Below are 56854 nucleotides of genomic sequence, written 5' to 3'. Positions count from 1 at the left end.
GGGGCCCTGGCTCCACGGTCCCGCCTTGCACACGGTCCAGCCGTTCCAGTCGTACGTCACCGGGCTCTCGTACGTGGCGGACCAGCCGGCGAGGTCGTCGGCGCTCAGCGTGCCGGTGTGGTGTTCGCCGCTGGTGTCCAGGGTGGGCCGCCCGGACTGCCGTACCAGTGCCTCGGCGATGAAGCCGGAGCGCCAGACCTCGCGGGCGGCGTCGATACGGGCCTCGCGGTCGCCCGCGCCCGCGGTCTCGGCGAGCAGCCGCTTCCAGGTGGCGGCGAGGGCGGGGTTGCGCAGCAGTCGGCCGGGGCGGGGGGCCTCGCCGCCGGGCAGGTAGAGCTCAGCCGAGGAGGTCCATTCGGTCTCGAAGAGTTCCCGGACGCTCTCGACGGTGCCGCCGACGTTCTCCACGGGCGCGTGTCCGTGTTCGGCGTATCCGATGGCGTGGGCGAGGACGTCGTCCAGGGACTTGGTGCCGTGGTCGCGCAGCAGGAGCATCCAGGCGTCGAAGGCGCCGGGGACGGCGGCGGCGAGGGGTCCGGTGCCGGGGACGAGTTCCAGGCCGAGTCCGCGGTAGTGGGCGACGGTCGCTCCGGCCGGCGCGACGCCCTGCCCGCACAGCACCCGGACCTCGCCGCCCGCGGGGGCGAGGATGATCGGCACCTCGCCGGCGGGCCCGTTGAGGTGCGGCTCGACGACGTGCAGCACGAACGCGCCCGCGACGGCGGCGTCATAGGCGTTGCCGCCGCTCTCCAGCACGGCCATGGCCGACTGCGAGGCGAGCCAATGGGTGGACGACACCATGCCGAAGGTGCCCTGAAGAGTGGGGCGGGTACTGAACACGACGACCTCTCACCTCGCTGCCTGCGCGCCCGACCGAACGGGCCGACGCTGGAACCGGGTCCTGGAGGGACCGGGGGTGAACGGAGCCACCCCTGTCCCCCTCCCTCCCCCGCCGGACCGCGGACCACTCCCGTCCCCCGGGCGGGAAGGCCGCCCCGCCGGCGGGAGGACGTCGCACACGTCGCGTCGCGCCGGCTTCGTCACGCCTCTTCGCGGGCGGGGCCGGGACGCCGGGTGGGGAGCGCCGCGCGGAGGGCCGACCAGGAGCGGTGGTGTTTGAAGGGGAGTTCGAAGACGCGGGCGAAGGCGTGGGCCGCGAGGAGGGAGGTGGGGACGGCCAGGAGGAGGGTGAGGGTGAAGGTGGGCAGGCCCGGTGCGACGTGGTGGGGGGCGATCCGGCGGATGACGACCATGACGATCGGCAGGTGGATCAGGTAGAGGCTGTACGAGGAGGCGCCCAGTGCGCTCACCGCGCGCGTGGACAGCAGCCGTACCAGCAGGGCGGGACGGCCCGTGGCGACGGCGACCAGGAGCAGCGTCATCGCCGGGGCCACGGCGAGGTCGATCCAGAAGTAGTGGCCCACCGTCCAGACGGGGCCCTTGGCCAGGACGAGGGCCAGCGGGGGCAGCGCGGACAGAGCGGCGAGCCACGGCCAGGGCAGCCGGCGGATCCGGTCCGGCGCGGCGACGATCCCGGCGCCGACGAGCCCCGCCACGAAGACGGGCGCGAGGTTCGGCGCCAGCCAGTTGTCGCCCTCCGCCGGTGTCCCGTGCGCCAGCACCAGCGCGCCGGCGGCCACCAGCAGGGTCGTGCCCCCGGCCAGGACCACCGCCCCGAGGCGCCGCCGCACCAGCAGCAGGAGCGGGAAGAGGAGGTACAGCTCGGCCTCCACCCCGATCGACCAGAACGCCCCGTTGGGTGTGGGCGCCAGGAACAGGTCCTGGAGGACCAGGCCGTACACGAGGACGGAGGCACCCGTGGGCGGACCGTGGTGCGAGGCGGGCACCACGAGCCGGGCGACGAGCAGGCTCAGCACGAGGGCGGCCCAGTACGGGGGCAGGATGCGCCACGCGCGCCGGCGCAGGAAGCGGGCCGTGCCGCCGAGCCGCCAGCCGTGGCGGGCCGCGGACAGGGCCAGCGAGAAGCCCGACAGCACGAGGAAGAAGACGACGGCGAGGCGTCCGTACATCAGCCAGCCGAGCCAGGCCGGACCGGAGTTGCGGGGGAATCCCGGGAAGGTCAGCAGCCAGCAGTGGAACAGGACCACGTACAGGGCCGCCAGTCCGCGCAGCCCGTCCAGACCCCGCACCTGCCCGGCCCCGTGCGCCCCTCCCGGCTCCGCCGCGACGGCGCCCGCCGGGACCGGCCCTTCGGGGACCGGCCTCTCCGAGATCGTCTCCGCCGACATCGTCCCGTCCCTTCCCCCGACACCGTCCGCGCCGCGTTTCCGGGCAGCGCGGAGCACACCCGTAGTGACTGGTACGGCGCGACGACCGGCGGCGTTCAACCGGTCCCGGAACAGGGACGGCGCCCTCCGCGGGCCGGATGCACATGGTTCGTCCCGTGATGCGCGGGACGTGCGCGCGCCGGACCCGTCACGGCGCGGGTACGGAGCGAGTTGGCCCTTCCGCCCCACAGGCAGTCGTGTGACACTGTCGTTCCGTCCGCGGTGCGGACCACCTCCGCACACCCTCCCCCACGAGAAGTGCGCCGTGACCTCCCTTCCCCTGCCGCTCACCCTCACCGCGCGCCTGTCGCCGGTCGCCGTGCTGGCCGTGGCCGGCTGGGCGCTCACCTCGGGACCGTTCGCCGCGGCTCCCGCCGACGCGCACCAGCCGGACCGGAAGCAGCCCGAGCAGTCGGCGTCGGCCCCCTCGACCACGGCCGTGTCGAAGACGTACGACGCGGCTCCCTCGCCGTGCGCGAGCGTGGGCGACGCGACGGTCAAGTCCCTGGTGCCCGGCGCCAAAACGACGGGCAAGGAGATCCCGTCGACCAACAGCAAGCTGCGCCGCACCTGTTCCTGGAACGCCCTGAAGGGCTTCGACTACCGCTGGCTCGACGTCTCGTACGAGATCACGCAGTCCGACGACGTGGCCCGCAAGGAGTACCAGGAGCGCGTCAAGGAGAAGAGCGGCGGCGGGAACGTGCCGGGTGTCGGCGACGCCGGCTACTCGGTGGTGAACCTGACCACGGAGGACAAGCAGCAGACGCGGGAGGGCGTGGTGATCGTGCAGGCGTCCAACGCGCTGGTGGTGATCACGTACAACGGCAGCGACTTCGAGACCAAGAAGGCGCCGGGCACGGACGAGATCAACAAGGGCGCCATCAAGGCGGCGAAGAACGCGGTGGCGGTGCTGGAGGGCGGCAGGGCCGGCTGACCCCACCGCCCCCCTCCGACGGGACCCCGCCCTCCGGGCCGGGTCCGGTCGGCTAGACGGTCCGGGGCCGCTTCCCGGTGAGCAGCATGAGGACCAGGTACAGCACCAGCGAGGTGCCGAGCCCCACCGCCCAGCCGTAGTCGGCGAGCGGGGACAGCGCCGGTACGGGTGTGCCGTCGAAGATCGGCCGGAAGCTCGCCCCGCCGATCGCCAGGACGCCGCCCGCCAGGAACGCGACGACGGCCCGCCAGTTCCAGCCGCCGTCGTACCAGTACCGTCCGCCCTCGCGGTAGAGGTCGGCGAGGTCGAGGCGGGTGCGGCGCAGCAGCCAGTAGTCGGCGATGAGGATGCCGGCGACCGTGCCGAGCAGTCCGCCGACGAGGCCGAGCCAGGTGAAGATGTAGCCCTGCGGGTCGGAGTACAGCTTCCACGGGAAGATCAGCACCGCGAGGACGGCGGTGACGAGCGCGCCGGTGCGGAAACTGACCTTGCGGGGCGCGACGTTGGAGAAGTCGAACGCGGGCGAGACCAGGTTGGCCGCGATGTTCACGGACAGGGTCGCGACGAGCACGGTCACCAACGCGTAGAGCAGTCCCACCACGTTGTCGGTCTTCGCTGCCAACTGGACCGGGTCCCAGACGGGTTCGCCGTACACGGCCTGCGAGCCGGAGGTGACCAGCACGGACAGGAACGCGAACAGCGTCATCGTCGTGGGCAGTCCGAGGGCCTGTCCGACGGTCTGTGCCCTCTGGCTCCTGCCGTAGCGCGTGAAGTCGGGGATGTTCAGGGACAGCGTGGACCAGAAGCCGATCATGCCCATCAGGGAGGGCCAGAACAGCTTCCAGAAGTCGCCGTCCCAGCCGAGCTTGGAGGGCTGGTCGAAGAGCGGGCCGACGCCGCCCGCGCGGTCGCTCATCCACCACAGCATCACGAAGGCGCCGACGAGCACGAAGGGCGCCGCCCAGTTCTCGAAGCGGCGGATGGTCTCCATGCCCCGGTGGATGATGGCGAGTTGGACGACCCAGAAGATCGCGAACGACAGCCACATGGTCCAGGCGTGGCCGCCGAACTCCGCCGCGTTCGCCCAGCCGTCGCCGATGAGCTTGCCGGCGAGGAAGTAGATGGCCTCGCCGCCGATCCAGGTCTGGATGCCGAACCAGCCGCAGGCCACCAGCGCCCGCACCACGGCGGGGAGGTTGGCACCGCGCACGCCGAAGCTGGCGCGGGCGAACACCGGGAAGGGGATGCCGTACTTCGGCCCCGCGTGGCCGGTGAGCAGCATCGGGACGAGGACGATCAGATTGGCGAGGGCGATGGTGAACACGGCCTGTTTCCAGTCCATGCCCACCGCGATCAGCCCGGAGGCCAGCGTCCAGGAGGCGGTGTTGTGCGCCATGCCGACCCACAGCGCGGAGAAGTTGTACGTGGTCCAGGTGCGCTTCTCGACGGGGACGGGCAGCAGGTCCTGGTTGGCGTACGGGCCGTCGGGCGCGGCCGCGCCGGGGGCGATGGCCACGCGGCCGTCGGCGAGGGTGACTTGGGAGGTCGGCGGTATCGAGGAGGGAGCGGTGTCCGTCATGAGCGGGCCAATCGACGGGGACGGGACGGGATGTGCCGTGCGGGCGGCGCCGGTCAGCCGAGGGCGGGGATCACCTGGTCGCCGTACGTGTCGATGACCGCCTCCTGGGCGTCGTGCATGTCGTAGACCGCGAACTGGTCGACGCCCAGCGCCCGCAGCGCGGTCAGCTTCTCGATGTGCCGTTCCACGGGGCCGATGACGCAGAAGCGGTCCACGATCTCGTCCGGCACGAACCGGGTGTCGGGGTTGCCGCTGCGTCCGTGGTGGGAGTAGTCGTAGCCCTCACGGGCCTTGATGTAGGCGGTGAGTTCGTCGGGGACGGCGGCGGAGTGCTCGCCGTAGCGGGCGACCAGGTCGGCAACGTGGTTGCCGACCATCCCGCCGAACCAGCGGCACTGGTCACGGGCGTGGGCGAGCGCCTCGGGCGAGTCGTCCTCGGTGACGTAGGCGGGGGCCGCCACGCAGACCTTGACGTCGGCGGGGTCGCGCCCCGCCTCGGCCGCGGCGTCCTTGACGGCCTTGACCATGTACTCGGTGAGATAGAGGTCGGCGAGCTGGAGGATGAATCCGTCGGCCTCCTCGCCGGCCATCCGCAGCGCCTTGGGGCCGTACGCGGCCATCCACACGGGCAGTTCGGCGCCGGGCCGCACCCAGGGGAACCTGATGACCGTGCCGCCGAGGTCGGCCTCGTCGCCGCGGGCCAGGGCCCGGATGACCTTCATGGCCTCGCTGATCCTGGCCAGGGTGTTGGGCCTGCGGCCGGCGACGCGCATCGCCGAGTCGCCGCGTCCGATGCCGCAGACCGTGCGGTTGCCGAACATGTCGTTGAGCGTGGCGAAGGTGGAGGCGGTCACCTCCCAGGTGCGGGTGCCCGGGTTGGTGACCATCGGGCCGACCGTCAGGTGCTCGGTCCGCGCGAGGATCTGGCTGTGGATGACGAACGGCTCCTGCCAGAGCACGGCGGAGTCGAAGGTCCAGCCGTACCGGAAGCCGTTGCGTTCGGCCCGCTGCATCAGGCTGATCACCCGGGAGGCCGGCGGGTCGGTCTGCAGGACGAGTCCGAAGTCCATGGGCGCCACTCCTAGTTCAGGTACTGACAGGTCGAGCGCGGGGTGTAGACGCCGTGTCCGGCGCGCCCGGTGTACTCCCGCTCGGTGATGACGGGTTCGCCGCGCGAGAGGACCGTCTCGACCCGGCCGGTGACGCGTCTGCCCTCGTACGCCGAGTAGTCGACGTTCATGTGGTGGGTGGCGGCGGACAGGACCTGCTCGGCGTGGGGGTCGTAGATGACGACGTCCGCGTCGGCGCCGGGGGCGATGGTGCCCTTCTTCGGGTAGAGGCCGAACATCCGGGCCGGGGTGGCGCAGGCGATCTCGATCCAGCGGCGGCGGGTGAGGTGCCCGTCGACCACGGCCTGGTGGAGCAGGTCCATGCGGTTCTCCACGCCGGGCAGCCCGTTGGGGATCTTGGAGAAGTCGCCCCGGCCCAGCTCCTTCTGGCCCGTGAAGCAGAACGGGCAGTGGTCGGTGGAGACCACCTGGAGGTCGTTGGTGCGCAGGCCCCGCCAGAGCGCGGCCTGGTGCTCCCTCGGCCGGAGGGGCGTGCTGCACACGTACTTGGCGCCCTCGAAGTCCGGTTCGGCGAGGTTGTCCGTCGACAGGAACAGGTACTGCGGGCAGGTCTCGCCGAAGACGGGCAGGCCCTCGTCGCGGGCGCGGGCGAGTTCGGCGACCGCCTCGGTCGCGGAGACGTGCACGACGTACAGGGGCGCCCCGGCGACCTGGGAGAGCCGGATCGCCCGGTGGGTGGCCTCGGCCTCCAGCAGGGCCTTGCGGACCTCGCCGTGGTACCGGGGGTCGGTCTCGCCGCGGGCGAGGGCCTGTTCGACCAGGACGTCGATGGCGATGCCGTTCTCGGCGTGCATCATGATCAGCCCGCCGTTGTCGGCGGCACGCTGCATGGCCCGCAGGATCTGGCCGTCGTCGCTGTAGAAGACGCCCGGGTAGGCCATGAACTGCTTGAAGGAGGTGACGCCCTCCTCCACGAGCAGGTCCATCTCCTTCAGCGTCTCCTCGTTCACGTCGGAGACGATCATGTGGAAGCCGTAGTCGACGGCGCAGTTGCCCTCGGCCTTGGCGTGCCAGGCGTCCAGGCCCTCGCGCAGGGTGGAGCCGACGGTCTGGATGGCGAAGTCCACGATGGTGGTGGTGCCGCCCCAGGCGGCGGCCCGGGTGCCGGTCTCGAAGGTGTCGGCTGCGGTGGTCCCTCCGAACGGCATCTCCATGTGGGTGTGGGCGTCGACACCGCCCGGGACGACGTACTTCCCGGTGGCGTCGACGATCCGCTCGGCGGTGAACGCCTCGGCGGCGGGGGTCCCGGAGGCGGCGAGGGCGGCGATGCGGCCGTCCTCGATCAGGACGTCGGCGTGGATCTCGTCGGACGCGGTGATGACGAGTCCACCGCGGATGACGGTACGGGTCATGCTCCCTCTCCTGTCGTGGAAGGGCGGTCGTGCGAGGCGCTGTCGCGGTCGTGCGGGTGCGGTCGCGGTCGTGCAGGTGCGGTCGCGGGAGGCGCTGCCGGGCGACGGGCGGTCGTCGCGGCGCCGCGGGGGGCCGGGGGGCCCGCCGGCGCGGGGGGGGGGCCGGCGCGGGGCCGCCAGCGGGTGGGGGGCGGGGGGGGGGCCCGGGTGGCGGCCGCCCGGGGGGGGGGCCGGGGGAACCCGGCCGGCGCGGGGCGGGGCCCTCAGGCCGCCGTCATCCGGTGACGCGCAGGGCGTTCTCCAGGATCGCGGCGCCCTCCTCGGCCTCCGCGACGGTGAGTGACAGCGGTGGGGCGATGCGCAGCGCGCTGGTGTCGTGCCCGCCGCCCTTGCCGATGAGCAGCCCGCCCTCGCGGGCCGCCTCCAGGACGGCCGACGCGGCCTGCGGGTCGGCCTGGTCGGTGCCGGGCTTCACCAGCTCGACGCCGATCATCAGTCCGCGTCCGCGCACCTCCCGTACGCCGGGCAGCGACTCGGCCGCGGCCCGCAGCCGCTCGATGAGCAGCCCGCCGACCCGCCGGGCGTTGCCCTGGAGGTCGTGCTCCAGCAGGTACGTCAGGTTGGCGAGGCCCGCGGCCATGGTGACCTGGGTGCCGCCGAACGTCGAAATGCTGTTGCTGTCCAGGCAGTTCATGATGTCGGCGCGGGCGACCACACCTCCGACGGACATGCCGTTGCCGATGCCCTTGGCGAAGGTGAGGAGGTCCGGCGGCCCGCTCTGCGCGTGCGCCTGCCAGCCCCAGAAGTGGTCCCCGGTGCGGCCCCAGCCGGTCTGCACCTCGTCGGCGATCCACAGGATGCCGTGCTCCTGGAGGACCTGCCGGAAGGCGGCGTACAGGCCGTCGGGCGGCGAGGTGAAGCCGCCGACGCCCTGGACGGGTTCGGCGATCAGGGCGGCGGGGGCGCGGGTGTGGCCTAGGAGGTCGCGCAGGTCGGCGACGCAGGCCACGATGAACTCCTCGTCCGTGAGGTGGGCGAAGGGGCCGCGGGTGCGGACGCCGCCGTGGACGTAGAGGGCCTGGAGCGGGGACAGGGAGGTCGGGGACCAGCCGCGGTTGCCGGTGATGCCGACGGAGCTGAAGGAGCGGCCGTGGTAGCTGTTGCGCATGGCGAGGACGGTGTTGCTGCGCCGGTAGGCGGTGGCGAGCAGCAGGGCGGTGTCGTTGGCCTCGGTGCCGGAGGTCGTGAAGAACACACGGGCGTCCGGGATGCCGCTCAACTCGGCGATGCGCTCGGCGAGTTCGACCATCGGCCGGTTGAGGTAGAGCGTGGAGGAGTGGATGATCCGGCCGGCCTGCTCGGCGACCGCCTTGGTCACCTCGGGCAGGGCGTGCGCGGTCATCGTGGTGAGGATGCCGCCGAAGAAGTCGAGGTAGCGGTTGCCGCGGGAGTCCCAGACGTGGCGGCCCTCGCCGTGGGTGATCTCCAGGGGGTCCTCGTAGTAGAGGGCGAGCCAGTCGGGCAGGACGCCGCGGTGGCGGGAGTAGAGGTCGTTCATGGCTGGACCAGCCCTTCGTAGGCGTCGGGGCGGCGGTCGCGGTAGAAGGCCCACTGCTGCCGCACCTCGTCGATCAGGTCGAAGTCGAGGTCACGGACGACGAGTTCCTCGCTCTTGTCGCTCGCCACCTCCCCCACGAACTGCCCACGCGGGTCGACGAAGTAGCTCGTTCCGTAGAAGTCGTTGTCGCCGTACTCCTCCTGTCCGACCCGGTTGATGGCGGCGACGAAGTACTCGTTGGCGACGGCCGCCGCGGGCTGCTCCAGCTGCCACAGGTGGGCCGAGAGGCCGCGCGAGGTGGCCGACGGGTTGTAGACCAGCTGGGCCCCGCCCAGGCCGAGTTGGCGCCAGCCCTCGGGGAAGTGGCGGTCGTAGCAGATGTAGACGCCGATCTTGCCGACGGCGGTGTCGAAGACGGGCCAGCCGGCGTTGCCGGGCTTGAAGTAGTACTTCTCCCAGAAGCCCTTGACCTGCGGGATGTGGTGCTTGCGGTACTTGCCGAGGACGGTGCCGTCGGCGTCGATGACGACCGCGGTGTTGTAGTAGAAGCCGGACTGCTCGATCTCGAAGACCGGGACGACGATCACCATGCCGGTCTCGCGGGCCAGTTCGCGCATCCGACGCACCGTCGGCCCGTCCGGCACCGGCTCGGCCCACCGGTAGTGCTCCGGCTCCTGGACCTGGCAGAAGTAGGGGGCGTTGAAGACTTCCTGGAAGCCGATGATCCGCGCGCCCCGGCGGGCTGCCTCGCGGGCGTGCTCCTCATGCTTCGCGACCATGGACTCGGTGTCGCCGGTCCAGGTGGCCTGGACCAGAGCGGCGCGTACGACGTTGGCCATGAGCTGCTCCTTCGGCGGGACGTCAGAGCCTCTACGCCCGTAGACACGGGCGGTAGAGGCACGAACGTAAGCCTCCCGGAGGCCCTTGCCAAGACCATCGTCGTTAACCCGCTGAGTCGATCATGTTTCACACTCCAGTGGGTGAGCGCGGGGCCGTTCAGGCGGTGAACCCGGCGACACGCAGGGCGTGCAGCAGATCCCAGTGCCGCTCGTCGGAGACGCCCCGCGCGGCCTCCAGGAGCAGGGGCACCAGGTCACGGGGGCCGGCGGCGGCGCTGCGGGCGGCCTCCTGCGGGGTGCGCACCCGTACGTACGCGTCGAGCAGCGCCCGCACCTCGCGCTCGCGCCCCTCGGCCCCGAGGGCGAGCACGGCCGTACCGATCTCGTCGGCGGGCCGGGCCACGCCCTGCCGCAGCAGCTGCTCGCCGTCGGCGGCCCGCCCGGCCGCGGCCAGCGCGTCGGCGGCGGCCACCAGCCGCTCGGCGGGCAGCGAGACGGCCTCCCACAGCAGGGTGGCCCAGTCGGCGCCGTGCCCGGTGCGGTGCAGTGCGGCGGCGAGCAGCGGCAGCCGTACGGCGGGCCAGTGGGCGATCTCGGCGAGCAGGGCGTGCGCCTCCCCGCTGCGGCCCTCGCCGCGCAGCCGTACGAGCGTCCCGACGGCCCGCTCGACCGCACGCCGCGCCTCCGCGTCCGCCTCCGCGCCCGCGGCGGCGAGAGCGGCCGTGGGCGCGGTTCCCGGGCCGGCCCGCGGTGCCGTCCGCCGGGCCGTCCCGGACGGATCGGCCGCTTCGGCCGCGGCCGGCTCGGTGGCGGCCCCGGCGAAGCGGGCGCCGCGCGGTGTGCGGCGCCCCTGTCCGGCCGCCGGCCCGTCCGGCGCGGGCGCCTGCGGCACGACGGCCGGGGCGGTGTCGTCCTCGGCCATCCCGGCGAAGCGGGCACTGCCCCGGCGGCGCCTGCGCTGTCCGGCAGGGGCGTCCGCGGGGGCGGACCGCGCGTCCGGGGCAAGCCGTACGGGCGTCCCGTGGCCGTCGTCGCGGTCCGGTCCGCCCGCCGCCGCGTTCTCCGCACTGCGGTCCAACTCGGCCATGCGGGCGCGGAGTTCGGCGCAGCGGGCGGTGGCGCGGTCATGGTCGTCGCGGGCCCAGGCGAGGTCGAGGCGCAGCGCGCGGGCGGCGTCGGCCGTCGCCGCCGAGGCGAGCGAGCGCCCCAGCGCGGCCTGGCGCTCGGCCGCGTACCGCTGCTCGCGCAGCATCACGTCGAGCCGGTCGCCGAGGGCGTCGCGGGCTCCGGGGCGGGCGTCGTACGCGGTGAGCGCGGCCGTGTGCAGGAGCCGGGCGCGCTCCTTCTCCGCGACGGCGGTGTCCGGTCCGTACGCGACGGCGAGGTCCTGGAGGAGCGCCTCCACCACGTCCCAGGGTGGCAGTTCACGCCCGTCGAGACAGGCACGCATGCCGTCGGGGTCACGCTGCCAGAACACCCCGCACCAGCCGCCTCCCTGGTCGAGGCGGGCCAGCAGGCCGTCCAGGTAGTTCGCGAACTCCCGCACCCGAGCCGGGAGTCGATCCGCTTCCATCACCCAACTCCCGCCCGACCGGAGCACTCCGCTCCGTAGCCAACACCAGTTGTGTTACGGCGCTGCTACGGGGAGTTTTCGGCGGCCGGGTGCCCGGCGACGCGAGCGGGAGTCCGGTCCGGCGCGAGCGGCCGTCCGGCGACGTGCCAGTCACCCGTAACCGTGCCAAGGTGTTATGAACCGGCACCAAAGGAACGGAACGTCATGACCGACGGCTACCCTCCCGACCCCTTCGGTGATTTCCTGTCACGGTTCTTCGGCGGCGGCTCCCGGAGCGACGCCTCCGCCCCCCGTCACATCGACATCGGCCGCCTGCTGAGCCAACCGGCCAGGGAACTCGTACGGGGCGCCGCCCAGTACGCCGCCGAGCACGGCAGCCTGGACCTGGACACCGAGCACCTGCTGCGCGCGGCGCTCGCCACGGAGCCCACCCGCAGCCTGCTCAGCCGGGCCGGCGCCGACCCGGACACCCTGGCGACGCAGATCGACGAGCGCTCGGGCCCGGTCCAGCACCCGGCCGGCGAGGCGCCCCCGCCGACCTCGCTCTCGCTGACCCCGGCGGTCAAGCGCGCCCTGCTGGACGCGCACGACATGGCCCGGGCCGGCGGCGCCGGGTACATCGGCCCCGAGCACGTGCTCAGCGCCCTCGCGGCCAACCCCGACTCGGCGGCCGGCCACATCCTGAACGCGGCCCGGTTCACGGCCGGCGGGCTGCCTCCCGAGGCGGCCGAGACCGAGCGCCCCCGGCCGGGCACCGAGCGGCAGCGGCCGACGTCGACGCCCACGCTCGACAAGTACGGTCGCGATCTGACCGAGCTGGCCGCGGAGGGCCGGGTCGACCCGGTGATCGGGCGGGACGAGGAGATCGAGCAGACCATCGAGGTGCTCTCCCGGCGCGGCAAGAACAATCCCGTGCTGATCGGGGACGCCGGGGTCGGCAAGACCGCGATCGTTGAGGGGCTGGCCCAGCGGATCGTCGACGGGGACGTGCCCGACGTGCTGACCGGGCGGCGGGTCGTCGCGCTCGACCTGACGGCGGTCGTGGCGGGCACCCGCTTCCGCGGCGACTTCGAGGAGCGGCTGAACAACATCGTCACGGAGATCCGCGCGCACTCCGACCAGCTGATCATCTTCATCGACGAGCTGCACACGGTCGTCGGCGCGGGCACGGGCGGCGAGGGCGGCGCGATGGACGCCGGCAACATCCTCAAGCCGGCCCTGGCCCGCGGCGAGCTGCACATCGTGGGCGCGACCACGCTGGAGGAGTTCCGGCGGATCGAGAAGGACGCGGCGCTGGCCCGCCGCTTCCAGCCGATCCTGGTGCCCGAGCCGACGGTCCCGGACGCCATCGAGATCCTGCGCGGCCTGCGGGACCGCTACGAGGCGCACCACCAGGTCCGCTACACCGACGAGGCGCTGGTCGCGGCCGTGGAGCTGTCCGACCGCTACCTCACCGACCGGCGGCTGCCCGACAAGGCGATCGACCTGATCGACCAGGCGGGCGCGCGGGTGCGGCTCGGCGCCCGGACGAAGGGCACGGACGTACGGGCCATGGAACGCGAGGCCGAGCAGCTCACCCGGGACAAGGACCAGGCGGCCGCCGACGAGCAGTACGAGCAGGCGACACGGCTGCGGGACCGGATCGCCGAGCTGAAGGGGCGGATCGCGGAGAGCACCGGCGGGGAGCCGGTCGACGAGGGGCAGCACCTGGAGGTGACGGCCGAGGCGATCGCCGAGGTGGTGTCGCGGCTCACCCACATCCCGGTCAGCCGGCTCACCCAGGAGGAGAAGGAACGCCTGCTCGGCCTGGAGGAGCACCTGCACCGGCGGGTGGTCGGACAGGAGGAGGCGGTCGCGGCGGTGGCCGAGGCGGTGCTGCGCTCACGGGCCGGGCTCGCCAGTCCCGACCGGCCGATCGGCAGCTTCCTGTTCCTCGGGCCGACGGGCGTCGGCAAGACGGAGCTGGCGCGGGCGCTGGCGGAGGCGCTGTTCGGCAGCGAGGACCGGATGGTGCGGCTCGACATGAGCGAGTACCAGGAGCGGCACACGGTGTCACGGCTGGTGGGCGCCCCGCCCGGGTACGTCGGGCACGAGGAGGCCGGTCAGCTCACCGAGGTGGTGCGGCGGCACCCGTACTCGCTGCTCCTGCTGGACGAGGTGGAGAAGGCCCATCCGGACGTCTTCAACATCCTGCTCCAGGTGCTGGACGACGGGCGGCTCACGGACGGGCAGGGCCGCACCGTGGACTTCACCAACACGGTGATCGTGATGACGAGCAACCTCGGCTCGGAGGCGATCACCCGGCGCGGTGCGGGGATCGGGTTCGGGCCGGGCGGGGCGGAGGCGGACGAGGAGGCGCGGCGGGAGCAGATCCTGCGGCCGCTGCGGGAGCACTTCCGGCCGGAGTTCCTCAACCGCATCGACGAGATCGTGGTCTTCCGGCAGCTCACGGCCGAGCAGCTGCGGCAGATCACGGACCTGCTCCTGGAACGCACCCGGCGGCTGCTGCACGCGCAGGGCATCGCGGTCGACTTCACGGACGCGGCGGTGGGCCGGCTCGCCGAGCGCGGCCACCAGCCCGAGTACGGCGCCCGGCCGCTGCGCCGCACCATCCAGCGCGAGGTGGACAACCACCTCTCCCGCCTTCTCCTGGACGGCCGCATCGGCGAGGGCACCCACGTCACGGTGGACACGGACGACACGGGGCTCACCTTCAGCACCGCACCGCCCGCTCGGGAGACCGGCGAGCCCGGGACACCCGGGGCAGCCGCGACGCCGCGGGACGACGCCGGGGACGGGGCCGCCGGGGAGGACGGCGGCCCTCGGCCCTGATCACCTCGTCGTCACCTCGTCGGGGCGACCACCATCGCGGAGCCGCCGCCCCGGCGGACCTTCTCGGCCGCCGCGAGCCACCTGCCGTCGGGCAGGCGCTGCACGCCCGTCGCCGCGCCGATCTCGGGGTTGCGGGTGAAGGAGTGGCCGATGGCCTCCAGCCGGGCCCGCTCGTCGCTGTCGTAGAGCGCGGGTTCGAGCTCGGTGGTGGCCGCGTTGCGCTGGCTGGCGCGCGGCGCGGCGATCGCGTCGACCAGCGGCAGCCCGCGGTCGAGGAACCCGGTGAGGGTCTGGAGCACGGTCGTGATGATCGTCGCGCCGCCGGGCGAGCCGAGCGCCACCACCGGCCGGTCGTGCCGGTCGAGCACGATGGTCGGCGAGATCGACGACCGGGGCCGCTTGCCGGGGCCGGGCAGGTTCGGGTCGTGGACGGCCGGGTTGGCCGGCGCGAAGGAGAAGTCGGTCAGCTCGTTGTTGAGCAGGAAGCCCCGTCCGGGCACGGTGATCGCGCTGCCGCCGGTCTGCTCGATGGTGAGCGTGTACGACACGACGTTGCCCCACTTGTCGGCGACCGTGAGGTGGGTGGTGTTCTCGCCCTCGTACGTCGTCGGCGCCGCCGTCCCCCCGGCCCCGCAGGCCGCCGGATGCCGCGGGTCGCCCGGGGCGAGCGGGCTCTTGAGGACCGCGTCGTCCTTGATCAGGCAGGCCCGCGAGTCGGCGAACCGCTGCGACAGCAGCTCCCGCGTGGGGACGTCCTCGAAGGCGGGGTCGCCCACCCAGCGCCCGCGGTCGGCGAACGCGATCCGGCTGGCCTCGATGTAGCGGTGCAGGTACTGCGTCCGGGACGCCTTGGACAGGTCGGTCCCCTCCAGGATGTTGAGGGCCTCGCCGACCGTGGTGCCGCCCGAGGAGGACGGGGCGATGGAGTAGACCTTGAGACCGCGGTACGAGGTGTCGGTGGGCGCCTGGATCTTGGCGCGGTAGGCGGCGAGGTCCTTCGGGGACAGCCGGCCGGGCCGGGCGTTCCAGCCCGAGGCGGGGTCCACCGGCGGCTTGTTCACGGTGTCGACGATGTCCCTGCCGAGGTCGCCCCGGTAGATCGTGCCTATCCCCTTGCGGCCCAGTTCCTCGTAGGTGCGGGCGAGTTCGGGGTTCTTGAAGGTGGAGCCGACGACGGGGAGCGCGCCCCCGGGCAGGAACAGCTTCGCGGTGTCGGGGAAGTAGCGGAACCGGGTCTCGTTGGACGCGGTCTGCGAGCGGAAGGTGTCGTCGACGGTGAAGCCGGTGCGGGCGATGCGCTCCGCGGGCTCCAGCACGCTGCCGAGCTTCTTGCGCCCCCACTTGTCCAGCGCCGTCTGCCAGGTCGCGGGGGTGCCCGGGGTGCCGACGCTCAGTCCGCTGCTGACGGCGTCGGCGAAGGCGAGCGGCTTGCCGTTCTCCAGGAACAGGCCGGAGTCGGCGGTCAGCGGGGCGGTCTCCCGGCCGTCGATGGTGTGCACCGTGCGGGAGCGGGCGTCGTAGTAGACGAAGTAGCCGCCTCCGCCGATGCCGGCCGAGTAGGGCTCGGTGACGCCGAGCGCGGCGGCCGTGGCGACGGCGGCGTCGACCGCGTTGCCGCCCTTCTTCAGGACCTCGATGCCGGCGGCCGTGGCGTCCGCGTCGACGCTGGCCACGGCGCCGCCGTGGCCGACGGCCACCGGGACCTTGGGCGGGGTGCCGTGGGCCGGGCCGGGCGGTGCCGCCGCCCCCACCGACACCACGGCGGCCGAGACCGCCAGAACCGTCAGTTTCCGCGCGACAGGGCGACGCATGCGTACCTCCAGTCCGGGACCGTCCGCGCAGCGTAACCAGATCGGCCGCCGCCTCGACAGACCCCCTCGGGCCGATGTCGTACCAGCGTCACACGTCGAACACGGGTACGTTCCCGGCACGGAGGACCGCTAGCATGCGCGCCCATGACTGACGACGTGCGCAACATCGTGCTGGGCGTGGTGGCGGCCGGCATCAGCGCGGGCCTCGGCTGGCTCGCCCGCACCTCTCTGTGGCGGCGCAGGCTCCGCCGCAAGCAGGCGTTCTTCGGGCTGCCGGAGAACTCGGAGTCGCTGCTCGTCGTCAATCGCGACCCGTCCACCTCCGAGCCCGCCGTGCACCGCTTCGACGTGTTCGCGCTGCTCGAACTGGCCGCGCTGATCAAGGACTGCGGCGCGAATCTCCAGATGGTCACCCAGGACGGTGTGCAGCAGGGCTTCGGTGAGCGCACCGAGTTCTGCGTGGGCGGCCCGGCCTCCAACCGGCGCATGCTGGCGCACATGTCGGCGATGCTGCCGGGGGTGCGCGTCAACGTCGACGCCGAACCGGGCCCGGAGCGGGGCGCGTTCCAGATCGGCGCCGACCGCTACCGCATGGACCCGGGTGTCACCGAGCACGTGCTGCTGGCGAGGCTCACGACGGGCGACCGGCACGGGACGCGTCCGGTGTTCCTCTTCTGCGGCCAGCGCGCGATCACCAACCAGGCCGCGACCCGGTATCTCGCCCGCCATCACGAGCGGCTGGCCCGCAAGCACGGCGACGGCTCCTTCGTGCTGCTGCTGAAGGTGGTCAACTCGCAGGCGTACGGCCCGGACGTCGTCGAACTCGTTGCGGACGTGACCCGGGCCGCGCAGGCCCCGCTGCCGGTGGCGGAGGCGCCCCGCACCTCGCACCGGGCGTCGTGAGCGGCGGTGCGTCGAGCGTCGCCCGCCCGGCGCGCAGCTGACCTTCTCCCCGCCGGCGGACGACCCGTCCTTCGGGTCCCTCCGCCGCGTGGGCAGTGATCTCCGGCTGCCGCCGGCCGGGCCTGGCCCTGTAGCCGCCGCCCCCGCCTCCTAGGGTTTCGGGGCCGTGGGGGGACCCCCACCCGGCAGCAGCGTCCCCGGTGCGTCCGCGGCGGCTCTCACGGCCTCGGTCCTGGGACTGCGCTGCTCCCTCCGGGACACCCAGCCGGCGAACCAGGAGAGCAGCATGCACATCCCGATGTAGATCGGTGAGATCACCATCACCACGGGGATGAACGGCAAATCGTAGTCGAGGTTCGACGCGATGAGCTTGCCCGCGTGCAGGAACTCCTCGTAGGTGATGAGATAACCGAGCGAGGTGTCCTTCAGGGCCACCACCAGCTGGCTGATGATGGCGGGCAGCATGGCCCGTACGGCCTGCGGCACCAGGACGTACGTCATCACCTGTGTCTTGCGCAGTCCGAGCGCGAACGCGGCCTCCCGCTGGCCGCGTTCAACCGCGCCCACCCCCGAGCGGAACACCTCGGCAAGCACGGACCCGTTGTAGAGGGTCAGTCCGGCGACGAGGGCGGGCAGCGCCCGCACCTGGAGCGCCACGAAGATGAAGAAGATCATCACCAGGACGGGCATGGCGCGGAAGAACTCCACGACGACCGTGGCGAGCAGACGCACCGCCCGGTGTTCGGAGAGCCGTCCGGTGGCGAGCAGTCCGCCGAGCGCGAGGGAGAGCACGGCCGCCGCGGCGAACGCCTTGAGGGTGTTGCCGAGGCCGCGCAGCAGCAGTTCCTGGATGCCCTCGTACACGAAGGGCGTCCACTTGGTGGAGGTGAACTGCCCGGTGTCGAACAGGAGGTACAGCACCCAGGCGAGCAGGCCGAGCAGGACGGCCGTGGACAGCACGCCGTAGCGGCGGTGCCGTGCGCGGGTGCGCGGACCGGGGACGTCGTAGAGCGCGGAGGCTTCGGTCATCGGGCGACACCCCACTTCCTCTCCAGCACGTTGAACAGGGCGCTGATGGCGAGGGTGACGATCAGGTAGCCGGCGGCGATCCAGACGAACGTCCAGACGACGTTGTAGCCGAGTTCGCCGAGCGTGCGGTACGTGCCGAGCAGTTCGGTGACGCTGAAGGCGCCCGCGATGGCGGAGTTCTTGGCGAGGGCGATGAGGGTCGAGCCGATCGGCGGGATCACCGCGCGGAACGCCTGCGGCAGCACCACCAGGCCGAGCGACTGCCCGAAGGTCATGCCGAGGCTGCGGGCGGCCTCGCCCTGGCCGCGGGGCACGGTGTTGATGCCGGCGCGCAGCGCCTCGCAGATGAACGCGGAGGTGTAGCAGCCGAGCGCGATCACCGCGAACACCTGGAAGGGCAGGACGAGTCCGAACCGGGGCAGTCCGAGCAGCACCGCGAAGAACAGCAGGGTGAGCGGGGTGTTGCGCAGGACGGTGACCCAGGCCGTGCCGAAGATCCGCAGCGAGCCGACGGGCGCGACGCGGAAGGACGCCATGAGGAAGCCGAGGGCGAGCGCCAGCAGGGAGGCCCAGACGGTGAGTTGGACGGTGCCGAGGAAACCCTGGGCGTAGACGCGGAAGTTGTCCGTCAGTACGTTCATGCCGTCCCCGGTCCACTCGCCGGATAGCGGTCGATGGCGGGGGGCCTGGGGGCGGGGACGCCGGACAGGCCGAGTGTCGCGTCGTACGCCTCCTTCCAGTCGCCGTCCTTCTCGCGGGCCGCGAGGGCGTCGTCGAGGGCGAGGCGCAGGGCGTTGTCGGAGCGCGGGACGCCGATGCCGTAGGGCTCCTCGGAGAACGGCCTGCCGACGACCTGGAGTTCGCCCGGCGCCTTGGCGGCGTAGCCGATGAGGATGGCGTCGTCGGTGGTGACGGCGTCGACCTGGTAGGTGAGGAGGTTGTCGACGCAGACGGAGTAGGTGTCGTAGGCCACGAGGACCGCCTCGGGGCGGCTGCGCTCGATGCGCTGGTACGGCGTCGAACCGGCCGCCGAGCAGACGCGTCTGCCGTCGAGGTCGTCCGGTCCGTGGATGTCGTGCTCGTCGGTGCGCACCAGCAGCGACTGGCCGGCCAGGTAGTAGGGGCCGGCGAAGCCGACGAGCTTCTTGCGGTTGGCGCTGATGGTGTAGGTGCCGACGTAGTAGTCGATCTGGCCGTTCTGGAGGGCGGTCTCGCGGTTGGCGGTGGCGATGGTCCGGAAGCGGATGGTCTCCGGGGGCAGGCCGAGCGAGGCGGACATCATCCTGGCGATCTCGATGTCGAAGCCGGCGTAGGCGCCGGTGGCGGGGTCCCGTTCGCCGAGGTAGGGCTGGTCCTCCTTGGCGCCGACGACGAAGTGGCCGCGCCGTTTCGCGCGGGTCCAGGTCGGGGAGTCCGGGAGGGTGAAGTCCCGGACGACCGGGTAGTGGGGCAGGCTGCCGGGCTCGGGGCCCTTGCCGGGCGGGCTGCCCTCCTTGCCGCAGGCCGTCGCCGCGAGGGCGAGCGCGGCCAGGGCGAGGGGCACACGGGTGGTGCGGAACATGGTCGCCTTCCCCGGCTCAGTGCTTGAGGATCTTGGAGAGGAAGTCCTTGGCGCGCTCGCTGCGGGGACTGGTGAAGAACTCCTCGGGGGCGCGGTCCTCGACGACGCGGCCGTCGGCCATGAACACGACGCGGTTGGCGGAGGCGCGGGCGAAGCCCATCTCGTGGGTGACGACGACCATCGTCATGCCGTCGCGCGCGAGCTGCCGCATGACGTCGAGGACTTCGTTGATCATCTCCGGGTCGAGGGCCGAGGTCGGCTCGTCGAACAGGAGGGCCCTGGGGTCCATGGCGAGGGCGCGGGCGATGGCCACGCGCTGCTGCTGGCCGCCGGAGAGCTGGGCCGGGTACTTGTCGGCGTGCGCGAGGAGGCCGACGCGGTCGAGGAGCGTGCGGGCCCGCCGGTCGGCGTCGCCCTTGGTGCGTCTGCGGACCTTGACCTGGGCGAGCGTGACGTTCTGGAGGACGGTCCGGTGGGCGAAGAGGTTGAAGGACTGGAAGACCATGCCGACCTCGGCGCGGAGCCGGGCGAGGGCCCGGCCCTCCTCGGGCAGGGGTCTGCCGTCGAGCCGGATGCTCCCGGACTCGATGGTCTCCAGACGGTTGATCGTGCGGCACAGCGTGGACTTCCCCGACCCCGAGGGGCCGATGACCACGACCACCTCCCCCTTGCCGACGGTGAGGTTGACGTCCCTGAGGACGTGCAGCTGCCCGTAGTACTTGTTGACGTCCCGCAGTTCGATCAGAGGATCGACGGCCATACGCAGCCCTACCCGCTTTCAGCTGTGCCGTGGTCGACGCAAACTATCCAGATAAGACTGGAGTTAATACACGACACGCACTTTTCGGGCATTAGCCGTATTTAAGGGCGTTGCTGGTGTTTTACGCCTCCGCGACCTCCGCATAGAGCTGTGACAGCTCGGGGACGCCGTACGCCGCCCACTCGTGACCGGCCGCGACGACGTCGAACTCCCGTCCCGACGCCAGCCGTACGACCGGCTGTTCACGGGGCTGGATGTGCCAGGACGCGCCCGGTACGGTGCGGACGATCACCGTGCCCAGGTACAGCCCCGCGTCGTTGCCCAGCCAGGGCAGGATCTCCTCGTCGTCGCGCCAGCGCGGCACCAGTTGGTCGAGCGCCGCCAGCGAGTCCACGGAGTCGTCGAGCGGGACGCCCGCCCGGGACGCCTGGGAGCGCAGCAGCTCGCACTCGGACAGCAGCGCGGCCACGCCCGCCGGGTCGGCGCTGAACACCGCTTCGTCGTTCCGCTTGCGCCGGCCGCCCAGGAAGGGGATGTTCATACCTCCAGCCTGTCATTTCCACCGCCGCGCGCACCACAGGGCGTGCGCGGGTGTCGCGCCCGGACTCCGGGCCCGCGGCTAGGGCGTGTTTCGAAAGTCCCGCCTGGCCCGCGACGCCTGGCACGCACACTCGCCGCGTTGTCGGAACGCCCGAGTACATCCAGTACGAGGGCGATCCTCCGCCTTGCGACTGCACGCACCAGACGCCGCGAGCCCCGCCCTCCGGGCGGACGGCGCCACTTTCGAAACACGCCCTAGACGTCCAGGTCGACGACGACCGGCGCGTGGTCCGAGGCGCCCTTGCCCTTGCGCTCCTCGCGGTCGACGTAGGCGTCCTCGACGGCCTTGGCGAACGGCTCGTTCCCGTACACCAGGTCGATGCGCATGCCGCGGTTCTTGGGGAAGCCGAGCTGGCGGTAGTCCCAGTACGTGAACGGGTGGTCGTACTTCAGCGGGCGCGGGACCACGTCCGACAGGCCGGTCTCGCGCAGGGCGGCCAGGGCGGCGCGCTCGGCGGGCGTGACATGGGTGAGGCCGTCGAAGGCGGAACGGTCGTAGACGTCGTCGTCCGTCGGCGCCACGTTGTAGTCGCCGAGGACGGCGAAGGGGCGGCTGCCGCCCGCGTCGCCGGCGACGGCCGCCTTCAGCGCCTCGAACCACTGGAGCTTGTAGGCGTAGTGCGGGTGGTCCACCTCGCGGCCGTTCGGCACGTACACCGACCAGACGCGGACCGGGCCGCAGGTCGCCGCGACCGCCCTGGGCTCCGGCGCGCCCTCGTAGCCGGGGTCGCCGGGCAGGCCCTTGACCACGTCCTCCAGGCCGACGCGGGAGAGCACCGCCACGCCGTTCCACCGGCCGGTCGCGTGCACCGCCGCCTCGTAGCCCAGCTCGCGCAGCTCGGCGAGCGGGAACTGGTCCTCGGCGACCTTGGCCTCCTGGAGGCAGAGCACGTCGGTGCCGCTGCTCTCCAGCCAGGCCAGCAGCCTCGGCAGTCGGGCGGTGATCGAGTTCACGTTCCAGGTCGCGATGCGCATGCCTCACAACCTACCGGGCGCCACCGACAACGCCCCGTCCGTCACAGCTCGGCCGAGGTCCCCGGGGTCAGCCGCAGGTGCTCCGCGCCGGCGAGCGAGCCGAGCTGGTGGTCGTAGATCGGGCGGGCGAGGTCGGTGAGCAGGGCGTCGTGGACGTCGTAGGTGCGCTGCGGCCCGACCTCCCGCACGTAGTCGATGACTTCGGAGATCTTGTTCCAGGGCGCCATCACGGGGAGCATCAGCGTCTCGACGGGCAGGCCGGGGACGGTCAGGGCGTCGCCGGGGTGGAAGACCCGGCCGCCGTCGATCAGGTAGCCGACGTTGGTGATGCGGGGGATGTCGGGGTGGATCACGGCGTGCAGCTCGCCGTGGACCTGGACGTCGAAGCCCGCGGCGGTGAAGGTGTCGCCGTGGCCGACGGTGTGCACACGGCCCGGGAAGGCGGCGGCGATCCGCTCGGCGACCGACTTCAGCGTCCAGATCTCCGCGGCCGGGTTCGCCTCCAGGGCGGCGCGCAGCCGGCCCTCGTCGAAGTGGTCCGGGTGCTCGTGGGTGACCAGGACCGCGTCGGCCCCGACGGCGGCCTCCGGCTCGCTGAAGCCACCGGGGTCCAGGACGAGCGTCCGCCCGTCCTTCTCCAGCCGGACACAGGCGTGCGACATCTTCGTGAGCTTCATCCCCCCATCCTGCCCCCACGCCCCATCGCGCGGCACACGGGAGCCGGGCATCGGACGCCGGACGCTCCACGCGGCTCACTCCTCGGGGCCCACTCCTGGGGGCTCACTCCCCGGGGCTCACTCCTCCGGGGTGGTCTCCTCGCGGATGACACGCTGGGCCACCCGGAAGGCGCTGTTGGCGGCCGGGACGCCGCAGTAGACGGCCGCCTGGAGGAGGACCTCCTTGATCTCGGCGGGGGTCAGGCCGTTGCGCAGGGCCGCCCGCGTGTGGAAGGCCAGCTCGTCCAGGTGACCGCCGGCGACCAGCGCGGTGAGCGTGACACAGCTGCGGGAGCGCCGGTCCAGGCCGGGCCGGTCCCAGATCTCGCCCCACGCGTAGCGGGTGATGAACTCCTGGAAGTCCCCGGAGAACTCGTCGGCCTGGGAGAGCGCCCGGTCCACGTGCGCGTCGCCCAGCACCTCGCGGCGGACCTTGAGCCCCGCCTCGTACGGGTCGGCGCGGCCCGCGCCCTGCTGCGGCACGGCGGCGGGGGCGATCGCGGCGATGGGCGACATCTGCGGGGCCATCTGCGCGGCGGCCGCGAGGGCCGGCTTGACCGGGGCGGCCGGAATGGCCATCTGGCCGGTCGTCGAGTCGTACCCGGGCTGCCACGCCGTGGAGAAGTGCCGCACCAGCAGGTCGGTGACGGCGGCGGGCTGCTCGACCGGCACCAGGTGGGAGGCGCCGGGGACGACGGCGAGCCGCGCGTCCGGTATCCCGGCGACCAGGGTGCGGGCCTCGGCCGGTCCGGTGACCTGGTCGTCGGAACCGACCAGGACCAGCGTGGGGATGCCGATGCGTCCGAGCTCCGGCCGCACGTCGAAGCCGGCCAGCGCCTCGCACGCGGCGATGTAGCAGCCCGGGTCGGTGGTGCGCACCATCTGCACCGCCCACTCGGTGATCGCGGGCTGCGCGGCCGCGAACCCTCCGGTGAACCAGCGGTCGGGTGACGTCCGGGCGATCGGGTCGAGCCCGTTCGTCCGTACGATCACCCCCCGCTGCCGGAACTCGTCGGCCGTGCCGAAGCGCGGCGACGTGGCGACCAGGGCGAGCGAGGCGACGCGCTCGGGGCGACGCAGGGCCAGTTCGACGCCGATGGCGCCGCCGAGCGCGCAGCCCGCGTACCCGAAGCGCTGCACCCCGAGCCCGTCGAGCGTGGCGAGCAGCCGGGCGGTCAGCTCGGCGACGGACCCCGCCGGGTGCGCGGGCGCCCCGCCGTGCCCCGGCAGGTCGAAACGGAAGACGCGCCACTGCTTGACCAGCTCCGGCACCTGCCGGTCCCACATGTGCCAGGTGGTCCCCAGGGAGGGACCGAGGATGAGGACCGGGGCGTCTTGGGGGCCGTCGAAGCGGTACTGGAGGGCAGGGGGGTTCGTCTCGCTCACCGCTCCACGCTAACCGCCGCGCCGGGCACCCCGGTCCCGGGGCCCCCACTCTCCACACCGGCGACCTCGGGATCGGCGGTGAACTCTCACACGACCTTCACGGCACGACGGACCACCTCGTCGGGGACGTGACCCCGGCCGGCGGGGGCGGTGCGGGTGACGGGCGCGGGCCCGGGGCGGGGGCTCAGGTGTCGCCCGGGAGGCCGAGACCGGTCAGGGCGCCGACCGGGTCGAGGTCGGGGGTGCCTCGGGGCCACCAGTCGTCGCGGTTCGGTTCCGACTCGTACGCGTACCACAACCCGTCCTGGCCCAGGCGGAGTTGGACGTGGCCGGCCGGGTGGGTGAGGCGGTTGCGCCAGGGGCGGAACACGGGGAGGTCGGCGGCGAGGAGCAGCGGGCGGGCCCGGTCGAAACGGCCCGCGGGCGGGTCCCAGGGCTCCTCCAGGACGGTGAGCCCGTCGAGTCCGCCCTGCCGCCAGGCGGCGACCGCGCGGGCCAGCTCGGACGGGGTGCGGCCGACGGCCGCGGCGAGCGAGGAGTAGAGCGCGCGGGTGCCCGCGGTCAGGCCGGAGCCGGGGCGGGCGGCGGCGAGCCGTACCGCGTCCTGCCACAGCGTGAGACCGCCGACCGGGTCGTGTCCGGTGGTGAGCAGGGTGTGGGCGCGGGCGGCGGCGTCGGTCGCGAGCTGGTCCAGCGCGAAGGGGTCGGGGCCGCCTGGCGCCGCCGGGTAGGCCGGGGGGTGACCGGGGTGCGGCGGGGCGGGCAAGGGGGGCGGGAGCGGCGGGAGCCTGCGCGGACCGAGGGCCTCGGCGGCGCGGACGCCGGGCAGGGGCGCGGGTTCCTTGTCCTGGGCGGCGCGGGCCTCGGCGGCGGCGTTGCGCCGGGAGAGCGCGTCGAGCAGGTCGCGTTCGCCGCGGCCGCGCAGCAGGAGCAGGACGAAGGGGTCGGCGTCGAGGAGGCGGGCGGTCTGGTAGCAGAGGGCAGCGGCGTGCTTGCAGGGGTGGCCGGAGTCGGGGCAGCTGCACCGGGGGTCCAGGTCGCCGGGGCCGGGGAGGAGGGGGACTCCGCAGTCGGCGAGGGACTGGGGCAGTTCCTTGTCGAGGAGGGCGGCGATGTGTCCGGGGCGTTCGACCGCGGCGTCCAGGAAGCGGGCCCAGCCGTCGTCGGGGAGGGTGCGCAGCCGGACCTGGACGCGGTAGGGCCGGGGGCGGCTGCCCCGGACGTACGCCAGCACGAGTCCCGGGGTGACGGTGATCGCGTCGACGTGCCCCTGCTGTGCGTACGCCCGCCCCCGCACCAGCCGCTTCACGTCCAACGCCCCGCGCTCCAGCGCATCGACCCAGGCGTTCCCCCACCACGTCTCGGCGAACGCCGCCTCCGCCACGTCCCCCGCCCGAGCGGGAAACGCCCGGAAGGTACGCCGCAGTTCACCGTCCCGCCGGGGCGCGGCCATGCTGAGGGGGACCCGGGGGTCGGCGGGGCGGCGGGGGTCGGCGGGTGGCTGGGGGTCGGCGGGTTTGGGGTCGGCGGGCGGCTGGACGCCGGAGCGGGGCTGGGAATCGGCGGGTGCCTGAGCATCGGCGCGCGGCCGGAGATCCGCGGGTGGCTCGACGTCGGCGCGCGGCCGGAGGTCGGAACGGGGCTGGGCATCGGCGCGCGGCCGGGCTTCGCCGGCAGGCCGGGGCTCGGCGGCAGGCCAGGGAGGGGACGGTTCCGTACCGGCCGCGCTGCCCGCACCAGCCGCACGGCCCTCACCCGCCGCATCGCCCGTACGGCCCGTACCGCTGTCCGTCGGCTCGTCCCGCTTCTCCGGCATCCGGAGGGCGCCCGCCAGCAGTTCCCTCATGTCGCGTGCGGACCGTCCTCGGGCAACGGGGGCTGCGGCGGCGCCGGTTCGGGAAACTGTCGGCCGCGCGGGCGAACCGGGGCCGGGACCGGGACCGGGGTTCGCCGTGGGAGCGGAGGGCGAGGCCGGGGCCGCTGTCTGCCCGTGCCGGTCCTTCGTCCCTCGCGTCCCCGTCCGCCCGCGTCCCTCGGTCCGTGCCGGTGCCCCCGGCGTCTCCCCCGCCTCCGCGCCCGCCGGTGTCCCTGCGGTCTCCGCCCGCGCCTCCCTGCGTGCCGAGCGAAGTGCCTCCCTGGCCGCCTCGCTGGGACGGGGGGTACCGGCCGCCGGAGGGTGTGGCGGCGAGGGCGCACGGCTCGCGGAACCGGCGACGGAACCAGTGGCGGGGTCGGTGCCTGGGCCGGTGGTCGGGTCCGTGTCGGTCCCGGCCTTCTCCCCGGCGGTCGGCTCCGCTCCCCCGCGCCGGGCGGACACGGCCGACCGCAGGGCCGCTCGCGCGACGTCCCCCGGCCTCGGCGACACGGCCGCGGCCCCCGACGGCGCCTCCGCGCTCTTCGCCGACGCCCCCTCTCCCGACGTCCCCTTCTCCCGCGCCTCCGTGGCCTCGGCCTCCCCGTGCTCCGGCTCCCGGCGGGCCGCTCGCAGCGCACGGCGGGCCTCGTCGGCGGGGTGCCCTTCCCGTCCGTCGTCCACCGCTCCGCCGGTCACGGGGTCCTCCTCAGGGACACCAGGTCCGTCAGCTCACGGTCCGTGAGTTCCGTGAGGGCCGACTCGCCCGAGCCCAGGATCGCGTCCGCCAGGGCCCGCTTGGTCTCCAGCATCTCCGCGATGCGGTCCTCCACCGTGCCCTCGGTGACCAGGCGGTGGACCTGGACCGGCTGGGTCTGGCCGATGCGGTAGGCGCGGTCGGTCGCCTGTTCCTCCACCGCAGGGTTCCACCACCGGTCGAAGTGGACGACATGCCCCGCGCGGGTCAGGTTCAGCCCCGTCCCCGCCGCCTTGAGGGACAGCACAAGGACCGGCGTCCGCCCGCTCTGGAAGCGGTCCACCATGCGCTCCCGCTCCGGCACCGGCGTACCCCCGTGCAGCAGGTCCACCGGGACCGCCCGGCCGGACAGGTGGGAGGTGATGAGCCGCGCCATCCCCACGTACTGGGTGAAGACCAGCACCGACCCGTCCTCGGCGAGCACGGTGTCCAACAGCTCGTCGAGCAGCGCGAGTTTGCCCGACCGGGCGGCCGGGTCGGCGCCCGTCGCCGTCGCCTCCTTGAGGTACAGCGCGGGATGGTCGCAGATCTGCTTCAGCGCGCCGAGCAGCTTCAGCACCAGCCCGCGCCGCGCGATCCCCTCCGACGTCTCGATGGCGAGCAGCGACTCCCGCACCACCGCCTCGTACAGCGCGGCCTGCTCGCGGGTGAGGGGCACGGGGTGGTCGGTCTCCGTCTTGGGCGGCAGTTCGGGCACGATCCCGGGGTCGGACTTCCTGCGCCGCAGGAGGAAGGGGCGGACCAGCCGGGCCAGCCGCTCCACCGCTTCCTGGTCCTCGCCGTTCTCCACCGCCCGCGCGTGGCGGGCGCGGAAGGACTTGAGGGGGCCGAGGAGTCCGGGTGTGGTCCAGTCGAGCAGGGCCCACAGCTCGGAGAGGTTGTTCTCCACGGGCGTGCCGGTGAGCGCCACGCGCGCGGGCGAGGTGAGGGTGCGCAGCGCCTTGGCCGTCGCCGAGTACGGGTTCTTGACGTGCTGGGCCTCGTCCGCGACGACCATCCCCCAGGTCCGCTCGGCGAGTTGGGGTGCCGCGGACCGCATGGTGCCGTAGGTGGTGAGGACGAAGCCGCCGGCCGGGACGTCGAGGCTGCGGTCGGGGCCGTGGAAGCGGTGGACGGGGACGCCGGGCGCGAACCGGTTGATCTCCCGCTGCCAGTTGCCGAGCAGCGAGGCGGGGCACACCACCAGGGTCGGTTCGGTGCGGGCCCGTTTCAGGTGCAGGGCGATGAGCGTGATGGTCTTGCCGAGCCCCATGTCGTCGGCGAGGCAGCCGCCGAGGCCGAGCGTGGTCATGAGGTCGAGCCAGGCGAGGCCGCGGAGTTGGTAGTCCCGGAGGGTGGCGTGCAGTCCGGGCGGGGATTCGGCGGGTCCGAGGCCGGCGGTGAGGCGGTCACGCAGGGCGGCCAGCGCGCCGACGGGCACCGCCTCGACGCTCTCGCCGTCGACCTCTGCGGTGCCGGTGAGCGCCACGGACAGCGCGTCGACCGGGTCGAGCAGCCCCAGTTCGCGCTTGCGTGCCTTGCGTACGAGCGCGGGGTCGACCAGCACCCAGCGGTCGCGCAGCCGGACGACCGGGCGGTGGGCCTCGGCCAGCTCGTCCATCTCGGCCTCGGTGAGCGGGTCGCCGCCGAGCGCCAGCTGCCAGCGGAAACGCAGCAGTTCCTCACCCTCGAAGAAGCCGGTGCCGTCGGTCGCCGAGCCCGGCGCGGGCCGTACGACCGCGGTCGCCGTGAGGTCCTGAGCGAGGTCGCGGGGCCAGTGCACGGCCACGCCCGCCGCGGCGAGCCGGGTGGCGGCCACGCCGAGGAGGTCGCCGAGTTCGTCCTCGGACAGGGCGAGGACGTCGGGCACGTCCTGTTCGGAGAGCCGGTCCAGGGGCGGCCACACGCGGGCCGCGCGGCGCACGGCGAGCGCCGCGTCCACCCGCGCGCGCGGCCCGAACGCCCCGTCGGCCTCCCCCGCCCACAGGGCGACGGCGTCGGCGACCAGGGTGGGGTCGGCGAGGCTGTGCACCTGGACGATCGCCGCGCCCGCGGTCCGTACGCCCCCGCCGTCGAACAGGTCGTACGCCGACAGGTCGAGGCGCAGTGAGATCCGCACGCCCGCGTCCATGCCGGCGGCGACCTCGGCCGCCCAGTCGTGCGCGCCGGGCAGGTGCTGGGGTTCACGGGCGGCGAAGGGGCCGCCGGCGGTGTGGGGCGCGGCGGGGGTGCGGGGCAGGGTGTCGGCGACGGCGTCCAGGAAGGCGCGCATCAGCGCCTCCGGCTCGGGCAGCCGCAGCGGTCCCGGGCCGGACAGCGGCACGGCGTGGCCCTCGGCGGGCAGGGCGGCGGCGACCGCGCGGAGGTGGGCGACGTCGTCGGGTTCCAGCGGGCCGGCCCGCCAGGCGTCGTGGCCGGCCGGGGTGAGGCCGGGCAGCAGTCGGCCGCGGGCGACGAGCCGCAGCGCGTGCAGGGTCGCGGCTCCCCAGCAGGCGGTGGCGGGGTGGGCGGCCGGGTCGTGCCGCGCGCGGACCAGGAGGGGCAGCGCGGCGGCGAGCGGGAGGACCAGGGCGGGGACGGTCTTACGGCGCGCTCCTGAGCCGTGCGGCCCGACGACGGTCAGCTCGTCGCCGTCGGCCGCTGCCGGGAGCGGTCCTCCGGCGGGGTCCCAGAAGGCGAAGCGCCCGTCGCGCGGGAGCCGGGCCGGAAGGTACACGGCGGCGAGCCGTGCCGGGACGCGCTCCCCCGCCGCGACCGCGCCGTCCCCCGCCGCCGCGGTCTCCCCCGTCGCGGCCGTCGTCCTCATACGTCCTGTCACCTCCAGCCCCGTGTGTCGGATCAGATGTCTTCGACTGTACGGGCGGGGTCTGACAATCGGCCCCGGCGACCGGCCGGGGGCCCGCCCCGTCAGGGAACGGTGCGCGAGACCACGTACACCATCGGATGGTTCGGGTCGGACATGTTCACGACGATGTCCTGGGTGGGCGCCGGGTTCTTCTGGGTGTGCGAGAGCCCCCACCAGGGGCCGGGTCCGGTGAAGTCCCAGCCGCTGACCTTCCGGTCGCGCGCGCCGACGGCGAGGTCGCCCTTCCTCAGGTGCTCGCGCCCGCTGCCGATCCCCTCCAGGAAGCTGTCCAGGCCCGCGCCGTTGGTGCGGAACTCGACGTAGAGCCGGCTGGTCTTCCAGTTGTTGGTCTCGTAGTAGGCCACGGGGTCGGCCGGGTGCGGGACGGTCACCTGGTAGAGGCGGCGCTGCACCTTCGACGGCCAGCCGGGGGTGAGGCTGCGCGCCGAGTACTTCGCCTCCTTGTCCTTGCCGCTGTTGCGGCTCTGGTTGGCGGAGACCACCAGGTAGCCCGCGGGCACGCCGATGAGGAGCACGATGATGAGCAGGGTGAGCGCGCGCCGGCGGGCCCGGTGGCGCGGGTCCTCCTCCGGTGGGCGCGGCTCGTCCGGCGGCAGGGCCTGGCGCGGGAGGGACGCGGTCATGCGGAGTCCCGGGTGCGACGGGCGGCGGCGTACCGCTCGTAGCGTTCGTAGCGCTCCACGCGGCGGCGCTTGGCGCGGCGGAAGCGGCGGGCGACCAGGCGGGCGAGGTCGGCGGCGCCGACCATGCCGGCCTCGGGGCCGAGCTGGGCGCGGGTGATGCGGGCCTCGGGCCGGTAGCCGCGACCGGTGAGGTGGCGCTTGAAGGCGTCGCGCGCGGGGCCGATCAGCAGGTCGTCGGCGGCCGAGACACCGCCGCCGATCACGAAGCAGGACGGGTCGAGGGCCGCCGCGAGGTTGGCGATGCCGACGCCCAGCCACTGCCCGATGTCCTGGAGCAGTTCGATGCACATCGCGTCGCCCTCGCGGGCCAGCTCCGTGATCATCGGGCCGCTGATGTCTCCGATGCTGCCCTTGACGTGCTCGATGATCCCGTAGGCCACCGGGGAGTCCGCGGCGGCCAGCTCCTTGGCCTCGCGCACGAGCGCGTTGCCGGAGCTGTACTGCTCCCAGCAGCCGCGGTTGCCGCAGGGGCAGCGGTGCCCGCCGGGCACGACCTGCATATGGCCGAACTCGCCGGCGACACCGTACTTGCCGCGCTTGACCTGGCCGTCCTCCAGGATCGCGCCGCCGATGCCGGTGCCGAGCGTGATCATGACGAGGTGGTCCTCGCCGCGGCCGGCGCCGAAGCGCCACTCCGCCCAGGCCGCGGTGTTGGCGTCGTTGTCGACGAGGACGGGGACCGACAGCCGTCCGGAGAGGCGGTCGCGCAGGGGCTCGTTGCGCCAGGACAGGTGCGGGGCGAACAGCACGCGGTTGCGCTCCGCGTCGACCCAGCCGGCCGCGCCGATGCCGACGGCGTGCACGTCGTGCCGGTCGGACAGGTCGAGGACCAGCTCGACGATGGTGTCCTCGACGACCCTGGGGCTCTTGGACTTGTCCGGGGTCTCGGTGCGGACCTTCTCCAGGATGTTGCCGTCGGCGTCCACGACGCCCGCCATCACCTTGGTGCCGCCGATGTCGATGCCGACGGTCGGTACCCGGGGCGCCGTGAGGTGTGAACGGCGTTCCCTCGTACCGACGGTGCGCAGGACGGTCGCTCTGCGGGAGCCGATGGGGGCGGTCAGGTCGCGGTAGGTGCTCATCGCCGTCGATTCTGCCTCACCCCGGATGTGCGTGCCGTCAGGGGGAGAAAAGGGGAGGGTACGGTCCGGACGGGGCCGGGGAGCGACTATCGGTCACATTGTCCGGACATTGCGACCTTTCCGGGGGTGTGGCCGGGGGCGCGCGAGGTGCCCGGGGGCGTGTTCGGGAGCGCGTTCATGGGCGTACGAGGAGCTGGAACTCGAAGGAGTAGCGGGTGGGCCGGTAGATGTGGTCGCCGAACTCGACGGCGCGGCCGGTGTCGTCGAACGTGACGCGCTGCATGGTGAGCAGCGGGGCGCCCTCGGTCTCGGTGAGCCGTTCGGCCTCGGTGGCGGTGGCGCCGCGGGCACCGATGGACTGGCGGGCGCTGTGCAGGGTGATCCCGGCGGAGCGCATCATCCGGTACAGACCGGTGGCCTCCAGCTGCGCGGTGTCCAGGTCGAGCAGGCCCGGCGGCAGGAAGTTCGTCATGTACGCCATCGGCTCGCCGTGGGTCAGCCGCAGCCGCTCGACGCGGTGCACCTCGGCGCCCTCGGGCAGACCGAGCGCCGCCGCGACCTCGGTGGACGCGGTGACGACGGTGTTGACGACAACGGTGGTGGCGGGGCGCTGTCCGGCCGCTTCCAGGTCGTCGTAGAGGCTGCTGAGTTCCAGGGGGCGCTTGACCTGGCTGTGCACGACCTGGGTGCCGACGCCGCGCCTGCGCACCAGGAGTCCCTTGTCGACGAGGGACTGGATGGCCTGGCGGACCGTGGGCCGGGACAGGCCGAGGCGCGCGGCCAGCTCGATCTCGTTGCCGAGGAGGCTGCCCGGCGTGAGGGCGCCGTGCTCGATCGCGGCCTCCAGTTGCTGGGACAGCTGGAAGTACAGGGGCACCGGTGAACTGCGGTCCACGCGGAGGTCGAGCGACACGGTCGGGTCCACTTCTGGTTTCGGCACGGGCCGAGCGTAGCTCCGTGGCCGGATGACGGGAAGTTGTGTAGTTCGATTGTCCGGACATACGCATTGACAGCGTGCCGGGTCCCCCTCCACTTTGTTTCCATGCGCATCGGGGTCATCGGAACGGGCCGCATCGGCACCATCCACGCGAACACTCTCAGTCGTCATCGCGAGGTCGGCTCGCTGATCCTCACGGACACGAACCCCTTACGAGCGCAGGAGCTGGCGAACCGGCTCGGGGAGACCGCGGCCCCGGGCGTGGACGAGATCTTCCGGTGGGGCGTGGACGCGGTGGTCATCACCACGGCGACGGCCGCCCACGCCGATCTGATCGGGCGGGCCGCCCGCTCGGGCCTGCCGGTGTTCTGCGAGAAGCCGATCGCGCTCGACCTGCCGGGCACGCTCAACGCCATCGCCGAGGTGGAGGCGGCCGGGACCGTGCTCCAGATGGGCTTCCAGCGGCGCTTCGACGCCGGGTACATGGGCGCGCGGGAGGCCGTGCGCTCGCGGCGGCTCGGGCGGCTGCACACCGTGCGGGCCCTGACCTCCGACCAGTCGCCGCCCCCGCCCGAGTGGCTGCCGCTGTCCGGCGGGCTGTTCCGGGACACCCTGATCCACGACTTCGACGTGCTGCGCTGGGTGACCGGGCGCGAGGTGGTCGACGTGTACGCGACCGGGTCGGACGCGGGACCCGTGATGTTCCGCGAGGCCGGCGACGTGGACACCGGGGCGGCCCTGCTCAGCCTGGACGACGGCACGCTGGCCACCACGACCGCGACCCGGCTCAACGGGGCGGGCTACGACGTACGCATGGAGCTCGCCGGGGAGCTGGACACGGTGGTGGTGGGCCTCGACGACCGCACGCCCGTGGCGTCCACCGAGCCGACCGGGCCGCCGCCCGCGGACAAGCCGTGGCCGGGCTTCCTGGAGCGGTTCGGCCCCGCGTACGAGGCCGAACTGTGCGCGTTCGTCGAGGTGTTGAACGGCGTGCGGGCCAATCCCTGCGACGGCCGCGAGGCCCTCCAGGCGCTGCGTGTCGCCGAGGCGTGCGAGCTGTCCCGCCGTGAGCACAGACCCGTGCGGCTCGCGGAGATCCCCGGCGAGCCGGCCCTGCGGTACGGCTGAGCGACAGGTGCCGCGATACGACCGAGGGCTCGGCCCGGTACGGCCGGGCGCGCGGCCCCTGCGGCACGGCGCGGCTCACCAGCGGACCGGCAGGCTCCTCATCCCCCGGATCAGCGTCCCCGGCAGCCAGGCTCCGGGCGGGCCGTCCAGGGCGAGGCCGGGGGTCCGTTCCAGCAGGGAGCGCAGCGCCGTGGTGCCCTCGAGGCGGGCCAGGGGTGCGCCCAGGCAGTAGTGGATGCCGTGACCGAAGGCCAGGTGGCCGCGGGTGTCGCGGTGGAGGTCGAAGCGGTCGGGGTCGGCGAACCGGCAGCCGTCCCGGTCGGCGCCGGCGAGCCCGATCAGCACGGCCTCGCCCGGCCGCACGGCGGTGCCGCCGATCTCCATGGGTTCGGCGGCGAAGCGGTACGTCGCGGTCTCCACCGGTCCCTCGAAGCGCAGCGTCTCCTCCACCGCGCCGTCGACCAGGCTCATGTCGGCCCGCAGGGCGGCGAGTTGGCCGGGGTGGGTGAGCAGCGAGTGCACGGCGTTGGTGATGAGGTTGACCGTGGTCTCGTGGCCCGCGACCAGCAGGACGAAGGCCATGCCGCGCAGTTCCTTGGGGGAGAGCCGGTCGCCGTCCTCGGCGGTGGTGCGGATCAGGTCGCTCAGCAGGTCGCCGCCCGGTCCGGAGGCCCGCTTGTCCTCGATCAGGTCGGCGAGGTACCGGCCGAGGCGGGTGAAGGCGTCGAGCCCGCTCTCCGCCGTGGTGGGCGCTACGGCCTCGGTGGACAGCTTGCGGAACTCCGCCCGGTCCATCTCGGGGACGCCGAGCAACTCGCAGATCACGGTGATGGGCAGCGGGTAGGCGAGGGACTCGACGAGGTCGGCGCTGCCGCGCGGGATCATCTCGTCGAGCAGGGCGTCGGTGATCTCCTGGACGCGGGGGCGCATCTCCTCGACGCGGCGCATGGTGAAGGCGCGCGCGATCAGTCCGCGCAGCCGGGTGTGCTGCGGCGGGTCGGTGATGAGCAGGTACTTGCCGATCAGCTCGTCCTCCAGGAAGGCCATGCCGATCTTGCCGCCGTCCTTGGCCAGACGGGGGTCGGCCAGCGCGGCCCGCGCCTCCTCGTACCCCACCACCAGCCAGGCCTCGTCGTGGTCGTCGGGTGCCGGGAGCCGGACCCGGTGCACCGGCCCTTGCTCGCGTAACCGCGCGTACACCGGATGCGGGTCCTCGCGGAACCCGTCGCCGAACGCCCCCAGGTCGATCACGTCTGTCATGCCACTCCCCTTCCGGGCCGGAGCCGCCGGACACCTCCGCGTGCCGGGACAACGAACACGGGTCGCGGCGGGTGCCCGCCACCGCGGACATCACCCGCACGGACGCACGTCGCCCCGCGGCCCGGTGCGATGTGGGGGGAGCCGCGGGGCGGGAGGAGCGGCGACACGGTCGCCGGGGGCCGTCCGGTCGGATCAGCAGTCGTAGTCGATCAGGTCGAAGGTGACGTAGTGGTCGGCGGTGTAGTAGTCCTCCTCGAAGCCCTGACCGGTGACGATGCGCCGGGCGCCGCGGGTGGAGGAGCCGGGGGTCTTGACCGTGTACTCGTGGTAGTAGCCGCTGCGCTGGCCGGGCAGGACGCCCTCGCGGTTCTGGAAGACGATCCCGTCCTGGGAGTACGGGAAGGGGCCGCCCCGGTCGATGAGGCGGAGGGTGTCGTACGCCTGCGAGGGCAGGTCGCCGTAGCAGACGCTGCCGACCGAGGCGGTCGCGGCGTCGGCCGTGGTCGCGGAGACGGTGCCGCCGACGAGGAGGGCGGACAGCAGGGCGACGGCCGCGCCGATGCGGGTTGCGCGTGGGGGGAAAGTCATGGCCTCATCATGACGCGCGTAGACCATGGCATGTCAATGACAAATCGGAAGGATTCGCCGGGACGTCCGAGGAGTTCTCGGGGAGTTAACCTCCCGCCCCGGGGCTCCGGTCGGGCCGCGGGGCGGGTCGGTGGGCGGGTTCAGGCGTCGTCCGGCAGGCCGTACTCGCCGTACTCGGGGCGGCCCGCCACGTCGTACGTCTGGAGGGAGACGCCCGCCGGTGTGACACGGCCGGCCGTGTGCCGGAAGGCGGTCGGGGTGCCGCCCTCCTCGAACAGGCGGAGGCCGGCGCCGAGCACCACCGGGAAGGTCACCAGGTGCAGGGTGTCGAGCAGCCCCAGATCGAGCAGGGAGCGGACGAGGGCGCCGCTGCCGTGGACCTGGAGTTCGCCGTCCGTGCGCTCCTTGAGGCCCGTGACCTCCTTGGCGAGGTCGCCGCGCAGCACGGTCGTGCCGGACCAGGCGGGGTCGCCGAGGGTGGCGGAGGGAACGTACTTCGGCAGGCCGTTGAGGCGGGAGGCCACCGGGTCGGCCGGGTCGGTCACCTTCGGCCAGTACCCGGCGAAGATGTCGTACGTGCGGCGGCCGAGCAGGAAGGCGCCCGCGCGGGTGAAGACCTCGCCGACGAAGCGGCCGAACTCCTCGTCGCCGTAGGTGAAGCTCCAGCCGCCCTGGGTGAAGCCGCCGCGGGTGTCCTCCTGGGGACCGCCGGGTGCCTGGTAGACGCCGTCGAGGGTGACGAACACGGTGGAGACGAGCTTGCCCATGGCGGGTGCCTTCTTCCTGGAGGGGGGTCCGTCGTCATCAGGGCAGACCCCCCGGGCGCCCGCGACTCATCGGCCGGGCGGCGGTTTGTTCAGCCCGCGTGGGTGGAGAACAGTCCGCCGGTCGGTCCCTGCTTGTCGCCGCCCTGGGCCTTCTTGAGGGCGTTGGCCAGGCCCTCGATGGTGAGGGACTGGAGGATGACCCGGCCGCGCCCCTCCAGGGTGGCCAGGGACAGGCCCTCGCCGCCGAAGACGGCGTTCATGATGCCCTGGCGGTTGAGGCCGCCGACGCGCTGGACGCCGTACTCGATGCCCTCCTCGAAGGCGACCACGCAGCCCGTGTCGACCTCGATGCGGCCGCCGAAGTCGGCCGGGTCGAGGTCGATGAAGTTGCCCGCACCGGCGATGATCACCGTGCCCCGGCCGGTGAACTTCTCCAGGATGAAGCCCTCGCCGCCGCTCATGCCCGTGCGGCCGCCGCGGAAGGCGATGCCGAACTCGACGCCGGACTCGGCGGCCACGAAGGCGTCCTTCTCGGCGAACCACGCGCGGTTGCCGTCGAGTTCGAGGGCGCGCATCTCGCCGGGGAGCACGCCCGCGAAGCCGACCGTGCCCTCGCCGCCCTGGGCGGTGAAGTACTGGAACGCGAACGACTCGCCGGCGAGCACCCGCTGGCCGACCTGCATGGCCGTCCCCATGGCCTGGCGCAGCATGCCGCCCATGCCGCCGCCCGCGCCGGCCCCCTGCTGACCGTTGCCGCCGGCCGAGGGGCCGGACAGGCGCGTCTCCATGGTCACGTTCGCCGTCTTGAACAGGAACTTCCCCGCCTCGCAGTACACGGTCTGGCCGGGGCTCAGGTTGACGACCGCCATCTGCATGGCGTTGCCGACGATCTCTTGCTGAAGGGTCACGAGGGGAGAACGCCGGAGGGGGACCGAAGAGTTCCGGCCAGGGGTGACGGGCGCCCACCGGCCAACTCTCCGGTCCCGACCGGCCGGCCCCGGCCCGGTCAGCCGCCCAGTTCCCGGTGCCTGGCCGTCAGGGCCGCCTCGCCGTCCCCGGTCAGGGAGCCGAACAGGCGCAGCCGGGAGATGCCCCCGTCGGGGAAGACGTCCAGCCGCGCGTGGGTGGCGTGCGCGGGCTCCGGCAGGGCGAAGCGGTGGTCGGTGTCGGGCTGGAGGCGGGTGCGCGGCAGGATCTCCCGCCACGCGCCCTCCTCGCCGTCGCGCACCGACAGCGCCGCCCAGCCCGCGCTGTTGCCCTTCAGATACGCCGTGTCGATCTCGACGGCCCGGAGCAGGCTCCGCGCGGTCAGCCGGTAGCGGATCCAGTCGTTGCCCCGGTCACGGCGGCGGCGGGTCTCCCAGCCGTCGTCCATCTGCCGGGAGCGGCCCGGCCGGATGGTGTTGGCCGGCGGGGAGTAGAAGCGGTCCGAGGCGTCCTCGACCCGGCCGCCGTGCTCCAGGGCGACCACGTCGAAGGTGCCGAGCGCGGTGAGCCACCGCGGGTCCGGCACGACCTCGCCGTGCACGCGCAGGCGCGCGATGCCGCCGTCGGGGTGCTGGTTGAGCCGTAGGTGGGTGAAGCGCCGGCCGGCGTCGACGGCGAAGCCGTTGGCCGCGTGGCCGCCGACCGGGGTGGGCGGGACGAGGCCGGTCCACCGCACGTCGGCCCCGAGCAGGTCCTCCGGGGAGGGCGTGCCGGGCACGGAGGCGCCCTCGACGGAGACGGCCCGGGGGTGGTTGCCGCGGAAGTGGGCCGTGTCGACGACGATGCCGTGGATCACGCCCGGCGCGCCGAGGCGGATCAGCGCCCAGTCGTGGTCGTCCTGCGCCGGCCAGGGGTGCTCGGCGGAGGCTCCGCGCCTGCGGCGGGTCTCCCAGCCGTCCATGACCTTGCCCTTGTGGCCGAAGCGCTCGGGGTCGAACTCGGCCCGCGCGGGCACCAGCAGGTTCTCGCGCTCGGCGAAGAACTCGTCGGCGGCGGCCACGACCCCGGCGCCGAGCCGGCGGTCGGCGAGGTCGGTGTGGTGGGCGAACGGGAAGTCGGCGGTGCGGTAGTCCGCGTACGGGTCGCCGCCCCCGTAGGGCCGCGCGTCGCCGGTGAAGCGGGGAATCGCCGTCACGGTGATCAGGGGTTCCTTTCCTGGGCCGGCCGCCGTGCGGGTCGCGGGCACGGTTCGGGAGGGGGACGCACCCGGAAGCGGACCGGGGGGCCGGGTCGGGGAGCGGTCAGGGAGTACGGGTCAGCAGCCGTCCCTCCGGTGCGGTGAACCCGCCGTCCGCGAAGATCCGCCGGCCGCGCAGCCAGGTGGACCGCACGACGCCGTACAGGGTCCGCCCGGCGTACGCCGTGACGGGGTTGCGGTGCTGGAGGGCGGCCGGGTCGACGGTGAACGGCTCGTCGGGCGCGAGGACCGCGAAGTCGGCGTCGTGGCCGGGGGCGACGGCGCCCTTGCGGGTGTCGAGCCCGACGAGCCGGGCCGGGCGCGCCGACATCCAGCGGACCACGTCCTCCAGGCCGTGCCCGCGTCGGCGGGCCTCGGTCCACACGGCCGCGAGACTCAGCTGGAGGCCGGAGATGCCGCCCCAGGCGGTGGCGAAGTCGTCCGTCTTGAGGTCGGCGGTGGAGGGCGAGTGGTCGGTGACGACGCAGTCGATCGTGCCGTCGGCGAGCGCCCGCCACAGCGCGTCCCGGTTGGCGGCCTCGCGGATGGGCGGGCAGCACTTGAACTCGCTGGCGCCGTCCGGGACCTCCTCGGCGGTCAGGGTGAGGTAGTGCGGGCAGGTCTCGACGGTGACCCGGACGCCGTCCGCCCTGGCCGCCGCGATCAGGGGCAGCGCGTCGCCGGAGGACAGGTGCAGCACGTGCACCCGCGCGTCGAGGCGCCCGGCCAGGGCGACGAGCCGGGCCACGGCCGAGTCCTCGGCGTCGCGCGGGCGGGAGGCGAGGAAGTCGGCGTAGCGGGGGCCGCCGTGCTGCGGGGCGGCGGCGAGCCGGTGGGGGTCCTCGGCGTGCACGACGAGCAGTCCGCCGAACCCGGCGATCCGGGCGAGGGAGCGGGCGAGCTGCTCCTGGTCGAGGTGCGGGAACTCCTCGACGCCCGAGGGCGACAGGAACGCCTTGAAGCCGAAGACCCCGGCGTCGTGCAGCGGGCGCAGGTCCTCGGTGTTGTCGGGCAGGGCGCCGCCCCAGAAGCCGACGTCGACATGGACCCCGGCCTCCGCCACCGCCTGTTTCGTGCGCAGGTGGGCCACGGTCGTGGTCGGCGGGAGGGAGTTGAGGGGCATGTCGACCAGGGTGGTGACGCCGCCGGCCGCCGCGGCGCGCGTGGCGGTGCGGAAGCCCTCCCACTCGGTGCGGCCGGGGTCGTTGATGTGCACATGGGTGTCGACGAGGCCGGGGAGCAGGACGTCGTCGCCGAGGTCCTCGACGCGGGCCCCGGCGGGCGGGGGCGTGTCGTGGGGCAGGACGGCGGTGATGACTCCCCCGGCCACGGCGACGGACGCGGGGCGCGTTCCCTCGGGGGTGATGACACGCGTCGAGCGCAGCACCAGTTCGGCGTCGGACACCCGGGCCCCTCTCTGCCTTGCCTGTCGTCGATTCACGTACCGGAAACGGGATTTACACCCACGTAACGGATTTCAACTTTCTGTTGAAGGAGTCTTCACTCCCGCCCTCATGCCGTCAAGGGCACACTTCCCTCCAGGGGCGGCACGACGACCGGCCTGGACGTTTCCACGAAGCGAAATTAGAATTCCGGCAAGCAGAATGTAGCTATGCACCAGACGGTCCCACCCGATAAGGTTCGACCCTTCCCGTCCGCCCCGAAAGGAACACGCCGTGCCGACGTCCCCCGCCAGCAGCACCGGCTCCGCCAAGTCCGCGAGCGGCGGGGTCCAGTCCCTGGAGCGCGCCTTCGACCTGCTGGAGCGGATGGCGGACGCGGGCGGCGAGGTCGGGCTGAGCGAGCTGTCGGCGGCCGGGGGGCTGCCGCTGCCGACCATCCACCGGCTGATGCGCACGCTCGTGGCGTGCGGGTACGTACGCCAGCAGCCCAACCGGAGGTACGCGCTCGGCCCGCGGCTGATCCGGCTCGGCGAGTCGGCGTCGCGGCTGCTCGGCACCTGGGCGCGGCCGCATCTGGCGCGGTTGGTCGAGGAGACCGGCGAGACGGCCAACATGGCGCTGCTGGACGGCGACGAGATCGTGTACGTGGCGCAGGTGCCGTCCAAGCACTCGATGCGGATGTTCACCGAGGTCGGACGGCGGGTACTGCCGCACTCCACGGGCGTGGGCAAGGCACTGCTGGCGAACGTGCCCGACGACGAGGTGCGCGCGCTGCTGGCCCGCACGGGCATGCCGGCGGCGACGGAGCGGACGATCACCACGCCCGACGGCTTCCTCGCGGCCCTGGAGGACGTGCGCCGCCTCGGCTACGCGGTCGACGACAACGAGCAGGAGGTCGGCGTCCGCTGCCTCGCGGTCCTGGTGCCCGACTCCCCCACCGCCGCGGCCATCTCCATCTCGGGCCCGGCGGGCCGGGTCACGGAGGCCGCGACGGAGAAGATCGTCCCGGTGCTCCAGCAGGTCGCGGCGGACCTGTCCCAGGCCCTGGCGACCCCGGGGACCTGACCCGCGCCACCCGGCCGGCCGAATCCCTCGGACATGCACACCCCGCACCCATGACCGGTTACTGCTAAAGTAGAAGTCAGTTACTTCTGTTTTAGCAGTTAACCCGGAACAGGAACCGTCATGAGCGAGAACACCGCCCGGCCCATCGACCCCGCCGCGCTGCCCGAGGTGATCACCCGGTATCTGGAGGCGCACCGCGTGCGCGACACGGCCACCGCGCTCGGCGCCTTCCGCCCCGACGCGGTGGTCACCGACGACGGCCGCACCCACGAGGGCGCCGCCGCGATCGAGCGCTGGCTCGACAAGGAGGCGTCCGAGTACACGTACACCGTCGAACTCACCGGCGCCGAGCGGACGGACGACACGCACTACGTCGCCGTCCAGCACCTCGAAGGCGACTTCCCGGGCGGCGTCGTCGACCTGTACTACCGGTTCGTCCTCGCCGGTGGACTCGTCGAGCGGCTGGTCATCGAACCGTAGATCCCCCCGAGGTCAGTCGTGCGGCGGCTCCCCGAACAGGTCGACGGCGTTCCGTACGTCCGACAGCCCCCGCGCCAGCGCGCTGACCGAGCCGATCGCGCCCGCGATCAGCAGCAGCGAGCTGCGCAGGCGCGCGGTCTCCGGCGCACCGCCGGAGATCATCGCGGCCAGCGCCGCCAGTTCGTCCTCGGCGATGACCCGGTCGGCGAACTCGACCGGGTGCGCGGCGAGTTCACGCCGCAGCCGGGACACGGCGGTCCGCAGTCCCGCCACTCTCGGATCCTCGTCGCTCCCGGTCACCGACCTCTGTCCCACGCTCCGCAACACTGTCCTCCCCCATCGCACGACGTCGTGCGCGCACGCCTCGCGGTCCCGCCCGGTGCCCCGCGACGTTGGTCGGACGCCCGGGGACGCGGGTCAGTAAACGCCAACCGGCGCGCCGAGCGCCACCGCGCGGACGGAAATTCAGCCCTGGGGACGGGCGCCTGTCCCCGGGGCGAGGTATGCAGGAGCCATGACGGACGACAAGGGCCGCGTCGCGGGGCTGCTCCTCGCCGCGGGCGGCGGACGACGACTGGGCGGACGGCCCAAGGCACTGCTGGCACACCGGGGCCGACCGCTCGTGGAACACGCGGTCGGCGTCCTGCGCGCCGCCGGCTGCGAACGGATCCACGTGGTGCTCGGGGCGGCGGCGCAGGCCGTGCGCGAGCGGGCCGACCTGAGCGGCTGCGTACTCGTGGACAACCCCGACTGGGCGCAGGGCATGGGCTCCTCGCTGCGCACCGGCCTTGACTCGCTGGCCGGGACGGACGCCGAGGCCGCGCTGGTGCTGCTCGTGGACCAGCCCGGCATCGGCCCGGCGGCCGTGTCGCGGGTCGTCGGCGCGTACACGGCCGGGGCGTCGCTGGTGTCGGCGGCCTACGACGGTGTGCGCGGCCACCCCGTGCTGTTCGGGGCGGCGCACTGGGCGGGGATCGCCGCGAGCGCGACCGGGGACCAGGGTGCGCGGGCCTATCTGCGGGCACACGAAGGGGCGATCCGGCTCGTCGAGTGCGGGGACGTGGCACAGGCGTACGACATCGACACGGAAGCCGATCTGGCGCACCTGGAGTGAGCGGGTGGCACCGTGCGCCACCTTGCCTCGACCCGGAGAATCTCGACATCAACAAACCATTGAAGTTCCACGATAAGGAAACTAGTATCCACAGATCAGAAGCGCCCTGGCGCTCCCAGGGTTTCACTCACCCCACCCGGAACCACTGGCACCCGGTGCCACCGCCGAAGGAAGTGACCGCTCATGTCCGCACCAGCGCCGACCCCGCCGGCCGTCGTCGACGCCGAGCCCCTGCCCCGGCAGGAAGAGGTCCTCACCAGTGCGGCGCTCGCCTTCCTGGGCGAGCTGCACCGGCGGTTCACCCCGCGCCGTGACGAGCTCCTCGCCCGCCGCGCGGAGCGCCGCGCCGAGATCGCCCGCACCTCCACGCTCGACTTCCTCCCCGAGACCGCCGCGATCCGCGCGGACGACTCCTGGCGGGTCGCGCCCGCGCCCGCGGCCCTGGAGGACCGCCGCGTCGAGATCACCGGCCCCACCGACCGCAGGATGACCGTCAACGCCCTCAACTCGGGCGCCCGGGTGTGGCTCGCGGACTTCGAGGACGCGCTCGCACCGACCTGGGAGAACGTGGTCCTCGGCCAGCTGAACCTGATCGACGCCTACGCCCGCCGCATCGACTTCACCGACCCGGCGTCCGGCAAGTCGTACGCGCTGGGCCCCGAGGAGCGGCTCGCCACCGTCGTCATGCGCCCGCGCGGCTGGCACCTGGACGAACGGCACCTCGTCGGCGCCGACGGCGCCCCGCTCCCCGGCGCCCTGGTCGACTTCGGCCTGTACTTCTTCCACAACGCCCAGCGGCTGCTGGACCTCGGCAAGGGACCGTACTTCTACCTGCCGAAGACGGAGTCGCACCTGGAGGCCCGGCTCTGGAACGACGTCTTCGTCTTCGCGCAGGACCACGTCGGCGTCCCGCAGGGCACCGTCCGGGCCACCGTGCTGATCGAGACCATCACGGCGGCCTACGAGATGGAGGAGATCCTCTACGAACTGCGCGACCACGCCTCGGGGTTGAACGCAGGACGCTGGGACTACCTGTTCTCCATCGTCAAGAACTTCCGTGACGGCGGCCCCCGGTTCGTGCTGCCGGACCGCAACGCGGTGACGATGACGGCCCCGTTCATGCGGGCGTACACCGAACTCCTCGTCCGCACCTGCCACAAGCGCGGGGCGCACGCGATCGGCGGCATGGCCGCGTTCATCCCCTCGCGACGCGACGAGGAGGTCAACAAGGTCGCCTTCGAGAAGGTCAAGGCGGACAAGGACCGCGAGGCGGCCGACGGCTTCGACGGCTCCTGGGTCGCCCACCCCGACCTGGTGCCGCTCGCCATGGAGTCCTTCGACCGGGTGCTCGGCGACCGCCCCCACCAGAAGGACCGGCTCCGCGAGGACGTGCACGTCGAGGCGGCCGACCTCATCGCCGTAGACTCGCTGGACGCCCGGCCCACGTACGCCGGTCTCGTCAACGCCGTACAGGTGGGCCTGCGTTACATCGAGGCGTGGCTGCGCGGTCTGGGCGCGGTGGCCATCTTCAACCTGATGGAGGACGCGGCCACCGCCGAGATCTCCCGCTCGCAGATCTGGCAGTGGATCAACGCGGGCGTCGAGTTCGAGAACGGTGAGAAGGCGACGCCGGAGCTGGCCCGCGCGGTCGCCGCCGGTGAACTCGCCGCCGTCCGCGCGGAGATCGGCGACGAGGCGTTCGCCGCCGGCCACTGGCAGCAGGCCCACGACCTGCTGCTCCAGGTCGCGCTGGACGAGGACTACGCGGACTTCCTGACGCTGCCCGCCTACGAGCGGCTCAGGGGCTGACGTCCGCCGCGCGGTCGGCGTCGCGGTCGGAGTGGCCCAGGGACCTGCCCGGGGCCACCCGGTCGCGCACCAGGCGCTTCACGGCCGTCGGCTCGGGGAAGCCCTGGTCGCGCCGGTCCCACACCACCTCGTCGTCCACCCGCACGACGAACACTCCGCCGGTGCCCGGCTTCAGGGCCAGCTCGGTCAGCTCCGTCTCGAAGGTCGTCAGCAGTTCCTGGGCCAGCCACGCGGCGCGCGGCAGCCAGCGGCACTGCGTGCAGTACTCGATCTGGACACGATGACTCATCCCAGGTGCACCGACCAATCCTGTTCCGCCGCCGGTTCGCCGTGCAGGTCGGGGACCCGCCGCAGCCACTTCGGACGGCCCTGCTGGGTCCTGGCCGCGCGGGCGGCCTCCTCGGCCGCGAGTTCCGCACGGCTCGGGAAATCGGTGGGCAGCCACTCGCGGGAGGCACGCACCCGGGCGGCGAGGTAACCGACGTAGGCGGCCCGGACCTCGTCAGGGGTGGCGAAGCCCGGCTCGTCGGCGAGCCAGGCGTCCGGGACCTCGGTGAGGATGCCGCGCAGCAGTTCCTCGGTGACCTTCGGCGCCAGTTCGGCGTCGGCGGCCCGGACGTCGGGGCCGTAGTGGCCGAGGGCGTGGTGCCGGAAGTCGTACGCCTTCGCGGGCGCCGAGGCGTCCCAGCGGTGGTGGAAGACGAGGGCGGCGCCGTGGTCGATGAGCCACAGCCGGGCGGGCGCGATGCCGAACGTGGGCCAGACCATGAGGTTGGAGCTGTGGACCGTGCGGTCGACGTTCACGGTGAGGGCGTCCAGCCAGACGATCCGCCCGGCCTCCAGCGGGTCCACGGGGAAGGTGCGGGCGACCTCGGGCGTGAGGTCGCGCGCGCCCGGCAGGTAGTCCATGCCGAGGTTGAGTCCGTGGCTGGCGTCGAGGAGGTCACGGACCTCCTGGTGCGGTTCGTCACGGCCGATCGCGGAGTCGAAGTGCACGAGCACCAGCTCGGGGAAGCGCAGCCCGAGGGCGCGGGCCAGCTCACCGACGATCACCTCGGCGACCAGCGCCTTGCGGCCCTGCGCGGAGCCGGTGAACTTCACGACGTACGTCCCGAGGTCGTCGGCCTCTACGACCCCGGGCACCGAGCCACCGGAGCGCAGGGGCGCGACGAAGCGGGTGGCGGTGACCTCCCTCAGCATCTTCCGGGGTCCCGCGAACCGTCTGCCTCACATTCCATGCCCATCCCCCACACGGTACAGCCCGGGGAATCCTCCCCGACCGGCCCTGGGGAGAATCCGGGCGGCCCTACCGGCCGACCGGGCGGGAAGCGGCCTGCACGAAAAATTGGGGCAGCCCCTGGACGCCCAGCTGGACGAGGGCGCGGGGCCAGTCGAACTGGTCCCAGTGCTCGTAGAGCTTCCCGTCCCGGACGGTCCAGATGTCGACTCCGTCCCATTCGAGTTTCTGTCCCCTCGGTGCGACTCCCAGGAAGGGATCGCCCGTCACCGTGGGGTTGTGCTGGATGTAGCCCGCGGAGACGATGCGCTCGGCTTGCCGTTCCCGGCGCGTGCCGTCGCGCTCGTTCTCCAGAGCCGTGAAGTCGCGGCCCAGTCGGGTGTCGTGCGCGACGAGGCTCGACGCGTGGGCCGGCTGTCGGCCGTCGGGGGTGTCGGCCAGGGCCGCACCGGTCAGGCCCCCGGCGAGCAGGGTGCCCAGGCTCACCGCGGTGGCGATCGACCTGCGCAGTTGCATGAACGCTCCTTGTTCCTGCCGCGGCACGCGGACGGGGCGGGCGACGCCGAACGCGAGGCTCAGACCTGGTCGGTGGGGCGGATGACGATCTCGGCCACGGCCCGGCGGCGCGGTCCGGTGACGATGTACGCGACGGCCTCGGCGATGTCGTCGGCGTGCAACTGCTCGACGTCGGCGAACCTGGCCCGCATGCGTTCCTGGACGGCCGCCTGCTGGTGGCCGATGAGCTCGGTGTCCACGAGGCCCGGCTCGACGACGGAGAAGCGGACGTTGCGCCGGGCGTACTCCTGCCGCCAGGCCTCGGTCGCGGCGGTGACGCCGAACTTGGTCGCGTTGTAGACGGCGGCGTGGGGAATGACGAAGCGGCCGGCGATCGAGCTGATGTTGACCACGTCGGCGACCTGCCGCGGGCCGGTGGCGGCGGTGACGAGGTGGGGCAGAGCGGCCTTGGTGACGTACAGCAGCCCCTTCACGTTGACGTCGACCATCCGCTGCCACTCGTCCAGCGGTGCCCGGGCCGAGTCACCGGTGAGCATGACGCCGGCCGCGTTGACCAGGGTGTCGAGGCGGCCGAGCTGCTCCACGACTTCGGCGACGACGCCCGCCGCGGCGTCGGCGTGGGTCAGATCGGCGGCCAGCGGGAGGGCGTCGCCGCCCTGCTCGGCGATCTCCTTGGCCAGCGCGTCGATCCGGTCCTGACGGCGGGCGACCGGCACGACGGTGGCGCCCTGGGACGCGAGCCGAAGGGCGGTGGCCCGGCCGATACCGCTGCTGGCCCCCGTGACCAGGGCAACCGTCGACAGCAAGGGGGGAGTGGTGGGCACGGCGATGACCTCCGCGGGGGTGGTGGGGTGACTGGGATCCACTGTGCGATCCGGCTCGGCCGAGTACCAGAAGCGTGCTTATCCAGGTATCCGCACCGCCTGGTTACAGGATCCGCGCGGTGGCACAGTGGGCTCGTGACGACGTCCTCGGGAGCCGTGCCCGCACCGCCGGCCGATCATCGGGTCAGACGCCGGGAACTGGCGTCCTTCCTGCGCAGCAGGCGGGAACGCATCTCCCCGGAGCAGGCCGGACTGCCGCTCACGGGCCGTCGGCGCACCCCGGGGCTGCGGCGCGAGGAGGTCGCGCAGCTCGCGGGCATGGGCGTGACCTGGTACACGTGGCTGGAGCAGGGGCGGGACATCAACGTCTCGGCGCAGGTGCTGGCCGCGATCGCGCGCACGCTGCGGCTCGATCCGTACGAGCGTGTCCACCTCTACACGCTCGCCGGGCACCCGGCGCCGCCGACGGACCGTGACCGTACGGCCATCCCGGACGCCGTGCTGGTGATGCTGCGTCAGCTGGAGCCGATCCCGGCCGCCGTGATCAACGCACGGTTCGACCTGCTCGCCCACAACCACACCTACGGACAGATGGTCGGTGGGCTGGGCCGGCTGCCGTCCGAGGACCGCAACTGGCTGCTGCTCATGTTCACTTCGCCGAGTTGGCGGGCCTGCGTCCTCGACTGGGAGGACTCCGCCGCGCGCCTGGTCGGCCGGTTCCGCGCGGGCACCGCGGCGCACGCAGCCGACCCCGGCTGGAAAAGCCTGGTGGAACGACTGCGGCGGGAATCACCGGACTTCGAGCGTCTGTGGAACCAGCACGACGTCCGGGGGCCGGAGAACTTCACGAAGCGTTACCGGCACCCCGAGGTCGGCCTGCTCACGCTGGACTACACACAGCTGTGGCTCGGCGAGAGTTCGGAGCTCAAACTCACCACCCACACCCCGGTCGGCGAGGAGACCTGGACGAAGGTACGCCTCCTGCACAGGAAGGCGTCCGGAGGGTGAGGCCCGCGACGTGGCACGACCGCGCGCCCGGCGGTCAACTGGTGTGGAGCGGGTTCGGGATGGGGCGGTAGTGGGCCGCGGCGCCGTCCGCGCCGGTCCAGCGCAGCAGCAGGTTGGTCTTGCCGGGCAGGGTGGGTGAGGCGAGCAGGGCGGCGGCCTCGGGGAGGTCGTGGCGGGCGAGTTCGGCGCGGGCCGCGGGCCAGGGGTCGAGACCGGGGTGGTGTTCGGCGAGGGCGGCGGCGACCTCCACGAGGTGGTTGACGACCAGGCAGTACACCAGCCGCTCCCAGCCGGCCGCGCGCGGGACGTCGGTGAGCAGCTTGACGCCCTCGGCGTCCCGGTAGAGGACCTGTGCGGGCGTCCCGGCGGCGTCCACGGCGACCAGGGTGTTCTGGAGGTGCGCCTCGACGACGACGCCGTGGTCGGCGAAGGCCGTGAGCGCGGGCGGGACGGTCTGCCGCAGATACGCCGCCCACCAGGCCGCCGGGTCGGGCGCGGCGGCGAGCGGGCTGCCCTCGAAGCCCTCCACGAGCCCGGCGGCGAGCAGCGCGGTCGTGCCGGGCAGCAGATGTCCGCCGAGGCCGTCGCGGACGAGGACGGCGAGTTCCTCGAAGGCGAAGGCCGCGGTGCGGTAGCCGCGGTCGGACAGCCAGGCGGCGGGACCGTCCTGCGCGGCGAAGGCGGCGGTGGCGGCGCCGTCGGTGCGGCGCAGTCGCAGCAGGTCGTGGCGCCACAGCCGGCGGATGTCGTTGGTGATGCGCACGTCCAGGCTGAACTTGAGGAACAGGTCGGGTCCCGGCACGTGGACGGTGCGGATCGCGGCCGTGGGCCAGGTGTCGAAGGCCGTGGTGCCCAGCCGGACCAGCCTGCCGTCGGCGAAGGCCGGGGCGAGGGCGGGGGCGGCGAGGTCGAGCTGCCAGGGGTGGGCGGGCAGCAGCCGGTAGCCGGGCGGGGCGGTGCCGAGCGCGTCGAGGGCGCGGGTGTCGCCCTCCTCGGCCACCTGGTCCTCGCGCACGCCGAGCAGCGCCAGCGGGAAGCGGGCGTACGCCTCGGGGGCGTAGGGCAGCCAGGCCGCCGCGGGGCCGCCGCCGCGAGTCTTGGGGGCGGGGTGGTGAGGGTGGCCGGTGACGAGGGACTGCTCCGAGCGCGTGTACGGGTCGTCGGGCGCGGTGGCCCGGGCGCGGGCGGTGAGCAGCGCGGCGACCGTGTCCCGGCTGTCGGCCATCTCCGCGGGCAGGTCGTGATTGGGTACACCGGTGTACCGGGCCAGTTCGTCGGCGACGAGCTTCACCAGCTCGGCGTGGTCGAGCCGGCGCCAGGCCCCGTCGGCACGGACCTCGGGCCCGGCGGGACGCCGCCCGCCTCGCACCCGCAGGACGCGGCCGGTACCGGGCAGGCGGTACACCCGCGGGCCGCCGTCACCGGGGTGAGCGGCGTCGTTCCCGAGGCGGGCGCCGCTGTCGCCGGAGCTGTCTCCGTCGCCGAGGCGGGCGCCCTCCCCGGGGCGGGCGCCGACGCCTTCGCCGTCACCGATGTCGTCGCCCCGGACCGGTTCCGCGACCTCCCTGAGGAGGCAGTTGAGCAGGGGCGCGGTCGCGTGCGCGTCGGCGCGTCCTGCGGCGTCGTCGCTGGGGGGCATCGGGTCCACGCGTTCCCTTCGTCGTGCGGTGTCCTCTTGGTACCGCGCGATCAGTATGTCTGTCGTACGTGTCCGCGGTGAGCGCCGATCATGGGGGTGACGGCGGGACCCGCCGGGCACGGTCGTCGTGCCCGGTGTCCGCGACCGCCGCCTTCCGTAGCCGAGGAGTCCGACCGTGTCCCCTTCCTCCACCGCCGAGGCCCAGCTCGCCGCCGAGCTCGGCGAGGTCCGGCCCGGCCTCGTGGGCCGGTACACGGCCGAGCTGCCGGGTGCCCGGGCTGCCGTGCTGACGCGCCTGTGGCGGGCCTTGGCGCACGAGCCGCTGCCGTGGATCGCCCGCCGGACGGCCGGGGCGGACGGTCCGGTCCTGCGGCTGCACGACGGCCGGGTGCTGCACGGGCCGCACGCCGATCCGTACGCGACGGACGCGTACGCGCCCGAGGTACGGCTCGACGGGGTGGCGTACGACGATCCGGCGCGGCTGATGACCGACCTGGCGGTGCCGCACGCGGCGGCCTTCGCGGCCGAACTGGCGGGCAGCGCGGCCTCGTTGGCGCTGTCGCGGGCGGGCCGGGCGGACGGTGGCCCGGTGCGGCCCGAGCGGGACTGGGAGTGGGAGCAGCAGGTGGTGGACGGGCATCCGTTCCACCCCAACTGCCGTTCCCGGCCCGGCTTCTCGGCGGCGGAGCAGCTGGCCTACGGGCCCGAGCACCGGCCGGTGGTACGGCTCGGGACGGTGCCGGTGGCCGCGTCGGAGTGCCTGGTGAACGGAGAGTGGCCGACGGAACTGCGGGACGGGGGACGGCTGTTGATCCCGGTGCATCCCTGGCAGGCCGCGCACGTCCTCAAGGTGCCGTGCGAGAACGGTCCTTCGGCGCACCCCCTGATGTCCCTGCGGACGCTCGCCGTGCCCGGCGGCCCGCACGTGAAGACGGCGCTGAGCGCGCGGCTGACGTCGTCGGTGCGGGACATCTCGGTGTACTCGATCGGTGCGTCGGCGACGCTGTCCCGGTTCGCCCAGGAGCTGGCCGCGCACACGGACGGGCTGCTGCACATGACCCGCACACTGGGCGCGGCGAGCGCCAACTCCCCCGATCTGGCGGCCGTGTTGCGCGAGTCGCCCGAGGTGTACGCGGGTCCGGGCGAGCGGGTGCTGCCGGTGGCGGCGCTCGCCACCACGGACCTGCCGGGCTCGCCCGCCCGGCTGGCGGCGTTCGCCCGGCTGGCCCTGACGGTCGGGCTGCGGCTGCTGGACCTCGGGGTGGCCCTGGAGGCGCACGGCCAGAACCTCCTGGTGGTCCTGTCGGCCGCGGGCGAGCCCGTGCGCCTGGTCTACCGCGACCTCGCCGACATCCGGGTCAGCCCGGCCCGGCTCGCCCGGCACGGCATCACCCCGCCACCGCTGACCGGCCGGCTGGTCACGGACGACGAACGGGCCCTGCGCCGCAAGCTGTTCGGGTCCCTGGTGGCGGGGGCGCTGGCGGCGACGGCCGGTTCGGGCCCGGCGCTGCGCGCGGCGCTCACGGCGGCGCTGCCCGCGCTCCCGGAGACCGCGGACCTGGCCGCGCTGCGGAAATCCCCGCTGCCCGCCAAGGCCCTGACGCTGATGCGGCTGTCCCCGGAAACGCCGGGCGACCAGTGGACGGCCCTGCCCAACCCGTTCGTTTTGGAGCGCGATACCTTCGCTCAATAGGATCCGCCGATGATCAGAAGACAACGGCTGGCGGCAGGGGCCTGTGCCCTGTTCGTCGCCCTGACGGCCGGGATCGTCGCTCCCGTCGGCGCGGCGGCCGACGAGACCGATCAGGCCGCTCCCAAGGTGGAACTGGTGCTGGACGTCAGCGGGTCCATGCGGACGCGCGACATCGACGGCGGCAGCCGGATGGCCGCGGCCAAGCAGGCGTTCAACGAGGTGCTCGACGCGACGCCCGAAGAGGTGCAGCTGGGCATCCGCACCCTCGGCGCCAACTACCGCGGCGACGACCGCAAGACGGGCTGCCTGGACACCGAGCAGCTCTACCCGGTGGGCCCGCTCGACCGGACCGAGGCCAAGACGGCAGTCGCCACGCTGGCGCCGACCGGCTGGACGCCGATCGGGCCCGCGCTCCAGAAGGCAGCGGGCGATTTCGGCGACGGCGACGGCACCCGCCGTATCGTCCTGATCAGCGACGGCGAGGACACCTGCCAGCCGCTCGACCCGTGCGAGGTGGCGCGTGAGATAGCCGCCAAGGGCATCGGGCTGACCATCGACACCCTGGGGCTCGTGCCGGACGCCAAGACACGGGACCAGCTCAGCTGCATCGCGGACGCGACCGGCGGCACGTACACCTCCGTGCAGCACAAGGAGGAACTGTCGGACCGGGTGGGCCAGTTGGTCGACCGGGCCGCGGATCCGGTGGTGACGCCGGTGGCGACCGAGGGGACCGGCCGGTGCGAGCAGGCGCCGGCGCTCGAGTCCGGTCTCTACACCGACCGCGAGGAGTTCGGGCAGCAGCGCTGGTACAAGGTGGACGTGGACCCCGGGCAGGAGCTGCGCGCCTCGGTGAGCGTCTCGGCGGACCGGGCCGTCGACCCCGACTACGGGATCCTGCTGCGCGCGGTGACCACGCACGGCCGGGAGATCGTGCGCGGCGAGGCGGCGGGCAACGGCCGCACCGACGTGATCTCCACGGGGCTGCGCTATCCGAAGGCGGAGGGCGACGACGACACGGCGACCGCCGAGACGGTCTGCCTCCAGGTCACCAACTCCTATTCCGCCGCGGCCGGGGTGAAGACCACGCCGGGGCTGCCGCTGGAGCTGACCGTGGACGTCGTGGACGGGCCGAGCAGGGCCGGCGACGTGGCCGCCTTCGGTCTCGGGCGCGGCTGGTGGCTGCTGGGCGCGCTCGTGGTGGCCGGCTTCGTCGCGGGTCTGCTGTGGGGCTGGCTGTCGCGCTGGCGGGTCGCGGTCTGGAGGACCAACTGATGCGGATCACCAGGATGCTGGGCGGGGCGCTGCTGGTGCTCGGGCTGGCCGCGGCCCCGGCGGCGGCCGACTCCACGCCGTCGCCGAGCGCGTCGGACGACGGCGGGGCGCCGACGCAGGCGGGCACGTCGTTCCGTACGGCGACCGAGGTCGAGCAGGGGCAGCGGGCCACCGCGAGCGGTTCCACCGGTGACTACCTGTACTGGTCGTTCCCGGCGGACGCGGGGCAGCGGCCGGACGTGAAGGCAAAGGTCGAGCTGCCCGGGACGCACGGCAGGCAGACGTGGCAGCTGGACGTGTACGACGGGCTGCGCCGCCGGCAGGCGTGCCAGTACGGCGCCGCGACCCGTACGGCCGGGCAGGGCACCGGGTCGGTGGAGCTGGCGTGTGTGCTGCGGACCGTGCGCGCGTGGGCGGAGCCGTGGTCCGACGACCCGCTGCCGGGCACGTACTACGTCCGGCTGACCGTGGTGGACCTCGCCTCGTCGGACCTCGGCCAGCCGGTGAGCACCGAGGTCCGGGTCGACTCCAAGGACATGGGCGGCGCCGCGGCGGTGGACGGTTCACTGGCGCAGCCGCTGGTGCCGGGGGTCGCGGTGCGGCCGAAGGGCGAGGACAGCGACGGTACGGACGACGACTCGGCGAAGTCGGCCGTCCTGTCCAGCATCGAGCCGGACGGCGGCTGGTCGTCCAACTGGTGGTCCGACCGCTGGGTGTGGACCGGTGTCGGCGGCCTCCTCGCCGCCCTGGCGGGCATCGGCGGCTACACCCTGACCCGCGGCACGGGCCGCCCGCCCCGGGTCCCCCCGCACGCCTGACCCACCCGCGCGAGGGCCCGCCGCGACACACCGCGGCGGGCCTTCGCCGTACCGGGCGGGGCAAGGACCGTACGACGGCAGGCCGTTCAAGCCAGCCTCGTAGGTCTCGTAGGTCAGGACTCCCGGAGGGACTTGGCCAACGGGGTGTCGCCCGTCACCTCGATCGCGCCGTCGCGGACGGCCTCCGGGACGGGGAGTTCGCCCCGGGCCACCGCCGTGCAGGTGGCCGTGTCCATGGTGAGGCGGGCGTCCGGGGCGACGGGGGCGGGACCGTCGCCGTAGACCGGGTCGTCCTGCGCCCCGAGGTACAGGTGGAAGTCCCCCTCCTCCAGGTGCACTTCGACCAGCCCCTCCCCCTCCAGTGCGCGCAGCAGCGGCAGGGCGAACCAGTGGGCGCGCACGGCGTCGGTGGGCCGCCGCTCGCCCAGCTCCGCCTCCCCCCACTCCCCCAGCGCCTGGAGCACCGGCAGCAACCGCCGTCCGCGCCCCGTGAGTTCGTACACGTACGCCGCGGCGGGCGGCGGCAGCCTGCGCCGCGTGGCGAGCCCGTCCCGCTCCATGTCCTTCAGCCGCGAGGCGAGTACGTCCGTGCTCACGCCCGGCAGGTCCGCGTGCAGGTCCGTGTAGCGGCGGGGACCGGCGAGCAGCTCACGGACGATCAGCAGGCTCCAGCGGTCGCCCACGAGGTCGAGGGCGCGGGCGGCGGAGCAGTACTGGTCGTAGCTTCGGCGAGGTGACATGCGGCGCAGTCTAGACGTGTTGTTGGACTTTCCAAGCTCCTACTTGGTAAAACCAAGCAACACGAGTTTCCGGAGGGACGCGATGGAGTTCCGGCAGTCGAACAAGCTCAGCGAGGTCTGTTACGAGATCCGCGGCCCGGTGATCGAGCACGCCAACGCCCTGGAGGAGGCGGGCCACAGCGTGCTGCGCCTGAACACGGGCAATCCCGCCCTGTTCGGCTTCGAGGCGCCCGAGGAGATCCTCCAGGACATGATCCGGATGCTCCCGCAGGCCCACGGCTACACGGACTCCCGCGGCATCCTCTCCGCCCGCCGCGCCGTCGCCCAGCGCTACCAGACGCTCGGCCTGGAGGTCGGCGTCGACGACGTGTTCCTGGGCAACGGCGTCTCCGAGCTGGTCTCGATGGCCGTCCAGGCCCTCGTGGAGGACGGCGACGAGATCCTGGTCCCCGCACCGGACTTCCCCCTGTGGACGGCCGTCACCACCCTCGCCGGCGGCAAGGCGGTCCACTACCTGTGCGACGAGCGGGCCGACTGGTACCCGGACCTCGACGACATGGCCGCGAAGATCACCGACCGCACCAAGGCCGTCGTGATCATCAACCCCAACAACCCGACGGGCGCGGTCTATCCGAAGGAGATCGTCGAGGGCATCCTCGATCTCGCCCGCCGCCACGGCCTGATGGTCCTCGCCGACGAGATCTACGACCAGATCCTCTACGACGACGCGGTGCACCACTCGGCCGCCGCGCTCGCCCCCGACCTGGTCGTCCTCACCTTCTGCGGCCTGTCGAAGACGTACCGCGTGGCGGGCTTCCGCTCGGGCTGGCTGGTCGTCACCGGCCCGAAGCAGCACGCGAAGAACTACCTGGAGGGCCTGACCATGCTGGCCTCCATGCGGCTGTGCGCCAACGCGCCCGCCCAGTACGCCATCCAGGCCGCGCTCGGCGGCCGCCAGTCCATCCGTGAACTCACCGCCCCCGGCGGCCGGTTGCACGAGCAGCGCACCGTGGCGTGGGAGAAGCTGAACGAGATCCCCGGCGTGTCCTGCGTGAAGCCCAAGGGCGCGCTCTACGCCTTCCCGCGCATCGACCCCAAGGTCCACAAGATCCACGACGACGAGCGGTTCGTGCTGGACCTGCTGCTGCGCGAGAAGATCCAGGTGGTCCAGGGCACGGGCTTCAACTGGCCCGCCCCCGACCACTTCCGCATCCTCACCCTGCCGTACGCGGACGACCTGGAGGCGGCGATCGGCCGGATCGGCCGCTTCCTGAGCGGGTACCGGCAGTAGCCGCGGCGGGGCCCGGGAGCCCGGCGACCCAGGACCCCGGGACCCCAGGCCCCCAAAAGCCCCGGACGGCGAATTCGCGGGTGAAGATTCGCCGTTCGCGTCACTCAGCGTGGCCGGTTGACTCTACGCTGCACAGCGGCATCACCGACCACGTCCTGGGAGGGGTATGAACGCGCACGGCAGTGAACGGACGCGGGTCGAGAGGGGCCGCGGCGCATGACGATCCCCCAGGCCCGTTCACCCGTCGGAAGCGTGCCCGGCGACGTCACCCGCTATCTGTGCGCCGCCGCCTACGTCGACGAACGCTTCGCGCGCCGGGTCGTGGCCGACGTCCTGGCCGACGAGGGCAGCGCCGTCGCCCCGTCGCCCGCCGTCGACCTGGTGGCGGTGGCCCGTCACTGCCTGGCCGCACAGGAACTCCGCCACCGCCGCGACCTGCGGCTGGCCGGGGCGTTCGGGCTCGTCCTGCTGGTCGCGCCCCTGTGGCTGCTGGGCGTCGCCCTGCTGCTGTCCATGGCCGTGCGCGGCGCGAGCTCCCGGCCGAGCCTCGCCACCCGCGGCCGACGCCCGCCCGGCAGCGGGGCGTTGCTGAACGCCGCCCTGACCGGCGCCGTCGCCGTGCTCGTCGCCCTCTACGTCGGCGTCCTGCTGTCGGCGCTGTCGCTGCCCGGCTTCGTGAGCTGGCTGCTCGGCGCCTACCTCACGGGCGTGCCGGCGGTGCTGGTGTCCGTGGGCGCCGCCGTGTTCGCCTTCGTGACGGTCGTACGGCACGACCTCGACACCGACCGGCTGCTGCGGACCGGTCTGACCCGCGAGGCGTTCGCGCGCCTGCCGCTGCCGCCCGTGCCGGCGCGCCGGCGCGCGTGGATCGCCGAGCGGCTGACGGTGCTCAAGGAGGCCCAGGAGGGGAACGTCACCGTCTACAGCGGCTACACCCCGTTCATCGGCTACGCGGCCACCGCCTCCAAGTGGTCGCTCGCCGTACCGCTGCTGCCCGCCGAGGACCCGGTCGACCGGGGTGCGCGCCCCGCCGAGCCGGTGGCGTTCGCCGTCACCGAGTTGGTGGCCGCCGTACGCGAACGGCTCGGGGAGGTCGCCGCGCGCGGGGCCGACGCGGCGTCGGACACCGGCGCAGTCACCGGCACGGAGCATCTCGGGTCGCTGGTCCTGGAGGACCGGATCTTCGTGAACGGCACGTCCCTCGGCGACGACGACCGGTTCGTGCGGGCCACGACCCTGGCCCCGGCCGCCCTGCTGCCCGCGGAGGCGGTCCGTGAGGTCGTGCTGAACCCGACCGGGACGGTACGGCACTGTCTGGCGGCTCATGTGCCGCTGTGGGGCGGGGACGTGGTGCCGAGCGTGTTCCTGCACTTCTCGACCGTCGGCCGGACGCTGCACCTGCACTGCGACAACCATGTGCTCGGCCCGGTGGCCGCCGCGTACCACGTCGTGGACCGGATGCACGGGTCGCTGTCGGAGGACGGGCTGCGGGGGCTGCGGGTGACCGCGCTCTCCGGCACCGCCCCCGCGCTGTTCCGGGCGCCGTTCCGCGCGCTCGGGCACGCGCGCTTCGAGTCGTGGCACAGCAGGCGGATGGTGGACGAACTGACCGCCATGGAGCAGGATCCGCTGTACGACTACGGCGCCCGGGTGAGCATCCGCGAGCTGGCGCTCAGCCCCGACTACCACAACTACTTCCAGGTGGTGGACGCCGGGCGGATCACGGCGGTGGTGGAGCGCCACACCCTCGCCGCGATCCGGGAGTTCCTGGACGCCCGCGGCTACGACACCACCGACTTCCGCAGCCAGCAGCAGACCATCCTCAACCAGGGCCTCATCCAGCAGGGCGGGCTGAGCGTCATCGGCAACCAGGCGATCGGTGCCGGGGCCAACGCCACCCAGCACGTCGTGCAGCCGTCGGCCGGTGCCGGTGCCGCCGGAGCGGCGGGCGGTTCCAAGAGCTAGGGCGTGTTTCGAAAGTAGCGCCGTCCGCCCGGAGGGCGGGGCCCGCGGCGTCTGGTGCGTGCAGTCGCAAGGCGGAGGATCGCCCTCGTAC

General features: G+C 73.4%; 49 protein-coding genes (1 of these 49 cut by a window edge). 14 read left to right on the top strand and 35 right to left on the bottom strand.

Annotated elements, in window-relative coordinates; translation table 11 throughout:
• Both AB0F77_RS30240 and AB0F77_RS30235 read right to left on the bottom strand, forming a co-directional pair.
• Positions 1–840 carry the 5' portion of a gamma-glutamyltransferase gene (locus tag AB0F77_RS30240; RefSeq protein ID WP_361954863.1) on the bottom strand. Its footprint begins 972 nt before the window's first position, so 840 of the gene's 1812 nt are visible here — the first part of the coding sequence; the start codon lies at positions 838–840; its stop codon lies off the left edge, out of view.
• 200 nt (positions 841–1040) lie between these two features.
• Positions 1041–2249, bottom strand: a complete 1209-nt coding sequence (locus AB0F77_RS30235) for an acyltransferase (protein WP_361954862.1) — start codon at positions 2247–2249, stop codon at positions 1041–1043.
• A 304-nt stretch (positions 2250–2553) separates the two neighbouring features.
• Between AB0F77_RS30235 and AB0F77_RS30230 the strand changes: the two genes are divergently transcribed.
• The gene (locus AB0F77_RS30230) at positions 2554–3222 is read left to right on the top strand and encodes a hypothetical protein (RefSeq protein WP_361954861.1); all 669 of its coding nucleotides are present in this window, start codon (positions 2554–2556) and stop codon (positions 3220–3222) included.
• A gap of 52 nt (positions 3223–3274) precedes the next feature.
• Here the strand turns inward: AB0F77_RS30230 and AB0F77_RS30225 are convergent, their stop codons facing one another.
• The 6 genes from AB0F77_RS30225 to AB0F77_RS30200 form a co-directional block, all read right to left on the bottom strand.
• Entirely contained in the window at positions 3275–4801 is a 1527-nt protein-coding gene (locus AB0F77_RS30225) for an NCS1 family nucleobase:cation symporter-1 (protein WP_361954860.1), read from the bottom strand.
• 53 nt (positions 4802–4854) lie between these two features.
• Complete coding sequence (locus tag AB0F77_RS30220; protein ID WP_361954859.1) at positions 4855–5871, bottom strand: TIGR03842 family LLM class F420-dependent oxidoreductase; 1017 nt, start codon at positions 5869–5871, stop codon at positions 4855–4857.
• A gap of 11 nt (positions 5872–5882) precedes the next feature.
• Positions 5883–7283, bottom strand: a complete 1401-nt coding sequence (gene hydA, locus AB0F77_RS30215; protein ID WP_361954858.1) for a dihydropyrimidinase — start codon at positions 7281–7283, stop codon at positions 5883–5885.
• 274 nt (positions 7284–7557) lie between these two features.
• Complete coding sequence (locus AB0F77_RS30210) at positions 7558–8841, bottom strand: aspartate aminotransferase family protein (protein ID WP_361954857.1); 1284 nt, start codon at positions 8839–8841, stop codon at positions 7558–7560.
• The gene (locus AB0F77_RS30205) at positions 8838–9680 is read right to left on the bottom strand and encodes a nitrilase-related carbon-nitrogen hydrolase (RefSeq protein ID WP_361954856.1); all 843 of its coding nucleotides are present in this window, start codon (positions 9678–9680) and stop codon (positions 8838–8840) included. The genes AB0F77_RS30210 and AB0F77_RS30205 overlap by 4 nt, the downstream gene beginning before the upstream one ends.
• A gap of 157 nt (positions 9681–9837) precedes the next feature.
• On the bottom strand, positions 9838–11253 hold the full coding sequence (locus tag AB0F77_RS30200) for a hypothetical protein (protein WP_361954855.1): 1416 nt from the start codon (positions 11251–11253) through the stop codon (positions 9838–9840).
• A 204-nt stretch (positions 11254–11457) separates the two neighbouring features.
• Here AB0F77_RS30200 and AB0F77_RS30195 point away from each other — a divergent pair, with 204 nt between their 5' ends.
• Positions 11458–14085, top strand: a complete 2628-nt coding sequence (locus AB0F77_RS30195) for an ATP-dependent Clp protease ATP-binding subunit (protein WP_361954854.1) — start codon at positions 11458–11460, stop codon at positions 14083–14085.
• 11 nt (positions 14086–14096) lie between these two features.
• Here AB0F77_RS30195 and ggt read toward each other — a convergent pair whose 3' ends face one another.
• Positions 14097–15896: a gamma-glutamyltransferase gene (gene ggt, locus AB0F77_RS30190; RefSeq protein ID WP_361954853.1), complete on the bottom strand. Its 1800-nt coding sequence runs from the start codon at positions 15894–15896 to the stop codon at positions 14097–14099.
• A 144-nt stretch (positions 15897–16040) separates the two neighbouring features.
• Here ggt and AB0F77_RS30185 point away from each other — a divergent pair, with 144 nt between their 5' ends.
• Positions 16041–16799 (top strand): hypothetical protein, encoded by a 759-nt coding sequence (locus tag AB0F77_RS30185; protein ID WP_361954852.1) that lies wholly within the window; start codon positions 16041–16043, stop codon positions 16797–16799.
• A 150-nt stretch (positions 16800–16949) separates the two neighbouring features.
• Here the strand turns inward: AB0F77_RS30185 and AB0F77_RS30180 are convergent, their stop codons facing one another.
• The 13 genes from AB0F77_RS30180 to AB0F77_RS30120 form a co-directional block, all read right to left on the bottom strand.
• Entirely contained in the window at positions 16950–17828 is an 879-nt protein-coding gene (locus AB0F77_RS30180; protein ID WP_361954851.1) for an amino acid ABC transporter permease, read from the bottom strand.
• A complete protein-coding gene (locus AB0F77_RS30175) occupies positions 17825–18469 on the bottom strand; it encodes an amino acid ABC transporter permease (RefSeq protein WP_361954850.1) in 645 nt (214 codons plus the stop codon). Before AB0F77_RS30175 ends, AB0F77_RS30180 begins: the two co-directional genes overlap by 4 nt.
• Positions 18466–19389, bottom strand: a complete 924-nt coding sequence (locus AB0F77_RS30170; RefSeq protein ID WP_361954849.1) for a glutamate ABC transporter substrate-binding protein — start codon at positions 19387–19389, stop codon at positions 18466–18468. The genes AB0F77_RS30175 and AB0F77_RS30170 overlap by 4 nt, the downstream gene beginning before the upstream one ends.
• A gap of 16 nt (positions 19390–19405) precedes the next feature.
• The gene (locus tag AB0F77_RS30165) at positions 19406–20149 is read right to left on the bottom strand and encodes an amino acid ABC transporter ATP-binding protein (RefSeq protein WP_361954848.1); all 744 of its coding nucleotides are present in this window, start codon (positions 20147–20149) and stop codon (positions 19406–19408) included.
• 121 nt (positions 20150–20270) lie between these two features.
• Entirely contained in the window at positions 20271–20690 is a 420-nt protein-coding gene (locus tag AB0F77_RS30160) for a DUF6278 family protein (RefSeq protein ID WP_361954847.1), read from the bottom strand.
• A gap of 254 nt (positions 20691–20944) precedes the next feature.
• Positions 20945–21724, bottom strand: a complete 780-nt coding sequence (locus AB0F77_RS30155; protein WP_361954846.1) for an exodeoxyribonuclease III — start codon at positions 21722–21724, stop codon at positions 20945–20947.
• A gap of 41 nt (positions 21725–21765) precedes the next feature.
• On the bottom strand, positions 21766–22401 hold the full coding sequence (locus AB0F77_RS30150) for an MBL fold metallo-hydrolase (RefSeq protein ID WP_361954845.1): 636 nt from the start codon (positions 22399–22401) through the stop codon (positions 21766–21768).
• A gap of 117 nt (positions 22402–22518) precedes the next feature.
• Positions 22519–23826, bottom strand: coding sequence for a 4-carboxymuconolactone decarboxylase (pcaC, locus tag AB0F77_RS30145; RefSeq protein WP_361954844.1), 1308 nt, complete (start codon positions 23824–23826; stop codon positions 22519–22521).
• 184 nt (positions 23827–24010) lie between these two features.
• A complete protein-coding gene (locus AB0F77_RS30140; protein ID WP_361954911.1) occupies positions 24011–26191 on the bottom strand; it encodes an SWIM zinc finger family protein in 2181 nt (726 codons plus the stop codon).
• 182 nt (positions 26192–26373) lie between these two features.
• Complete coding sequence (locus tag AB0F77_RS30135) at positions 26374–29220, bottom strand: DEAD/DEAH box helicase (RefSeq protein WP_361954843.1); 2847 nt, start codon at positions 29218–29220, stop codon at positions 26374–26376.
• Between the two features lie 101 nt (positions 29221–29321).
• Positions 29322–29903, bottom strand: a complete 582-nt coding sequence (locus AB0F77_RS30130; RefSeq protein WP_361954842.1) for a sugar kinase — start codon at positions 29901–29903, stop codon at positions 29322–29324.
• A complete protein-coding gene (locus AB0F77_RS30125; protein WP_361954841.1) occupies positions 29900–31045 on the bottom strand; it encodes an ROK family glucokinase in 1146 nt (381 codons plus the stop codon). Before AB0F77_RS30125 ends, AB0F77_RS30130 begins: the two co-directional genes overlap by 4 nt.
• A 175-nt stretch (positions 31046–31220) precedes the next feature.
• Entirely contained in the window at positions 31221–31958 is a 738-nt protein-coding gene (locus tag AB0F77_RS30120) for a GntR family transcriptional regulator (protein WP_361954910.1), read from the bottom strand.
• A gap of 129 nt (positions 31959–32087) precedes the next feature.
• On the opposite strand from AB0F77_RS30120, the gene AB0F77_RS30115 reads away from it, so the two are divergent.
• Complete coding sequence (locus AB0F77_RS30115) at positions 32088–33110, top strand: Gfo/Idh/MocA family oxidoreductase (protein WP_361954840.1); 1023 nt, start codon at positions 32088–32090, stop codon at positions 33108–33110.
• A gap of 75 nt (positions 33111–33185) precedes the next feature.
• Here the strand turns inward: AB0F77_RS30115 and AB0F77_RS30110 are convergent, their stop codons facing one another.
• From AB0F77_RS30110 to allB, 6 genes are all read right to left on the bottom strand, one after another.
• Positions 33186–34370 carry a cytochrome P450 gene (locus AB0F77_RS30110; RefSeq protein ID WP_361954839.1) on the bottom strand — a complete coding sequence of 395 codons (1185 nt, stop codon included), beginning with the start codon at positions 34368–34370 and terminating at the stop codon, positions 33186–33188.
• 192 nt (positions 34371–34562) lie between these two features.
• Complete coding sequence (locus AB0F77_RS30105; protein WP_361954838.1) at positions 34563–34958, bottom strand: ribonuclease domain-containing protein; 396 nt, start codon at positions 34956–34958, stop codon at positions 34563–34565.
• Positions 34959–35098: 140 nt separating this feature from the next.
• Positions 35099–35725 (bottom strand): dihydrofolate reductase family protein, encoded by a 627-nt coding sequence (locus AB0F77_RS30100; protein WP_361954837.1) that lies wholly within the window; start codon positions 35723–35725, stop codon positions 35099–35101.
• An 89-nt stretch (positions 35726–35814) separates the two neighbouring features.
• On the bottom strand, positions 35815–36633 hold the full coding sequence (locus tag AB0F77_RS30095; protein ID WP_361954836.1) for an AIM24 family protein: 819 nt from the start codon (positions 36631–36633) through the stop codon (positions 35815–35817).
• A gap of 98 nt (positions 36634–36731) precedes the next feature.
• Complete coding sequence (alc, locus tag AB0F77_RS30090) at positions 36732–37847, bottom strand: allantoicase (RefSeq protein WP_361954835.1); 1116 nt, start codon at positions 37845–37847, stop codon at positions 36732–36734.
• 106 nt (positions 37848–37953) lie between these two features.
• Positions 37954–39294, bottom strand: coding sequence for an allantoinase AllB (gene allB, locus AB0F77_RS30085; protein WP_361954834.1), 1341 nt, complete (start codon positions 39292–39294; stop codon positions 37954–37956).
• 271 nt (positions 39295–39565) lie between these two features.
• On the opposite strand from allB, the gene AB0F77_RS30080 reads away from it, so the two are divergent.
• Together AB0F77_RS30080 and AB0F77_RS30075 are read left to right on the top strand one after the other, a co-directional pair.
• On the top strand, positions 39566–40357 hold the full coding sequence (locus AB0F77_RS30080; protein WP_361954833.1) for an IclR family transcriptional regulator: 792 nt from the start codon (positions 39566–39568) through the stop codon (positions 40355–40357).
• Between the two features lie 120 nt (positions 40358–40477).
• On the top strand, positions 40478–40837 hold the full coding sequence (locus AB0F77_RS30075; RefSeq protein ID WP_361954832.1) for a nuclear transport factor 2 family protein: 360 nt from the start codon (positions 40478–40480) through the stop codon (positions 40835–40837).
• A gap of 12 nt (positions 40838–40849) precedes the next feature.
• Here AB0F77_RS30075 and AB0F77_RS30070 read toward each other — a convergent pair whose 3' ends face one another.
• Positions 40850–41137: a DUF5955 family protein gene (locus AB0F77_RS30070; RefSeq protein WP_361954909.1), complete on the bottom strand. Its 288-nt coding sequence runs from the start codon at positions 41135–41137 to the stop codon at positions 40850–40852.
• A gap of 214 nt (positions 41138–41351) precedes the next feature.
• Here AB0F77_RS30070 and AB0F77_RS30065 point away from each other — a divergent pair, with 214 nt between their 5' ends.
• Complete coding sequence (locus tag AB0F77_RS30065) at positions 41352–41951, top strand: nucleotidyltransferase family protein (RefSeq protein WP_361954831.1); 600 nt, start codon at positions 41352–41354, stop codon at positions 41949–41951.
• 183 nt (positions 41952–42134) lie between these two features.
• Positions 42135–43760, top strand: a complete 1626-nt coding sequence (gene aceB / locus AB0F77_RS30060) for a malate synthase A (protein WP_361954830.1) — start codon at positions 42135–42137, stop codon at positions 43758–43760.
• On the opposite strand, the gene AB0F77_RS30055 is transcribed toward aceB, so the two are convergent.
• The 4 genes from AB0F77_RS30055 to AB0F77_RS30040 form a co-directional block, all read right to left on the bottom strand.
• Positions 43750–44049 carry a SelT/SelW/SelH family protein gene (locus tag AB0F77_RS30055; protein WP_361954829.1) on the bottom strand — a complete coding sequence of 100 codons (300 nt, stop codon included), beginning with the start codon at positions 44047–44049 and terminating at the stop codon, positions 43750–43752. The genes aceB and AB0F77_RS30055 overlap by 11 nt on opposite strands.
• Positions 44046–44960 carry a HipA family kinase gene (locus AB0F77_RS30050; RefSeq protein ID WP_361954828.1) on the bottom strand — a complete coding sequence of 305 codons (915 nt, stop codon included), beginning with the start codon at positions 44958–44960 and terminating at the stop codon, positions 44046–44048. Before AB0F77_RS30050 ends, AB0F77_RS30055 begins: the two co-directional genes overlap by 4 nt.
• Positions 44961–45066: 106 nt before the next feature.
• On the bottom strand, positions 45067–45513 hold the full coding sequence (locus tag AB0F77_RS30045) for an ester cyclase (protein WP_361954827.1): 447 nt from the start codon (positions 45511–45513) through the stop codon (positions 45067–45069).
• Positions 45514–45572: 59 nt separating this feature from the next.
• Positions 45573–46337 (bottom strand): SDR family NAD(P)-dependent oxidoreductase, encoded by a 765-nt coding sequence (locus AB0F77_RS30040; protein WP_361954826.1) that lies wholly within the window; start codon positions 46335–46337, stop codon positions 45573–45575.
• A gap of 135 nt (positions 46338–46472) precedes the next feature.
• Here AB0F77_RS30040 and AB0F77_RS30035 point away from each other — a divergent pair, with 135 nt between their 5' ends.
• Positions 46473–47345 (top strand): helix-turn-helix transcriptional regulator, encoded by an 873-nt coding sequence (locus tag AB0F77_RS30035; protein WP_361954825.1) that lies wholly within the window; start codon positions 46473–46475, stop codon positions 47343–47345.
• A 34-nt stretch (positions 47346–47379) separates the two neighbouring features.
• Here the strand turns inward: AB0F77_RS30035 and AB0F77_RS30030 are convergent, their stop codons facing one another.
• Positions 47380–48984: an IucA/IucC family protein gene (locus AB0F77_RS30030; RefSeq protein WP_361954824.1), complete on the bottom strand. Its 1605-nt coding sequence runs from the start codon at positions 48982–48984 to the stop codon at positions 47380–47382.
• 175 nt (positions 48985–49159) lie between these two features.
• Here AB0F77_RS30030 and AB0F77_RS30025 point away from each other — a divergent pair, with 175 nt between their 5' ends.
• The 3 genes from AB0F77_RS30025 to AB0F77_RS30015 are packed head-to-tail and all read left to right on the top strand — an operon-like array spanning position 49160 to position 52767.
• Positions 49160–50677 carry an IucA/IucC family siderophore biosynthesis protein gene (locus tag AB0F77_RS30025; RefSeq protein WP_361954823.1) on the top strand — a complete coding sequence of 506 codons (1518 nt, stop codon included), beginning with the start codon at positions 49160–49162 and terminating at the stop codon, positions 50675–50677.
• Positions 50678–50686: 9 nt separating this feature from the next.
• Positions 50687–51949 carry a VWA domain-containing protein gene (locus AB0F77_RS30020; RefSeq protein ID WP_361954822.1) on the top strand — a complete coding sequence of 421 codons (1263 nt, stop codon included), beginning with the start codon at positions 50687–50689 and terminating at the stop codon, positions 51947–51949.
• On the top strand, positions 51949–52767 hold the full coding sequence (locus AB0F77_RS30015; RefSeq protein ID WP_361954821.1) for a hypothetical protein: 819 nt from the start codon (positions 51949–51951) through the stop codon (positions 52765–52767). Before AB0F77_RS30020 ends, AB0F77_RS30015 begins: the two co-directional genes overlap by 1 nt.
• Before the next feature lie 113 nt (positions 52768–52880).
• Here the strand turns inward: AB0F77_RS30015 and AB0F77_RS30010 are convergent, their stop codons facing one another.
• Positions 52881–53507 carry a winged helix-turn-helix transcriptional regulator gene (locus AB0F77_RS30010; RefSeq protein WP_361954820.1) on the bottom strand — a complete coding sequence of 209 codons (627 nt, stop codon included), beginning with the start codon at positions 53505–53507 and terminating at the stop codon, positions 52881–52883.
• A gap of 82 nt (positions 53508–53589) precedes the next feature.
• On the opposite strand from AB0F77_RS30010, the gene AB0F77_RS30005 reads away from it, so the two are divergent.
• Both AB0F77_RS30005 and AB0F77_RS30000 read left to right on the top strand, forming a co-directional pair.
• Positions 53590–54798, top strand: a complete 1209-nt coding sequence (locus AB0F77_RS30005; protein ID WP_361954819.1) for a pyridoxal phosphate-dependent aminotransferase — start codon at positions 53590–53592, stop codon at positions 54796–54798.
• Positions 54799–55014: 216 nt separating this feature from the next.
• Positions 55015–56763, top strand: a complete 1749-nt coding sequence (locus tag AB0F77_RS30000) for a hypothetical protein (protein ID WP_361954818.1) — start codon at positions 55015–55017, stop codon at positions 56761–56763.
• The last annotated feature ends 91 nt before the right edge of the window (positions 56764–56854 follow it).

The organism is Streptomyces sp. NPDC026672 (genome assembly GCF_040638185.1).
Classification (GTDB): Bacteria; Actinomycetota; Actinomycetes; order Streptomycetales; family Streptomycetaceae; genus Streptomyces.
This window is presented reverse-complemented; position numbering and strand designations above follow the sequence as displayed.

What these genes read in the sequence shown, in the direction of transcription:
- AB0F77_RS30055 (WP_361954829.1), bottom strand. Translation starts at nt 44,049, where the DNA reads ATGAGTCATCGTGTCCAGATCGAGTACTGCACGCAGTGCCGCTGGCTG.
- AB0F77_RS30185 (WP_361954852.1), top strand. Translation starts at nt 16,041, where the DNA reads ATGACTGACGACGTGCGCAACATCGTGCTGGGCGTGGTGGCGGCCGGC.
- AB0F77_RS30015 (WP_361954821.1), top strand. Translation starts at nt 51,949, where the DNA reads ATGCGGATCACCAGGATGCTGGGCGGGGCGCTGCTGGTGCTCGGGCTG.
- AB0F77_RS30220 (WP_361954859.1), bottom strand. Translation starts at nt 5,871, where the DNA reads ATGGACTTCGGACTCGTCCTGCAGACCGACCCGCCGGCCTCCCGGGTG.
- AB0F77_RS30200 (WP_361954855.1), bottom strand. Translation starts at nt 11,253, where the DNA reads ATGGAAGCGGATCGACTCCCGGCTCGGGTGCGGGAGTTCGCGAACTAC.
- AB0F77_RS30150 (WP_361954845.1), bottom strand. Translation starts at nt 22,401, where the DNA reads ATGAAGCTCACGAAGATGTCGCACGCCTGTGTCCGGCTGGAGAAGGAC.
- AB0F77_RS30030 (WP_361954824.1), bottom strand. Translation starts at nt 48,984, where the DNA reads ATGCCCCCCAGCGACGACGCCGCAGGACGCGCCGACGCGCACGCGACC.
- AB0F77_RS30110 (WP_361954839.1), bottom strand. Translation starts at nt 34,370, where the DNA reads ATGACAGACGTGATCGACCTGGGGGCGTTCGGCGACGGGTTCCGCGAG.
- AB0F77_RS30180 (WP_361954851.1), bottom strand. Translation starts at nt 17,828, where the DNA reads ATGACCGAAGCCTCCGCGCTCTACGACGTCCCCGGTCCGCGCACCCGC.
- AB0F77_RS30115 (WP_361954840.1), top strand. Translation starts at nt 32,088, where the DNA reads ATGCGCATCGGGGTCATCGGAACGGGCCGCATCGGCACCATCCACGCG.
- AB0F77_RS30065 (WP_361954831.1), top strand. Translation starts at nt 41,352, where the DNA reads ATGACGGACGACAAGGGCCGCGTCGCGGGGCTGCTCCTCGCCGCGGGC.
- AB0F77_RS30205 (WP_361954856.1), bottom strand. Translation starts at nt 9,680, where the DNA reads ATGGCCAACGTCGTACGCGCCGCTCTGGTCCAGGCCACCTGGACCGGC.
- AB0F77_RS30130 (WP_361954842.1), bottom strand. Translation starts at nt 29,903, where the DNA reads ATGACCGCGTCCCTCCCGCGCCAGGCCCTGCCGCCGGACGAGCCGCGC.
- AB0F77_RS30045 (WP_361954827.1), bottom strand. Translation starts at nt 45,513, where the DNA reads ATGCAACTGCGCAGGTCGATCGCCACCGCGGTGAGCCTGGGCACCCTG.
- aceB (WP_361954830.1), top strand. Translation starts at nt 42,135, where the DNA reads ATGTCCGCACCAGCGCCGACCCCGCCGGCCGTCGTCGACGCCGAGCCC.
- AB0F77_RS30235 (WP_361954862.1), bottom strand. Translation starts at nt 2,249, where the DNA reads ATGTCGGCGGAGACGATCTCGGAGAGGCCGGTCCCCGAAGGGCCGGTC.
- AB0F77_RS30125 (WP_361954841.1), bottom strand. Translation starts at nt 31,045, where the DNA reads ATGAGCACCTACCGCGACCTGACCGCCCCCATCGGCTCCCGCAGAGCG.
- AB0F77_RS30135 (WP_361954843.1), bottom strand. Translation starts at nt 29,220, where the DNA reads ATGAGGACGACGGCCGCGACGGGGGAGACCGCGGCGGCGGGGGACGGC.
- AB0F77_RS30100 (WP_361954837.1), bottom strand. Translation starts at nt 35,725, where the DNA reads ATGGGCAAGCTCGTCTCCACCGTGTTCGTCACCCTCGACGGCGTCTAC.
- AB0F77_RS30020 (WP_361954822.1), top strand. Translation starts at nt 50,687, where the DNA reads ATGATCAGAAGACAACGGCTGGCGGCAGGGGCCTGTGCCCTGTTCGTC.
- ggt (WP_361954853.1), bottom strand. Translation starts at nt 15,896, where the DNA reads ATGCGTCGCCCTGTCGCGCGGAAACTGACGGTTCTGGCGGTCTCGGCC.
- AB0F77_RS30210 (WP_361954857.1), bottom strand. Translation starts at nt 8,841, where the DNA reads ATGAACGACCTCTACTCCCGCCACCGCGGCGTCCTGCCCGACTGGCTC.
- AB0F77_RS30155 (WP_361954846.1), bottom strand. Translation starts at nt 21,724, where the DNA reads ATGCGCATCGCGACCTGGAACGTGAACTCGATCACCGCCCGACTGCCG.
- AB0F77_RS30225 (WP_361954860.1), bottom strand. Translation starts at nt 4,801, where the DNA reads ATGACGGACACCGCTCCCTCCTCGATACCGCCGACCTCCCAAGTCACC.
- AB0F77_RS30165 (WP_361954848.1), bottom strand. Translation starts at nt 20,149, where the DNA reads ATGGCCGTCGATCCTCTGATCGAACTGCGGGACGTCAACAAGTACTAC.
- AB0F77_RS30075 (WP_361954832.1), top strand. Translation starts at nt 40,478, where the DNA reads ATGAGCGAGAACACCGCCCGGCCCATCGACCCCGCCGCGCTGCCCGAG.
- hydA (WP_361954858.1), bottom strand. Translation starts at nt 7,283, where the DNA reads ATGACCCGTACCGTCATCCGCGGTGGACTCGTCATCACCGCGTCCGAC.
- AB0F77_RS30175 (WP_361954850.1), bottom strand. Translation starts at nt 18,469, where the DNA reads ATGAACGTACTGACGGACAACTTCCGCGTCTACGCCCAGGGTTTCCTC.
- AB0F77_RS30010 (WP_361954820.1), bottom strand. Translation starts at nt 53,507, where the DNA reads ATGTCACCTCGCCGAAGCTACGACCAGTACTGCTCCGCCGCCCGCGCC.
- AB0F77_RS30000 (WP_361954818.1), top strand. Translation starts at nt 55,015, where the DNA reads ATGACGATCCCCCAGGCCCGTTCACCCGTCGGAAGCGTGCCCGGCGAC.
- AB0F77_RS30170 (WP_361954849.1), bottom strand. Translation starts at nt 19,389, where the DNA reads ATGTTCCGCACCACCCGTGTGCCCCTCGCCCTGGCCGCGCTCGCCCTC.
- AB0F77_RS30050 (WP_361954828.1), bottom strand. Translation starts at nt 44,960, where the DNA reads ATGCTGAGGGAGGTCACCGCCACCCGCTTCGTCGCGCCCCTGCGCTCC.
- AB0F77_RS30105 (WP_361954838.1), bottom strand. Translation starts at nt 34,958, where the DNA reads ATGACTTTCCCCCCACGCGCAACCCGCATCGGCGCGGCCGTCGCCCTG.
- AB0F77_RS30160 (WP_361954847.1), bottom strand. Translation starts at nt 20,690, where the DNA reads ATGAACATCCCCTTCCTGGGCGGCCGGCGCAAGCGGAACGACGAAGCG.
- AB0F77_RS30005 (WP_361954819.1), top strand. Translation starts at nt 53,590, where the DNA reads ATGGAGTTCCGGCAGTCGAACAAGCTCAGCGAGGTCTGTTACGAGATC.
- AB0F77_RS30195 (WP_361954854.1), top strand. Translation starts at nt 11,458, where the DNA reads ATGACCGACGGCTACCCTCCCGACCCCTTCGGTGATTTCCTGTCACGG.